The 41,485-nt window shown below is 71.9% G+C and carries 22 protein-coding genes, 1 tRNA gene and 1 pseudogene (1 of these 24 running past the window's edge); 21 read left to right on the forward strand and 3 right to left on the reverse strand.

The annotated features are described in order from the left end of the window. The 4 genes from KUM40_RS16690 to KUM40_RS16705 all read left to right on the forward strand — a co-directional run. Window positions 1-1,548, forward strand: the 3' portion of a protein-coding gene (locus KUM40_RS16690) for an alpha/beta hydrolase (RefSeq protein ID WP_217166762.1). It extends 72 nt beyond the left edge of the window; the window shows 1,548 of its 1,620 coding nt (coding positions 73-1,620); its start codon lies beyond the left edge, outside the window; it ends in the stop codon at window positions 1,546-1,548. 148 nt (window positions 1,549-1,696) lie between these two features. After that, window positions 1,697-1,770 (forward strand) — tRNA-Thr (locus tag KUM40_RS16695). Between the two features lie 258 nt (window positions 1,771-2,028). Then, on the forward strand, window positions 2,029-4,608 hold the full coding sequence (locus KUM40_RS16700) for a DUF6397 family protein (RefSeq protein WP_254395210.1): 2,580 nt from the start codon (window positions 2,029-2,031) through the stop codon (window positions 4,606-4,608). Window positions 4,609-4,742: 134 nt separating this feature from the next. Continuing rightward, window positions 4,743-7,349 (forward strand): NB-ARC domain-containing protein, encoded by a 2,607-nt coding sequence (locus KUM40_RS16705; RefSeq protein ID WP_217166764.1) that lies wholly within the window; start codon window positions 4,743-4,745, stop codon window positions 7,347-7,349. Window positions 7,350-7,412: 63 nt separating this feature from the next. On the opposite strand, the gene KUM40_RS16710 is transcribed toward KUM40_RS16705, so the two are convergent. Continuing rightward, the gene (locus KUM40_RS16710; protein ID WP_217166782.1) at window positions 7,413-9,113 is read right to left on the reverse strand and encodes a hypothetical protein; all 1,701 of its coding nucleotides are present in this window, start codon (window positions 9,111-9,113) and stop codon (window positions 7,413-7,415) included. Window positions 9,114-9,426: 313 nt separating this feature from the next. Between KUM40_RS16710 and KUM40_RS16715 the strand changes: the two genes are divergently transcribed. The 6 genes and pseudogenes from KUM40_RS16715 to KUM40_RS16740 all read left to right on the forward strand — a co-directional run bounded on the left by KUM40_RS16715 (window position 9,427) and on the right by KUM40_RS16740 (window position 21,769). Next, window positions 9,427-10,752: a Clp protease N-terminal domain-containing protein gene (locus KUM40_RS16715; RefSeq protein WP_217166765.1), complete on the forward strand. Its 1,326-nt coding sequence runs from the start codon at window positions 9,427-9,429 to the stop codon at window positions 10,750-10,752. 67 nt (window positions 10,753-10,819) lie between these two features. Beyond that, window positions 10,820-12,349 carry a histidine kinase gene (locus KUM40_RS16720; protein WP_217166766.1) on the forward strand — a complete coding sequence of 510 codons (1,530 nt, stop codon included), beginning with the start codon at window positions 10,820-10,822 and terminating at the stop codon, window positions 12,347-12,349. Between the two features lie 59 nt (window positions 12,350-12,408). Continuing rightward, a complete protein-coding gene (locus KUM40_RS16725; protein ID WP_217166767.1) occupies window positions 12,409-13,062 on the forward strand; it encodes a response regulator transcription factor in 654 nt (217 codons plus the stop codon). Window positions 13,063-13,298: 236 nt separating this feature from the next. Next, window positions 13,299-13,657 (forward strand): annotated as a pseudogene (locus tag KUM40_RS42440) (glycosyltransferase); the annotation flags it as partial. A gap of 9 nt (window positions 13,658-13,666) precedes the next feature. Beyond that, window positions 13,667-14,377, forward strand: a complete 711-nt coding sequence (locus KUM40_RS16735) for an NAD(P)-dependent oxidoreductase (RefSeq protein ID WP_308401169.1) — start codon at window positions 13,667-13,669, stop codon at window positions 14,375-14,377. A gap of 270 nt (window positions 14,378-14,647) precedes the next feature. Further along, window positions 14,648-21,769, forward strand: a complete 7,122-nt coding sequence (locus tag KUM40_RS16740; protein ID WP_217166768.1) for a non-ribosomal peptide synthetase — start codon at window positions 14,648-14,650, stop codon at window positions 21,767-21,769. 87 nt (window positions 21,770-21,856) lie between these two features. Here KUM40_RS16740 and KUM40_RS16745 read toward each other — a convergent pair whose 3' ends face one another. Together KUM40_RS16745 and KUM40_RS16750 are read right to left on the reverse strand one after the other, a co-directional pair. Continuing rightward, on the reverse strand, window positions 21,857-22,615 hold the full coding sequence (locus KUM40_RS16745; protein WP_308401170.1) for an AfsR/SARP family transcriptional regulator: 759 nt from the start codon (window positions 22,613-22,615) through the stop codon (window positions 21,857-21,859). An 87-nt stretch (window positions 22,616-22,702) separates the two neighbouring features. Continuing rightward, complete coding sequence (locus KUM40_RS16750; RefSeq protein WP_217166769.1) at window positions 22,703-22,993, reverse strand: helix-turn-helix transcriptional regulator; 291 nt, start codon at window positions 22,991-22,993, stop codon at window positions 22,703-22,705. A gap of 825 nt (window positions 22,994-23,818) precedes the next feature. On the opposite strand from KUM40_RS16750, the gene KUM40_RS16755 reads away from it, so the two are divergent. The 11 genes from KUM40_RS16755 to KUM40_RS16805 all read left to right on the forward strand — a co-directional run. Beyond that, entirely contained in the window at window positions 23,819-24,751 is a 933-nt protein-coding gene (locus KUM40_RS16755) for a 3-oxoacyl-[acyl-carrier-protein] synthase III C-terminal domain-containing protein (RefSeq protein ID WP_217166770.1), read from the forward strand. 40 nt (window positions 24,752-24,791) lie between these two features. Beyond that, complete coding sequence (locus tag KUM40_RS16760) at window positions 24,792-26,195, forward strand: ATP-grasp domain-containing protein (protein ID WP_217166771.1); 1,404 nt, start codon at window positions 24,792-24,794, stop codon at window positions 26,193-26,195. Continuing rightward, window positions 26,192-27,490 (forward strand): type III PLP-dependent enzyme, encoded by a 1,299-nt coding sequence (locus KUM40_RS16765; RefSeq protein WP_217166772.1) that lies wholly within the window; start codon window positions 26,192-26,194, stop codon window positions 27,488-27,490. Before KUM40_RS16760 ends, KUM40_RS16765 begins: the two co-directional genes overlap by 4 nt. Before the next feature lie 25 nt (window positions 27,491-27,515). Continuing rightward, window positions 27,516-27,806, forward strand: a complete 291-nt coding sequence (locus KUM40_RS16770; RefSeq protein ID WP_217166773.1) for an acyl carrier protein — start codon at window positions 27,516-27,518, stop codon at window positions 27,804-27,806. Window positions 27,807-27,808: 2 nt separating this feature from the next. After that, window positions 27,809-28,729: a hypothetical protein gene (locus KUM40_RS16775; protein WP_217166774.1), complete on the forward strand. Its 921-nt coding sequence runs from the start codon at window positions 27,809-27,811 to the stop codon at window positions 28,727-28,729. Beyond that, on the forward strand, window positions 28,704-29,345 hold the full coding sequence (locus tag KUM40_RS16780; protein ID WP_217166775.1) for a hypothetical protein: 642 nt from the start codon (window positions 28,704-28,706) through the stop codon (window positions 29,343-29,345). Before KUM40_RS16775 ends, KUM40_RS16780 begins: the two co-directional genes overlap by 26 nt. Then, window positions 29,342-30,502 carry an acyl-CoA dehydrogenase family protein gene (locus KUM40_RS16785; protein ID WP_217166776.1) on the forward strand — a complete coding sequence of 387 codons (1,161 nt, stop codon included), beginning with the start codon at window positions 29,342-29,344 and terminating at the stop codon, window positions 30,500-30,502. Before KUM40_RS16780 ends, KUM40_RS16785 begins: the two co-directional genes overlap by 4 nt. Beyond that, window positions 30,499-31,227: a 4'-phosphopantetheinyl transferase superfamily protein gene (locus KUM40_RS16790; protein WP_217166777.1), complete on the forward strand. Its 729-nt coding sequence runs from the start codon at window positions 30,499-30,501 to the stop codon at window positions 31,225-31,227. Before KUM40_RS16785 ends, KUM40_RS16790 begins: the two co-directional genes overlap by 4 nt. A 163-nt stretch (window positions 31,228-31,390) precedes the next feature. Continuing rightward, window positions 31,391-33,586 (forward strand): MMPL family transporter, encoded by a 2,196-nt coding sequence (locus KUM40_RS16795; RefSeq protein ID WP_217166778.1) that lies wholly within the window; start codon window positions 31,391-31,393, stop codon window positions 33,584-33,586. A gap of 216 nt (window positions 33,587-33,802) precedes the next feature. After that, on the forward strand, window positions 33,803-34,840 hold the full coding sequence (gene sbnA / locus KUM40_RS16800) for a 2,3-diaminopropionate biosynthesis protein SbnA (protein ID WP_217166779.1): 1,038 nt from the start codon (window positions 33,803-33,805) through the stop codon (window positions 34,838-34,840). A 35-nt stretch (window positions 34,841-34,875) separates the two neighbouring features. Next, window positions 34,876-41,485, forward strand: a 6,610-nt coding sequence (locus KUM40_RS16805; protein ID WP_254395213.1) for a non-ribosomal peptide synthetase, incomplete at its 3' end; no start/stop codon positions are given.

The following is a 41,485-nucleotide window of genomic DNA, read 5'->3' on the forward strand; positions in this document are numbered from 1 at the left end:
GCGCTGCTCGCCACCGCCTGCTCGGCCGGGGGCGCGTCGACGTCCGCCGGTTCCCCCGCTGCGGAGGCGGCAGGCTCGACGGAGGCGGCGAAGGCGACCCTGGCCGCGCTGCCGAAGGCCACGCCCTCCGCGCTGTCGCCGTACTACGAGCAGAAGCTGAGCTGGCGCGACTGCGGCGTCCCCGGCTTCCAGTGCGCCACCATGAAGGCCCCGCTCGACTACGCGAAGCCGACCGAGGGGGACGTCCGGCTCGCGGTGGCCCGCAAGAAGGCCACGGGACCGGGCAAGCGGCTCGGCTCGCTGCTGGTCAACCCGGGCGGGCCCGGCGGCTCGGCGATCGGCTACCTCCAGCAGTACGCGGGCATCGGCTACCCGGCGGATGTCCGCGCCCAGTACGACATGGTCGCGGTCGATCCCCGGGGCGTGGCCCGCAGCGAGCCAGTCGAGTGCCTCGACGGCCGCGAGATGGACGCGTACACGCGCACGGACGTCACACCGGACGACCAGGGCGAGGCGGACGAGCTGGTCGACGCCTACAAGGAGTTCGCCGAGGGCTGCGGAAAGGACGCGCCGAAGCTGCTGCGCCACGTCTCGACGGTCGAGGCCGCCCGGGACATGGACGTCCTGCGCGCGGTGCTGGGCGACGAGAAGCTGACCTACGTCGGAGCCTCGTACGGCACGTTCCTGGGCGCGACGTACGCCGGCCTGTTCCCGGACCGGGCCGGCCGTCTGGTCCTGGACGGCGCGATGGACCCCTCCCTGCCCGCGCGCCGCCTGAACCTGGAGCAGACGGCGGGCTTCGAGACGGCCTTCCAGTCCTTCGCAAAGGACTGCGTGAAGCGGCCCGACTGCCCCCTCGGCGACAAGGGCACCAGCCCCGACCAGGTAGGCAAGAACCTCAAGGCCTTCTTCGACGACCTGGACGCCAAGCCGATCCCCGCCGGCGACGCCGACGGCCGCAAGCTCACCGAGTCCCTCGCCACCACCGGCGTGATCGCGGCGATGTACGACGAGGGCGCCTGGCAGCAGCTCCGCGAGTCGCTGACCTCGGCGATGAAGGAGAACGACGGCGCCGGCCTGCTGATCCTCTCCGACAGTTACTACGAACGCGAGGCCGACGGCGGCTACAGTAACCTGATGTTCGCCAACGCCGCCGTGAACTGCCTCGACCTCCCCGCCGCCTTCTCCTCCCCGGACGAGGTGCGCGACGCCCTCCCCGAGTTCGAGAAGGCGTCCCCGGTGTTCGGCGAGGGCCTCGCCTGGTCGTCCCTGAACTGCGCGTACTGGCCGGTGAAGCCCACGGGTGAGCCGCACCGCATCGAGGCGGCCGGCGCCACCCCGATCGTCGTGGTCGGCACCACCCGCGACCCCGCCACCCCCTACCGCTGGGCCGAGGCCCTGTCCGACCAGCTCTCCTCCGGACGCCTCCTCACCTACGAGGGCGACGGCCACACCGCCTACGGCCGCGGCAGCACCTGCATCGACTCCGCGATCAACACCTACCTGCTGCGCGGCACCCCGCCCGAGGACGGCAAACGCTGCTCGTAGCCACCCCGCCGGGCCCCACCCGGCCCGGCCACATCCACCCCATCCACCCCACCCGCCCCGGAGCCCCGGCCCCCCGGGGCGGGTACGAAGCACCCCCGGAAACTGTGTAGACTTACCGACGTTGCTGATCGCACCATGGTGCCAGCGCGCCGCCTTAGCTCAGATGGCCAGAGCAACGCACTCGTAATGCGTAGGTCTCGGGTTCGAATCCCGAAGGCGGCTCTGTGGAAGCCCCAGGACTCACTCGCCGTGACCTGGGGCTTTTGCTTTTGCCGGATGCGGTGGCGGCGCAGGCTGCGTGCCGCACGGGTGTCGCCTGTCTCACTGGTCCGCGAGCAGTCCATGAGCTTCTTCGGCACACCCCCATGACAGCGTGACACCGGCGCCCTCGGAGAGGAATCGGCCTGCCCCGGATAGTCACTGACTGTCAGAACCTCGTGTCACAGTGTGAAAGCACAGTGGATACGGGGGAGGAACAACATGGCGGGTGCGACAGCGAAATACCTCACGCTCGAAGCGGCTCGCAGGAAACTTGGCCTACGTAAGGACGAGTTCACTCTGGGTGTCGAGCGCGGCGTGATTCGTACACGCTGGAGTGGGGACGAGCTGTGCGTCAGTGCGGGCGAGGTGGCTCGGTGGCGCGCGAGCCACGGTGAACTCACCGAACTCACCGGCCTGGTACACGCGGCGGAGGCCGCCGGGCTCGCGGGGATCAGCAGGCACCGATTCGACCAGTTGGCGCGCGCCGGTGTCATCCGCCCGGTCCGGTCGTACACCAACCGCTATCACGCCGAAGTCTGGCAGTACTCGGCCGCCGACGCCCGCCAGTTGCCCGAACGGTGTTCCGAACTGGTCGGTACCCGGCTCCCCGGCTCCTTCCTGTCCGGACTGGCAGGTGGCACCGATCGCAGGTCCGAGGGTCACCGGGCGCGGCTCCGTGCCCACGCGATGTTGTTGCTGCACGACCCCTGGGTGAAAGCTGCCGTGTGGTCGTACTGGCTTGGATGTGTGCAGTCGCCCGCCGACCGTGCGGAGCTCTGCCCGGCCGAGGCCGTCCATCTCGCGAGGCGCTTTGCGGAGGAGAGGCTGGCGGACGTGCTGGACTCGCGCGCGAACCCTGTTACCACCGAGGAGCAGGCCGAAGCCACTCGGGAGTTCGCGGTCGCCCTGCGCAGGGCCCGGCGCAGTTGCCCGGCGCCCGAGCTGATCGCCGCCTCCGACGCGGCGGCGCGGCTGGGTGGCACCGTGGAACGGATTCCGGACGAGTACCGCGACCGTGGTGTCCCCGCAGATCTGCTCGAGCAGAGCGTGGCCGATGATCTGGCTACGGTGACGGTCCCGGCGCAGGTTGCGGCGGTCCGTGCACAGCGGGCCGCGCAGCGCCGGAAGGATGAGCGGAAGGAAGTCCGGGAAGCCGAACAGGCCGCAAAGCGCCAGCGCGAGCAGCGCGAGCGCGCAGCCGCCGCGCGCGCCCGTGCCCATGTCCCGGAACGGACAGCCGATGCCGCGGTGACTCTCCACCTCGGCCCCACCAACTCCGGCAAGACGCACGACGCCATTGCCCTGCTGGCCGCGCACGTCGAGGCAGGGCGGACCGGCGTGTACGCGGCACCGCTGCGCATGCTTGCCTTCGAGGTCTACGAACGGCTGCGCACCCGGCTCGGCGCGGAGAAGGTGGGTCTGCGCACGGGTGAGGAGCACCTCAACCCGGATGCCCCGGCGCTGTGCTGCACGGCTGAATCGGCGCCCACCGACGGCGACTTCCTGGTCGTCGACGAGGCGCACTGGCTGGCCGACGAGGACCGTGGTCACGCCTGGACCCGGCTGTTGCTCTCCGGAGCCCACACCGACGTGCACATCTGTGCCGTACCGGAGGCCGAGGACCTACTGCGCAAGCTCTTCGCTCCAGGCACGAACATCACCGTGATCCGCCATACCCGGCACGGCACACTGAGCCGGACGGCGGACTTCCAGGCTGCGACCCTTCCGTCGGCAAGCGCGGTGGTGGCCTTCTCCCGCAAAGCCGTGCTCGCACTGCACCGTGAACTGCTTGAAGCGGGCCGGTCGGCGACGGTCCTCTACGGTGCGATGCCGCCCGCGGCCCGCCGCGAGCAGATCCGCCGCCTGTCCGAGGGACAGGTCGACGTGATCGTCACCACGGATGTGATCGGTCACGGTGTCAACCTTCCGCTGCGAGCCGTGGCGTTCGCGGAAACGGGCAAGTACGACGGCAGCTCCCGCCGGGAGTTGCGGGTCTGGGAGGCCGCTCAGATCGCCGGCCGGGCCGGTCGGCGGGGCCATGACGCAGGGGAGGGGCTCGTGGGCGTCTACCGGAGCCGACTGCCCGGCCTGACCGTCACGGCCCGGCTTCTGGACCGGGCCGTCCAGGTGGCCAACGGAGCGCGATCCGGTGGCCTGCGCGTCACGACGGCCCGGCTGCGCCCCGCGTGGACCGACCTGGGACAACCGGAACCCGGAGAGATCCCGCACGCTCTGGTCGGCTGGACCGTTGCCGCCGGTGCGTTCGCCCAGCAGCGTTCATGGTTGCGGCCGATGCTCGTGGACGACATCCACGCCAAGCTGTTGACGGCACGCAGGGCCGCCGGAGTGCCTCCGGACGCCGACGGCCGCTGGCCACGTGACGGCCACACTGTTTGGAGGCTGATCACCTTGCCCATGAATACGGACCGCCCGACTTACCCGGCCGTCTGCCGGGCGGTCCTGTGTGGCGTGACCCTGCAGCACCTGATGTGTCCGCTCACCAGCATCGGACGGATGTCTTTGCCCCGAGCCGAGGAGTACGCCGCGACGATGCGGGACCTGAGTACCGCCATCCGGGCCTTCGGTCGTGAGTGCGGCGGCGTGAGCGCCGAGGAAGTGGCGGCAGGCGAGCAGGCGGCCGCCGAGCGGATCAACCGACTGGTCGCGACCTCCCGGCCGCTGGCCACGCATGGTGGCTGCGCTTCCTGCGGCGAACCCTGCGCCCCCTGGTACACACATTGCGATGCCTGCCACTCCGCCCGCTACTCCCGATATGACGCTGACTGGGTCGACTGGTGAGCGCGGCACTGCTTCGGCCGAACCGGGAGGGAATCTGGCAGGTTGGAGTCCTGAAGGCGTCCCTCTGGTCGTCGCCTGCCACTACGGTTGGTGTTCGACCGCTCTGCGGGACCGGAGTGCGCGAAGGGGGATGCGTGGAGGCCGAGTTGGCGGCTCTTGCCGCGTCGGGGTCGACAGCACTGGTCGGGTTGATCGTCTCCGAGGCGTTTGAGCGGGCGAAGAGCAGACTGAACCGGTTCTTCGGGCGGCGGGCCTCGGGGGAGGGTGCCGAGGAGGAGCTGCAGGCCGCGCACGCGGATTTGGACACGGCGCGGGGGGCGGGGGACGACGCCGGTGTGCGGGCGGATGTTCAGGCCCGTCTGCAGCGGCGGCTGGCGGCGGTGTTCCAGGAGGATCCCGGCGCCGCGGAGGAACTGGCACGGTTGCTGTCCGAGCTGGCCCCGGACACATCACGCAGCTACGTCAACCTGGTCAGCGGCGGGGTGAATCACGGGCTGGTGCTTCAGGGCTCGCCCGTTCACGGGGACATCCACTTCCATGTTCCACAGGCACAGGCACAGGCACAGGCACAGGCACAGGCACAGGCACAGGCACAGGCACAGGCACAGGCACAGGCACAGGCACCGGCACCGGCACTCGCGTCGTCGGAGCGCCGCGCCAGGCCCGATCAAGTGCCCACCCTGACCGTATTGTTCAGCAACCGGTCGGCCGAACTCGGTGACTTGGAGGCGAGGTACGGCGCGCTGGAGGGCGGCTCTGTCGGTGTCGACGTGCTGGTCGGGCCGCCCGGGGTCGGCAAGTCTGCGATGGCCTGGCGTTGTGCCGAGAGGGCCAGGAACCGTTTTCCGGACGGGCAGTTGTACGTGGATTTCGCGGCCCTGCGTGACCAGGCCACTCCGTTGACCGGTCCCGGTGGGGACGTCTCGGAGGCGCTGGCCATGTGCCTGCGGTCGCTGCCGGGAGGTGAGCTCGGCATTCCGGACTCGCTGCTCGACCGGACCAATCTGTTCCGGTCGCGTACGGCCGGTCTGCGCATCCTCCTCGTCCTCGACGACGTCAACCAGGCCGCACAGGTCCGCGCCCTGGTCCCCAAGGGGCCGGGCAGCGCCGTACTGGCCACAAGTCAGGGCGGGGTCGGTGACCTGGCGGTCCGGTCCGGTGCGCGGTTGATCCCCGTCAAGCGGCTGGACGTACACGGAGGGCTGCGACTGCTGAAGGACCAGTGCACCGAGGAGGCGGTCGAGGCCGAGCGGGAGGCCGCGGAGCGCCTGGTGCAACTGTGCGACGGGCTGCCCGTGGCCCTGCAGGTCGTGGCGGCGCGGCTGGTCTCCGGCGACAGCCCCGGCATGACCGAACTGGCCGCCGAACTGGAGGATGAGGCCGGCCGGCTGACCGGCCTGGCACTGGACGGGGAGGAGTCCTCGGTGTCCGCTGTACTGGGTCCCACCTACCGGCTGCTGCCGCCCGATGCGGCTCGGCTGTACCGGATGCTTGGATGGCTGCCGTTCGGGATCTTCGACGCCGGGGTGGCGGCGGTCGCCGCCGGTGTCGATGCGGGCGATGCGGGCGATGCCAAGCGTCTGCTGCGGGTCCTGGCCGGCGCCGGTCTGGTGGAGAGGGCACACGACGGGCGCTACCGCATGCACGATCTGGTCCGTCTCCATGCCCGGGAGTGCGCGGCCGAGGAGGAGCCGGGGACCGGGCAGGCGGCACTGACGGGGCGGGTGGGCACCCACTACCTCGTCCTGACCGCCTTCGCCGACCTGGCGCTCAGGAAGGAGCGGCTGCGGATCGCCGACCTCTCGGACCTGCTGCGCAACGCCACCGACCCGTTCGCCGCGACCGGCGGGCCACCGCCGCTGGAGTGGCTGGACACCGAGCGCTCCGCCGTCCTCGCGGTACTGCGCGAGGCCGTCCGGCACGAGCTGTACACCCTGGCCTGGCGGCTGGCCGAGGCGTTCTCCGTGCTGTTCCTGTACCACCGTTACCTCAGGGCGTGGACGGAAGTCCTGGAGCTCGGCGTCGAGGCGGCCTCGGCAGCGGCGGCCTCGGCCCGGACCGCGGGGGAGATCGAGGAGGCCACAGCGGGTGAGGCCCGGCTGCGCAGCCTCCTGTCGCGGCCACTGCTCGACCTCGGCGACAGCGACCGGGCGGGGGAGCAGTTGGAGCGGGCCGTCGCCCTGGCCGGGACGACCGGACGCCTCGCCCTGCAAGCGTCCGTGCAGGAGTTCCTCGGCCGGTACCTGGACGTGGTCGAGCCGTCCGCCGCGGCCGCCGCGTACCGGCGCTCCCTCGATCTCAACGAGCGCGCCGGGGAAACCCGCGGAGCCGCCCTCGTCACCTTCTTCCTCGGCTGTGCGCTAGACGCCCGGGGCGATCACACCGACGCCATGGCGTTGCTGCGACGGGCGCTGCGGGACCTGGAGAACCGTGCGGAGCCCGACCGGCGGATGGCGGCCCGGGTCAAGGCCGCCATCGGCGTCGCACACGGTCGGCTCGGCGACACCGGACAAGCGGTCCGCCACCTGCGGGAGGCCGTGGGGGAGCTTGCGGGGATCGCGGACGGGATGCAGTACGAGGCGCAGGCCCGGGTGCAGCTCGCCGACGTCGCCGAGCGGGCGGGCGGCCATGAACAACTGGTGCGGGAGTGCCTGAGCCGGGCCGCCGACATGTACGAGGCCCTCGGCAACGGCCGGCTGGAGGCGGGACTGCGCCGACGGTTGGGCGAGCTCGACGGCTGAGACCGGTCCGGGGCGCGCGCACCGGGGCGGCCGGAGTGGTGGACAGGGGCGGGCCGAGGGTGGTTACCCGTTCGGCGGTGCGGGACGGAGGCGCAGTACGACGTCCTCGTCCCGCACGCCACCGACGCGCAGCGTCACCTGAGCGCCGTCCAGCGGCAGCCCCGCGCGCAGGCAGGCGTACACGACCGCGGCCGGCAGGCCCGGGACCGGCGTCGGACCAGTGGCCGCCGCCTCCACGACGCGGCCGTCCGTGAGCCCGACCAGACAGCCGCCCCCGCGCACCGCCGATGCGGCGAGGAGGCTTCCGGGCAGCTCCGCGAGGGTGTCCTCGATCCAGCGCAGCGCCCCGAAGACGGTGGACGCGGGCCGGTGCCGGACGAGTACCGAGGCGCTCTCGGTCAGCCGGCGGTCACGTTCGTCGTCCGCACAGGCCAGATGTGTGAAGAGGGCCGCGGAATCCTGGGGTGTGGTGCCGTACGCGGCGACGGGTGCCGGAATGCGGCGCACCGTGACGGTCGGGGCCGTGCCGCCGTCCTCGCGTCCGGGAGCGGTGACGCCGGTCGTCACCTGCCACGAGGTGACCCGGGCCGCGGGCGGATCCGGAACCGGCAGCATCACGGGAGCCGGACGCGGGGAGGACGGCTCCGGGAGCTTCAGCAGGCGGTAGAGAGCGGCGCGGAGCCTGGCGAGGGCTTGTCCCGGCTCGGCGAAGGCCTGCGCGGCGGCCTCGGCGTACCGCTCGGGTGTGTGCTCTCGTAGCGCCTGCTCCACCTGCTGGAGGAGGTCTTTCCGTACGTCGAGCCGGGGCGCGGTGGACGCCAGGTGGTGGACGGCGGTCCCCGGCACCGCGTCACCGCCGAACGCGGCCAGCAGCAGCGGCGTACCCGCCGACGCGCCGTACAACGTCACCGAGCCGTGGTCGCCCACCAGGACGTCCGCGGCGACCAGCGCCGGCCGCCAGGCATGGACGGCCGGCATCAGCAGCAGACCCGCGTCCAGGGCGGCGGCCTGCAAGGTGCGGATCTGCCAGGCACCGTGGGCCGACCACACGTTGGGATGCACGATCGCACCGACCCGGTGTCCGTCTCCGGGCAACTGCGCGAGGAGGCGTGGGAGCAGGTCCGGGTGACGGCCCAGGAGAGAGGACGGCCCCCAGGTCGAACTGACCATGACCAGACGCTGGTGCTCCGCGACGCCGAGCGCCTCGCGGTACGCCGTCCTGCGGCTTCGGCTGCCGACCAGTTCGTCGAAGCACGGGTCACCGACCAGCAACGTGCGCCCGGCCGTCTTGGGGTGGGTGGCGCGGAGTTGCTCCTCCTGCGCCGGATGGGACACGGCCAGCCAGGCGCGGCCCGACTCCAGCAGCGAGTCCGGTACGACTCCGGACAGGCGTTCGCGTGGACTGCGTGAATCCGGCACGAGCTTCTGGAATCCGACGCCGTGCGGAAGCACCAGTACCGGGCAGTCGCCTTCCGGTACGTCGATGTTCTCGCTGGCGGACAGGATCAGGTCCGGGGAGATGCTGCCGAGCTGGTCCCAGGGGGCGACCCGGCATCCGGTGGTGTGGAGGAGGTCGAGGACACCGGCGCTGAACGCGGAGGTGGGGTCGTAGGCGAAGACCGTGGTCACGCGGGCGTCGTCACGCAGGAGCGACGGCAGTACTTCGAGGGCGCGGACGGCGGAGGTGACCGTGCGGGCGGCTACGACAAGAGTGCGTTCGCCGTGGAAGGTGTTCCAGCGGTGGGCGTCGGACCCCACGGGCACGCGAAGCGGCGGATTACCGGTCAAGGCCGCTACCTCCAAGCAACCCACGCCCCCGGCCGGTCAGCGGCTCGCGGCTCGTGTTGATGGTGCTTTCATCGTTTTTCAAACCGGTTGGCAATCTTCCGGGGACTTTTGTGGCGCGCGGGCGGCGGACGTGTGAACTCGTACACGGTAGCGCTGAAGAAGGGCTCAACGGCCGCCGTGCCGATCGGACCGGGAGTGTGGCCGGTCGGCAGGCGCGGGCGTGGGGCGGGGCGGCCTAGCGTCGTTCGGAGCAGCGGGGCAGAGCGCGCCGCGCAGTGAGGAGACTTCGGTGGGGCAGCGAGGGACGACGGGAGACCGGGCCGGTGCCGGGCTCGGGGTGACCACGGAGTTCGAGCCGGAGGTCGTGCAGTTGCTCGTGGGGACGGTGCGCCGGGCGGTGCGGGGCGAGCTGACGGCCGTCGGGACGGACACCCTGCTGGGGGAGCTGGTGATGGGGGACTCGGAGGCGGGGGCGGTGATCGCCCCGGGGATGCGGAAGGCCGGGTCGCTCAGCGGACACATTCAGGCTCGGGCGGGCCGGGGCTGGGTGAGTGAGGACGACGCGCATCCGCGTGAAGCGGACGCGGACGCCGACGCCGACGAGGTCGAGGTCGACGCCGTCTGGCGTGAGGCGTGGTGGCGGTTCGGGCTGGGGCTGCGCGGGGCGGCTCGGGAGAATGCGCCGGTGCTGCCGCCCGCGATGACCGGGGCGATGCGGGACTGTCTGCGGCTCGCGCTCGGGTCGGCCCGCGCCGAGGGGACGGTCTCCGTGCGCTGTCGGCATGTGGCCAGGGCCCTGCTCGAGCTGCCGGACAGCAGGGCTCGGGAGGCGCTGCTGCTCGAGCGGCTGGACACGGGCGCGGCGGCGACCGGGCTGGACCGGCTGGACGCCGGGGCCGCGACCGAAGCAGACGAAGCGGCCGAAGCGGCCGAGGGGGTGGAGTCGTACGGAGTGCTGCTCCTGCGCCGGGCCGGGACACTGGGCAAGAGCGGCAACCGGCTGACGCGTGCGCTGACTTCATGGACCTCACAGGTCGGGCTGAACGGCTCACCGGTGCTGTTCGCCGTGAACGTCGAGGCCACGCGCCAAGCGGTGCGGTGCGGTCGCCGCGCGGCGGAACCGGTGGATCTGCTGCTGGCGGTGCTGGCCCTGGACCGGGCGTTGGCCGTGGCGGGGCGTTCGCTTCCGGAGAGCCTCGCCGAGGCCAATGCCGCGCCTGCCGTCCTGCGAAGGCACGGCGTGCGGCAGGAATCCCTCGTGGCTTCGGCTGCGGAGATTCCGGCCGACGGTGGGCCGGGTGGGTCGGGTGGTCTCGGTGAGGATCGCGGCAGCGTGGGGCTGTCCGCCGCTGCCGACCGGGTCGTCGCGGTTGCCCGGCTGATCGCCGCCGAGCAGGGGTCACCCACCGTCGGCACCGTCCATCTGCTGTCCGCGCTGCTCGACGAGACGGCGACCCCTGCGACGGCTGCGACGGCGACGGCTGCGACGGTGGTCAGCGGTGATGTGGGTGGCGGCTATGCGGGCGGCGGTGGCACGGTCGTGGAGATGCTGGTGGCCGAGCAGGTCGACGTGGCCGCGTTGCGGGCCGCGCTGGACGTCCGGACGGGCGCGTGAGAGCGGGGGCCGACCGGGCGGATACCGTTCGTTCCCGGCAGAGGCGCACGGTGGGGCAGGGGTGAGCATGAGTCAGGTCTCCGACGGCCCGCGCGCGCCGCGACCGTCCGACCGGGTGCGCCGCGCGCCGGCCGGTGTGCCGCGGTGGGTGCGGCGGGAGGTGGTCTTCGGGTGGGCCGCGGCGCGTGGTGCCGAGCGTCGTACGGTCGTCGTCGAGGGGCTGCTCTGTGTCCTCACGGCCGCCTTCGGGCTGGTGCCGCTGCTGCTGTTGGCACCCGCCCGGCCGGTACTGGCGGTGCTGGGGGCCTTGTGGGCGGTGCTGCTCGTTCCCGCTCGCCGTGGCATGCCGGTCGTCGCCGTCCTGGGTGCCTCGCTGCTGGTCGTCGGGAACAACGTGTGGGCGCTGGCGGTGCTGCCGCTGATCGTGATGTCCGCGACCCGGCGCATCACACCGACGCGGCGTGCGTGGCAGGTCGTCGGAGCGGCCTGCGCCGTGGTCGGCGTGCTGACCGTCGTCACCGCCCCGTTCCGGGCCGAACGCCTCGCGTTCCAGGTGGCGGGCAACGCGGTCTCCGTGGTGCTGCTTCTGGTACTCCCCGCCCTGGCCGGAACGCTGTTGGGGCAACGGAGGCCCCTGGTCAGCCTGTTGCGGGAGCGCAACGCCTACCTGGAACAGGCTCGCACCCTGACCGCGACGGCGGCCCGCATGGAGGAACGGAACCGGATCGCGGGCGAGATGCACGACCTCCTGGGCCACCGGCTGAGCCTGATATCCGTGCACGCCGGGGCACTCGAGCTGGCGGCGGCAAGGCAGGCGCCCGCCCTCGCCGGGCAGTCCGAGCTGCTGCGTACGACCGCCGGTACGGCGATGGAGGAGTTGCGCGAGATCCTCGGTGTCCTGCGCCACGCGGACCTGGCCGAGGAGGTGGACGACCGGCCCGGGGACGAGCGGGGCACGCGCGAGGACATCGCCGCCCTGGTGACGGAGTCCCGGCGGACGGGCAGCGTTGTCGAGCTGGACTGGTCGCTCTCCGACTCGGACGAGGTGGGGCCGCGTACGCGCCAGGCGATGCACCGGGTGGTCCGCGAAGGGCTGACCAACGTGCTCAAACACGCGTCCGGCGCGCCCACCTGGGTACAGGTCAGACAGGTCAGGAGTGTGGGCGGCTGGATCGAGGTGTCCGTCACCAACGCCCCGCCCCGCGTGGCCGGCGCCTCCCACGGGGGTACCCGCAGCGGGCTGGCCGGCTGCCAGGAGCGGATCGCGCTGCTCGGCGGCACGTTCGAGTCGGGTGCCCTGGTGAACGGCGGCTTCCGCGTCGCCGCCCGGCTGCCCGCGCAGGGGAACCTGAGCCAGGAAGGCGCCGGGTCCCCTGCGGGTGCCGCACGTCCTCCCTCGGCCAGTCCCCCCTCCGCCAGTCCTTCCTCCGCCCGTCTTTCCTCCGCCAGTCCCGGACACGAGGGGGCCCGTGCCCCGCTGCCGGACGAGATCCTCACCTGGCCGCGGGTGCTCGGCTCGGGCTGCGCCGCGCTGGTCGTGGTGCTGCCCACGGCGGGCTTCCTCGTCGTACTGCTGGTGCTGGCGGCCATGGGATGACCTCTGGTGCTGCGGCCCTGGGACGAGGGGCCCGGCGCCCGCGGTCCTAGGATGAGCCGATGATCCGAGTCCTGGTCGCCGACGACGAGGCGCTGATGCGCGCGGGAATCCGGCTGATCCTGGAGAACGCCGAGGACGTCGAGGTGGTCGCCGAGGCGGGCGACGGCCGGGAAGCCGCCGCGGCCTGCCGCGCCCAGGACGTCGACGTCGCCCTGGTCGACGTCCAGATGCCGGGCAGGGACGGTATCGCCGCCGCCGAGGACATCTCCCGCCTCTCGCCCCGCACCTGTGTCGTGATGCTGACGGCCTTCGGGGAGGACGCGCACGTCACACGGGCCCTGCGGGCCGGGGCGAGCGGCTTCCTCCTCAAGGACACAGGACCCACCGAGCTGATCCGCGCCGTCCGGCTCGCCGCCCAGGGCGAACCGGTACTGGCTCCCCGTATCACCCGGCAACTGCTGGAACGGCACGTACGGTCCGGCCGGGACACCGAGGCCGCCCTGCGCCGCACCGACGAGCTGGCCCCGGCCGAGCGCGACGTCCTTCGGCTGCTCGGCACCGGTCTGTCCAACGCGGAGATCGCCGACCGGCTGTATCTGAGCGCCGGCACGGTCAAGGCGCACATCAGCCGCATCCTCACCCGCACCGGCTGCGCCAACCGCGTCCAGGCGGCCGTCCTCGCCCACGACGCCGGGATGCTCGGGGAGCGGTGAGCCCCCTGGCTGGGGTCACCGCGCGGGCCGTCGTACGCCCCGGACCGGAGCATTTCCGCATCTTGGGCGAGGAAGCGTCGTCCCCGCGTGCCGCCGTCTGCCTTCTGCTGGACGCGGCCCGTCTGAACAAGTCCGTAACCGGCCTGGCAGTCCAGGTGGTTGTCGGTGAGGAAGGAAGTACATTCAGCGCGGTTCTACCTGGCCGCCATCCCGGCTGGCGATCAGTTCGCGGGCTCAGCCCGGCCCTGCGCGCAGTCGCCGGTCCCTCTCGGGAGGAGCCCCTTCGGGCGCATCCCCCTGGAGGCGTTCGCGGCCGGAGCGGGCCCAGTGGTGGCGACCACGGCCGGCGGACTCGCCCAGACCGTCATCGAAGGCGAGACCGGCTTCACCGCCGCACCACGGGACGCCAGGTCTCTGGCCTCCGCGCTCCACCGCGCCCTGACCGTCCTGCCCCGAGAACGCGACCGGTTCCTGAGCGCCGGAGCAACCCTGGTGCGCTCGCGCCACGACTACGAGGCCGGCATCAGCTCCGTTCGAGCGCATCGCCCCATGGGCCCTGGAGCCCGGGTCAAGCGTGGAGGGCCGGTCGCGATGAACTCGGGTCGTGTTGATCAGTCTGGAGTCTCCGCACTCCTTCTGGCGGCTGTCCGGCGAGCACGAGCGGGCGCTGGCGGCCACCTTCCCGAGTCAGCGGGTCCGGCGGAACCGGTCCGGGTGGAAGGACGACCTGGCTGAGGAGTTCTTCGACCTGGCGGGGGCGACGATGACCATCGTCGGCTGTGGCAGCATCGGCGAACACCTCGCTCGCGCGGCCCGCTCCTTCGGGATGCACGTCGTCGGCGTACGGCGCACGCCGCCGGTGGCCGCCGAGGGCGGGATCACGTGGATGCACACTTCGGCAGTGCACCAGGCGGTCGCCATCGCCGACGTGGTGGTCGATCTGCTGCCCGCCACCCGGGCCACGGACCGCTTCTTCGACCGTCACCTCTTCACCGCGTTCAAGCCGCAGTCCCTCTTCCTCAATCTCGGTCGCGCGGCGACCGTCGACCATGCGGCCCTGCTGGCCGGCCTCAACACGGGCCGCCTTCGAGGCGCCGGCCTGGACGTCTGCGACCCGAGACCGCTGCCCGCCCGCCATCCACTGCGGCTCCACCCCCGGGTCGTCCTCACGCCGAAGAGCTCCACACTCAGCCGCACGTACATGGACGAGGCGGTCGCGTTCTTCGCCGACAACCTGCGCCGCTACCTCGCCGACCAGCCGCTCAGCGGCCTGGCCGAGGTGCCCGCTGCCCGCTCTCCCCTCGCAGGAGGCTGACCGATGCCCACCACACGTCACCGCGGCCGGTCGTCGCCTTCGCGGCGACCGGCCGCAACCACCCCTACCTGGCTTTCACCCTGAACTCGCGCACGGGCCGTCACGGTCGCTCCGCACCACACTCCTGCAGGGCACAAGCGGTCGCAAACAGTCACGTCAGCGGCGCGTCAGTTACCGGTCAGTTGAGTGTCAGTGCCATCGGAAATCGTCAGTGCGGTCGGAAATGTTCCCCGACTTCCGCCCACCCAGCTCTTCCGTGAGGAGCACGGCTTGAATCGGCCAGCCGCCATCAGCGAAGTCCTCCCGCTCTCGCCCCTGCAACAGGGGCTGCTGTTTCTCGCGGATTACGACCGTGCGGGAACGGACCTGTACACCCTTCAGTTGGTAGTCGACTTCGAGAACCTGACCGACGCCGATGCCACGGCGTTGCGCGACGCGGCGGCCATGGTCCTGGAACGCCACCCGAACCTCAGGGCTTGCTTCCGGCACCGCAGCACCGGCGAGGCGGTCCAGGTGATCCCGAAGTCGGTGGAACTGCCCTGGCAGGAGCAGATGCTGCCGGGCGGGGACGCGGATGACCTGGACCGTCTGGCCCGAGCGGACCGCCTCGAGCGCTTCGACCTCTCCCGCCCACCGCTGCACCGCTTCACCCTCCTCAGGGGCGCCGGGGGCCGCAGCCGTCTGCTGTGGACGGTGCACCACATCCTGGTCGACGGCTGGTCGATGGCGACGCTGACCCGGGAACTGGCGGAGTGTGCAGCGAGGTTCGGCGAGGCCACGACCTCGAGCGAACGCACTGACTCACAGCCCACCGGCACCCGTTATCGCGCCCATCTGTCCTGGCTCGCAGCGCAGGACAAGGAGGCGGCGCACCAGGCCTGGGCGCGGGCGCTGGCGGGAGTGTCGGAGCCGACGCGGCTCGTGGCGCACGAGGCCGGCGGGGACGGCGACGGCGAAACGGCCGGCGGGGCGGGGCCCGGCGCACTGCCCGTCCAGGTTCCGATCGGGCTCGCCCCCGAGGTCACCGCCGCCCTCACCCGCTTCGCCCGCTCCCGCGGCCTGACTGTCAACTCCGTGGTGCAGGGCTGCTGGGCCCTTCTGCTGTCCCGGCTGACCGGCCAGGACACCGTGCTGTTCGGTGCGGTCACCTCCGGTCGGCCGGCCGAACTGCCCGGCGTCGAGGACATGGTGGGTCTGTTCGCCAACACCCTGCCCGTTCGGGTCGACGTGGACCCGCGGCGTACGCCGGCCGAACTGTTCGCTGCCGTGCAGGCAGGCCAGGCCGAGCTGCTGCCGCATGAGCACCTGACTCTGGCGGAGGTGCAGCAGCTCACCGCGGTGCGTGGAGAACTCTTCGACACGGCGCTGATGTTCCAGAACTACCCCATGGGGCACCTGCCTCTGACACCGGCGGCGACGGGCCCCCGGGTGACGGCCGTCGACATCCACTCGGCCACCCACTACCCGCTGACCCTCACGGTCTTCCCCGGCACCCCCTTCGGCCTCGCGGTCAACCACCTGCCCTCCCGGGTCCCGCACGACGCGGCCCGCACCCTGGTCCTGCGCTTCGCCCGCCTGTTGGAAGCCGCCGTAACCCGCCCCGACGAACCGTCCGGCCGCCTCGACGTACTGCTGGACGAGCCCGAGCGAGACCGACTGCTGTCCTCCCGCAACCGCACCGCGACGGAGCTGCCGGGCGTCCGGTTGGCCCCGCTCCTGGAACAGTGGGCGCGGCGTACGCCGGACGCCCCCGCAGTCACCTGTGGGGAGGAACGTCTGACCTACCGCGAACTGCACACCCGGGCCGAGCACCTGGCATCCGCGCTGCGCGCGGCGGGCGCGGGACCGGAACGGGTGGTGGCGCTCGCCCTGGACCGCTCCTGCGACCTGGTCGTGGCCGCCCTGGCCGTCCTCAGGACGGGCGCCGCCTATCTCCCGCTCGACCCCGACTACCCCGCCGACCGCCTGCGCTACATGATGACGGACGCGGCCCCGGTGGTGACCCTCACGCACCGCAGGGTCCACCCCCTGCTGACGGCGGGCGACACCCCTGTCGGCCCGGTCTGGATCCTGGATGCGGTGGATGCGGTGGATGCGGTGGATGCGGTGGATGCGGTGGATGCGGTGGATGCCGCGGACAGCACACCCCCCAACGCACCCGCATACGTCATCTACACCTCAGGCTCTACCGGCCGACCCAAAGGCGTCGTAGTCCCTCACGCCGCACTTACCAACCTCGTGCACGACATGACCCGCCGCTTCCAGGTCACCCCCCGTGACCGCTTCCTCGCCGTCACCACCTTCGGGTTCGACATCGCCAACCTGGAGCTGTTCGTCCCCCTCGCCGCCGGCGCCGAAATCCTGCTCGCCGACCGGGAGACGGTGCGTGACCCGGCCGCCCTCGCTGCCACCGTCACCGCCTCCGGCGCGACCCTGATGCAGGCCACCCCGAGCCTGTGGCATGCCCTCGCCACCGAGCACGCCCCCGCGCTGAAGGGTCTGCGCGCCCTCGTCGGAGGCGAGGCCCTGCCCGAGCCCCTGGCCAGGACCCTCGTCGCACACTGCGCGTCGGTGACCAACGTGTACGGCCCGACCGAGACGACCATCTGGTCCACCGCAGCCCCCCTGACCGCGGGCCCGCCCCCCATCGGCGGCCCCATCGCCAACACGGCCGTCTATGTCCTCGACACCGCCCTCCGCCCCACCCCCGACGGCTCCTTCGGCGAGCTCTACATCGCCGGCGCCGGCCTCGCCCGTGGCTACCTGGGCCGCCCGGCCCTCACGGCGGACCGGTTCGTCGCAGACCCCTACGGGCCACCGGGGACCCGCATATACCGCACGGGCGACGTAGTGCGCTGGACGCCCGACGGCACCGCTCTGGAGTACGCGGGCCGCAGCGACCATCAGATCAAGATCCGCGGGCATCGCGTCGAGCTCGGCGAGATCGAATCCGTGCTGGGCGCACAGCCCGGCATCGAGCGGGCCGTCGTCACGGCCCGCGCCGACCAAGGCGGCGAACCCCGCCTGGTCGCCCATGTCGTACCGGCAGGGACCGACCGCGACCGACTGCGGGAGCGCGTGTCCGCGGTGTTGCCCAAGCACATGGTCCCTGCCGTGTACGTTCCCCTGGACGCACTGCCCATGACCCCCAACGGCAAGGTCGACCGCAAGGCGCTGCCCGCACCGCCGGACGAGCGGGCGGGCACGGGCCGTCCGCCCGCGACGCCGCACGAGGAACTGCTGTGCACCGTCTTCGCAGAGGTGCTGGGCCTCGATCGGATCGGCGCCGACGACGACTTCTTCGCCCTCGGCGGCCACTCCCTCTCAGCCGTCCGCGTCGCCAACCGACTGCGCGCGGACCTCGGCGTGGACGTCCCGGTCCGCACCCTGTTCGACACCCGCACCGCCGAGTCCCTGGCCCGCACCCTGCCTCCCCTCGCCCCGGACCGGACACCCGCGCCCGCCCCCACGCGCCGGCCACCCCTGCGCCCCGCCCCGAACCGCCCGGCCTCGGCCCCACTGTCCTACGCGCAGGAACGCCTGTGGTTCCTCAGCCGCATGGGCACGCCCGCCGGGACCTACAACATCCCCCTCGCGGTCCGGCTCACCGGCCCTCTCGACGCCACGGCCCTGGCCGCGGCGCTCGCCGACGTCGTGGCCCGGCACGAGAGCCTGCGCACCGTGTTCGCGGAGGCCGACGGGCTGCCGTCCCAGCTTGTGCTGTCCCCCGAGGAGGCGGCGGAGGCGGGCGCCCGGCTGGACGTGGTACCGCTGACCGGCGAGGACGCGCTGGCCGAGGCGCTCACCTACGAGGCCGCGTACGCCTTCGACCTGTCCGCTCACGTGCCCTTGCGTGCCCGCCTGTTCACACTCGGCGCGGACACACACGCGCTCGCCCTGACCTTGCATCACATCGCCGCCGACGGCTGGTCGCTGGAGCCGTTGGCGCGCGACGTCGCGTCCGCCTACCGGGCGCGGCGGGCCGGGACGGCGCCGCTCTGGGAGCCGCTGCCCGTGCAGTACGCGGACTACGCGCGGTGGCAGCGGGAACTGCTCGGTGCGAAGGGCGATGCGGACAGCCTGATCGGGACCGAACTCGGCCACTGGCGCGAGGTCCTGGCAGGGCTCCCCGAGGAGCTCGAGCTGCCCGCCGACTTCGCGCGCCCGGCCCGGGCGGGCGGGCGCGGCGGGACTGTGGCGCGTGCCCTGCCGGCCGCCGCACACACGCGCCTGGCCGAGCTCGCGCGGCGGTCCGGCGCCAGCCTCTTCATGGCTGTGCAGGCCGGTCTCGCGGCGCTGCTGACCAGGCTGGGCGCGGGCACCGACATCCCGCTGGGCAGCCCGGTCGCGGGCCGTACCGATGACGCGGTGCGCGATCTGGTCGGCTGCTTCGTCAACACGCTCGTGCTGCGCACCGGTACGGCGGGCGACCCGACGTTCACCGAACTGCTGGCCCGGGTGCGGGAGACGGACCTGACCGCCTACGCCCACGCCGAGCTGCCGTTCGAGCATCTGGTCGACGAGCTCAAGCCGGTGCGCTCACTGGCCCGGCAGCCCCTCGTCCAGGTTGTGCTGGCGTTCCAGAACGCGGGTGATCCGCTGCCGGGGCTCGAGGGCGTCACCGCCTCGGTGCATCCCGTCCCCTCCACCACGGCGAAGTTCGACCTCTCCTTCCTGGTGACCGAACGTGCGTCGGCGGACGGCGGCCCGGCCGGGTTGGACATCCAGCTCGAGTACAGCGCGGACCTCTTCACCGAGGACACGGCCGACCACATCGCACACGCCCTCGCCGTCCTGCTCGCCTCCGCGGCCCGCACCCCCGACGCCCCCATCGGCGCCCTCGACATCCTCACCACAGAGGAGCGCGACACCCTGCTGACCGGGCACCAGGGCCGGATACGGCCCCAGCCCCCGGTCACGCTTCCGGCCCTGTTCGAGGCCCACGCGGCCGACGCGCCGGGCCGCCCTGCGTTGGTCGTCCCCGATGCGGACCCGTTGGACTACGGCGGCCTCAACCGCGAGGCCAACCGCCTGGCTCATCTGCTGCTCGGCCGCGGGGTGGGCCCCGGTGACGTGGTCGCCCTGGCCCTGCCCCGGTCCGCCCTGACGGTCACGGCGCTGCTCGCCGTCCTGAAGACCGGCGCCGCCTATCTGCCCGTGGACCCCGGCTATCCGGCCGAGCGCATCGCCTATCTGCTTCAGGACGCGGCCCCGGCCGAGGTCCTCTCCGTCGAGGAGGTCACCGGCCGTCTTCCCGGCGTGTCCCCGCTCGTTCTGGACGCCCCCACCACCCTGGCCGAGCTGCGGGCCCTGCCCGTCACGGACCCCACCGACGGCGACCGTACCCGGCCGCTGACCGCGCGGGACACGGCGTACGTCATCTACACCTCGGGGTCGACCGGCCGGCCCAAGGGCGTCGCCGTGCCGCACGCGGGCGCGGCCAATCTGGCCGCCGGCATACGTGCGGGCCTGGGTGCGGGGCCCGGTACGCGGGTGTTGCAGTTCGCCTCGTTCAGTTTCGACGCCACGGTGTGGGAGCTGACCGCCTCGCTGTTCTCCGGCGGCACGCTGGTGTTCGCCACGGCCGACAGCCGGCTGTCCGCGCCACTGCTGGCCGAGCTGATCGGCGCGTACGGCGTCAACCACGCGGTCCTGCCGCCCACCGTCGTGGCCGGGTTCCCCGATCCCGCCGCGCTCCCCGGCGACCTGCGTCTGCTGGTCGCCGGCGAGGCGTGCCCCCCGGCAGTGGTCGAGCGCATCGCCCCGCACGTCGACCTGCGCAACGCCTACGGTCCGACAGAGACATCGGTCTGCGCCACCTGGAGCGATCCGCTCACCCCGGGCGGCAGGCCGCCGATCGGCCGACCGCTGGACAACGTCCGCGTGTACGTCCTCGACGCCGCTCTCTCCCCCACGCCGGTCGGCGTCACCGGTGAGCTCTGCATCGCCGGAGCCGGACTGGCGAACGGCTATCTGGGCCGCCCGGCCCTCACGGCGGACCGGTTCGTCGCGGACCCGTACGGGGCGCCCGGCACCCGCATGTACCGCACGGGCGACCTGGTGCGGTGGCGGTCCGACGGCACGCTCGACTACGTCGGCCGCGCCGACCACCAGATCAAACTCCGCGGCTTCCGCATCGAGCCGGGCGAGATCGAGGCCACGCTGACCCGCCATCCTGTGATCGGCCAGGCGGCGGTGGTCCCGACCCCGACGCCGGCCGGCCGGCCGCAGCTCACCGGCTATGTGGTGCCGGTGCCGGGCGTCGCCGCCGTCGACGTCCCCGTCCTGCGCGCGTACGTCGCCGAGTTCCTGCCGTCCCACATGGTGCCGACGTCGCTGGTGGCCCTGCCGGCGCTCCCGCTGACCCCGAACGGCAAGCTGGACGTGCGTGCCCTGCCGGCCCCGGGTGTGCCGGTGCCCGAGGCCGCCGCCCGCCCGCCGCGCACGTCCGCGGAGAAGGCCCTCGCGGACGTCTTCTGCGAGGTGCTCGGTCTCGCCGAGGTCGATGCCGACGCCGACTTCTTCGCCCTGGGCGGCGACAGCCTGCGCTCGGTGCGGATCGTGAGCCACGCGGCGAAGGCGGGCCTGACGCTCTCCTTGTCGGACGTCTTCACCCACCGGACGGTGGCGGCGCTGGCGGCGGCGGCCGGCGACGCCCCGGCACGGGACGCCGAGGGCCTCGCGCCCGTGCTCCCCATTCGCCCCTCCGGCTCCCTCGCCCCCTTGTTCTGCGTCCACGGCGGTGTCGGGTTCGGCCTGCCCTTCGCCGAGCTGGCTCCGCATCTGGCTCCGGAACGGCCGGTGTACGCGCTGCAGTCGGACGGTATCGCGGCGGCGACGGAACAGTGGCGGCGCCCGAGTGACGTGCCCGCCCTGGCCGCCGCCTACGTCGAACGCGTCAGAGAGGTCCAGCCGCAGGGGCCGTACCACCTGCTGGGATGGTCCTTCGGCGGGCTGGTGGCGCACGAGATGGCCGTACGCCTCCAGGCGGCCGGCGAGCAGGTGGCGTTCCTGGCGGCACTGGACGTCTGCCCGGTCGAGCCCGACGATCCCGACCCCACGGACGAGGAGATCCGTACCGCGTTCCTCGAACATCACGCCCGGGGAACCGCGATCGGCGAGTCGGACCTCAGCCGTCTGATGGCCGTCATGCGCCACCACACCGACATCGCCCGCCGTTTCACCCCCGGCCGCTTCACGGGTCCGTTGACGCTCTTCGTGGCCGCGAAGGAGCCGAACGCCCCGACCGCGGACCCGGCGGGGCGCTGGCAGCCGTATGTGGACGGTCTGGTCATGGTGCACGCCCTGGCATGCGGGCACGAGGAGATGCTGACCGGTGAGGCGGCGCGCCGCATCGGCGCGCTCACCGACCGGGCACTGCACCACGACTGACCGGCCCCGCAAGGGACGGCAGGGCGCCGGCGGCTCCGAACGAGCCGTCGGCGCCCTGCCGTACACGCCTGTCCACGCCGCCCGGCGTCACAGCGAGGGATCCTGCATCAGGATCGCCTGGTACGTGCTGTGCAGTCGGCGCGACGGCTTGAGGCCGAGTTCGTCGTCGAGCCACTTACGGGTGCGGTGGAAGATACCGATCGCCTCGGACTGCCGCCCACAGCGGTACAGCGCGATCATCAACTGCTCACTGAACCGCTCTCGTTCCGGATACTGCGCGACGAGCTGCTTCAGCTCGGCAACGACGCTCCCCGCCTCGCCGGCCCGGAGCTGAGCCTCGATCAGGTCTTCCCGAGCTGTCTTGCGCTGCTCGTCGAGGCGAAGCGCCACCGCCCGGCACCGCGGTCCGTCGCTCACGTCGAGCAGGGCCGGACCCCGCCACATGGACAGGGACTGTCGCAGCAGATCCGTCGCCTCGTACGGCCGCCCGCCCACCAGGGACGCGCCCTTCTCCGCCATGCGCAGAAAGCGGTGTGCGTCGAGGGCGTCCTCGGGGACGTCGAGCCTGTAGCCGTTGTCGACGGTATGGATGAGGGGCTGGTCAGGATCCTCGAAGCCGAGATCGGCGAGCGACTTGCGCATGCGCTTGACGTTGGCCTGCAGGGCGTTGCGTGTGTTCGTGAGGGGGGCCTCGCCCCACAGTTCGTCGACCAGCTCGTCGAAGGCGATCACCTGACCGGGGTTCAGTGCCAGCATGGTCAGCATGACCCGTATCTTCTTCGCCCGCAGACCGACAGTCCGCTGACCGTTTCCTATCAGCAGCGGGCCCAGTATGGAGATGTACACGAAAATATTCCCATCCCTGTCCACCAATTCAGCCGGCTCACTCCGTAGAGCCCGGCAAGGGAATTACTTGGGAGTTACTCGAACTGTTCAATCATCAATCATGTTTGAGTCGTTCGAAACTGTACTTTCGTACATGAGGTGGTGGGCCTGGGACACCAAGCCCACCTGAAGGCGGGATTCCACTTCCAGCTTGGTCAGAATGCCTGCGACGTGCGCCTTCACCGTGCGCTCCGTGACCTGCAGCCGGGCCGCGATGCCGCGATTGGAGAACCCGTCTCCGAGAAGCCCGAACACCTGCAACTCGCGCTCCGAGAGGGCTTCTACGCGAGCAAGCTCGGCCTCCCAGCGCGCCGACGGCAGACCGTCGCCACCATGCATGGACAAATCCCCCCGATCGCCCCGTTTCCCCCGTCGCGTCCGTCGAAAGTTGACGATTCACCCAATGTGTTGATGGTGAATCAGTCGACTGTTTTCACCGAACGCGCGTCTGAGTGTACAACTCCTTCAACTTTCGGCACAGGAGTCGTTTGACCGATTGGGGGCGCCTGGTGCCGGTCACGGTGAAGGGACCGCCCGTCGAAGGGCGCGGAGGGCGCTGAGAAGGCCCAGTCCGTGTGTGCGTGCGGTGGAGGTGCAGGCCGCGGCTCCGCGCATGCGCACTTACCGGCAACTCTTCCGTACGCCCGAGTTCACTCCGCTGTTCCCCGATTCCGCGGCGGGACTGCCGACGGCGAGCATGTCCGGAGGGCGAGGCCGACGGACATCGCGCTCGCCTTCGTCGCCACCACGGCGGTACTGCTCCGGTGCTTGTTGACCGAGGTCCTTCCCAGGGACGGCTGTCTGCTGTGGCGTTCGGCCTGTCACACGATGAGCGGACTGTTTCGCAATACCGGACACACCGTGGGCGGTGTCCTGGCGGCGGTGCTGTCCCCCGCCTACCGCCTCGGCGCGGCGGGCCCCGCCCCACGTCTTCTTGGCGCCGCGTCCAGCGATGCCGTTCGCGGTCGTCGCCGTGGCCCAACCGGTCTCGCCGGGTGCGGGGACGGCGGTGATGGCCACGGCGTCGGTGGTGGTGACGCCGGGGCCGGCGGGGCGGGGTGGCGGCACGTGGAGGGGGTGGGCCGGGAGTGGTCGGGCCGGCGGCGGTGAGTCGGTCAGCGCAGCGTCAGCTGGGCGTCAGCGGGGGCCGCGAATGTTGTGGGTATGACGTCCATCGTCGCGGTCTCCAGCTTCCTGCCCGACACGATCCCCATCGCTCGGTTCCAGAGGCGACTCGGGCTGTCCGACGTTCAGTTGAGGCGTTACCAGCGCTTCTACGGACTGTCCGAGGTCTGCCGCGACCCGGAGGCGACCGAGACTGAGCTGCTGCTGCGTGCCGCGGCCAAGCTCGCGGAGCTGCGCGGTCAGGAGCAGCGCGTGAAGTACGTCCTCCAGGCGCGTACCATGCCCTCTCCACTGCCTTATCCGCTGACCTCTCTCGGCCCGCTCCAGGCCGAGCTGGGCCTGGAGCACGCGACCGCGTTCGTGGTCTCCCACCACGCCTGCGCCTCCGGCCTGCTCGCCGTCGACATGGCAGGGACCCTGCTCGCCGCCGATCCTGATCCGGACGCCCTCGCCCTCGTCCTCACCGGTGAGAAGGCGTGCACGGCCAAGACCCAGTCCATCCCGGACGTGACCGTGATGGGCGAGGGAACGGCCGCCTTCCTGGTCGGCGCGGACCGGGCGGGCCGTGACCGGATGCTCGGCTACGCGGCCCGTACACACCCGCGGTTCGGCGCCGAGTTCATCATGGGCGACGAGGCGGCCAAGGACTTCCAGGACCTGTACGGGGCGGGACTGCGCGAGGTGATCGGGGCTGCACTGGAGGAGGCGGGCTGCACTCTCGACGAGCTCGCGCTGGTGCTGCCGCACAACGTCAACAAGCTGTCCTGGATCGGCGTCTGCAAGGAACTCCGACTGCCCCTGGAGCGGGTCTTCCTCGACCAGGTGCCGTACACCGGCCACTGCTTCTGCGCGGACCCCTTCATCAACCTTCAGCAGGCCACCGAGCTGGGCCGGCTGCGCCCCGGCGACCGCTACCTGATGACCAGTGTGGGGCTCGGGGCGACCTTCGCGGCGATGGTCTTCGAGCACTGACCACCACGGACACCCCATGAGAATGACGAGGTCGACACCGATGCAACCACCGCCTTCCGGCTTCACCGCGCGTCTGAGGCGCGCCGTCACCGGAGCCGCCGACACCCCCCTGGTGTTCCTGGGCAACTTCGAGGTCGAGAACCAGTGGGCGGTCGGGGAGCCCGCGCTGCCCCGGGTCGGCGCGCACGCCGGCAGCGCGGTCGTCAACCGCATGGACGAGTTCGCGCTGCTGCTCGGCGGCAAGGCCGACCACGTCGTCCTCAAGACGGCCCTGGACGACGGGTACCGCGCCTATCTGGAGGGCCTCGGTCTCGCCCTGCCCACCGTGCATGTGGTCGCCGGCCAGGATCCGCGCCGCACCGTCAGCGAGGACGCCCTCGCCGACCCGGAGCTGCTGCGCACCCTGTCCGCCCTCGCCGCCGACGGCGCCCGGCTGACCGGACACGGCATCTCCACCGTGGAGGAGGAGCTGGCCGAGCGCACGGGACTGCGCCTGGCGGCGCCCGCCGCCGCCGTGTGCAAGCGGGTCAACAGCAAGGTCTACAGCCGTCGGCTGGCCGACGAGTTCGGCATCCGGCAGGCCCGGGGCTGGGCCTGCGAGACGCTGGAGGAACTCGCGGAGGCGTTCGCCGCGGCCGGAGAACTCGTCGCGGCGGGCCGGAAGGTGGTCGTCAAGGACGCGTTCGGGGTGTCCGGCAAGGGCATCGTCGTCCTGGACAGCAAGAAGCGACTCGCGCGCCTGCACCGGATGGCCGTCGCCCAGGCCGAGCGGGCCGCGGGCGACGGCACGGCACCGCGCACCGCACTGGTCGTCGAGGAGTGGGTTGCCAAGCGGGCCGACCTCAACTACCAGTTCACGGTGGGCCAGGACGGTTCCGTGCACTTCGACTTCGTCAAGGAACTGCTCACCGAGGGCGGCGTCCACAAGGGGCACCGCATGCCCGCCCGGCTCACCGGGCCGCAGGTCGCCGAGGTCGCCGAAACCGCCGACCGGCTGGGTGAACGACTCGCTGCCGACGGCTACTTCGGCGTGGTCGGCGTCGACGCCATGGTCGACCCGGACGGCGGCCTCTACCCGGTCGTGGAGATCAACGCCCGGAACAACATGTCGACGTACCAGAGCGTGATCCACGACGTGCTGGCCGGACCCGACGAGGTCGCCGTCGCCCGCCACTTCACCGTACGACCGCGGCGGCCGCTGCCCTTCGCCGAGCTGCGCGAGGTCCTGGACGGGCTGCTGCTGACCGAGCGCGGACCCCGCCCGCGCGGCCTGTTCGTCAACAACTACGCCACGGTGAACGCCGCTGCCGCAGACGCCGGCGCCGACGGCTTCGAGGGCAGGCTCTACGGCGTCCTCGTGGCCGCCTCCGACGCCGAGGTGGCCGCCCTCGACACCGGGATCACCCGCCGTCTCGCGGCCCATACAGATCGGAGCAGCACGTGAGCGTCGCACACGAGGTGCAGGGCATCGGCATCACAGAACTCGCCGAGCAGTACGGCACGCCCCTCTATCTGTACGACGGGGAGGAGATCACCACTCGCTTCCAGGGGCTGCGCGAGCGTCTGCACCCGGCGCTGGAGGTCTTCTACTCCCTCAAGGCCAACCCCAACATCTCCATTTGTGCCCTGCTGCACCGCTGCGGCGCCCGGGCCGAGGTGTCCTCGCTGACCGAGCTGGTCACCGCCCGGCGCGCCGGCGTCGCCCCGCAGGACATCATCTTCCTCGGCCCCGGAAAGTCCCGGGCGGAGCTGGCCGCCTGCCTGGACGAGGACATCCACGCCGTCGTGTGCGAGTCCTTGGACGAACTCGCCCTGATCGACGAGGTGGCACGGGAGAAGTCCGTCACCGCCAGGGTCGCGCTGCGCGTCAATCCGTCCTTCTCCGTGAAGGGCTCGGGCCTGACGATGGGCGGCAAGCCCCGCCAGTTCGGCATCGACGCGGAGCAACTCTTCGCCGAGGGAGCGGAACTGGCCGCCCGCCATCCGGCCGTGCGCCTCATGGGCGTCCAGGTCTACCTGGGCACGCGCATCCTCGGCGAGGACACCGTCGTGGAGAACACCCGGCGCATCCTGGACCTGGCCGAGCGCGTCTCGGCACACCTCGGCTTCCCGCTGGAGACGGTCGACGTCGGCGGCGGCCTGGGCATCGCCTACTTCGACAACGAGAAGGACCTCGACGTCGCCGAGCTCACCGCGCGCCTCAACCCGGTGATCGACGCCTTCGCCGTACGGCACCCGGGCACCCGCATGATCATGGAGCTGGGCCGTTTCCTCGTCGCGACGGCCGGCACCTATGTGACCCGCGTGCGCTACACGAAGACGTCGATGGGCGAGAATTTCGCGGTCACCGACGGCGGCACCAACCACCACATGGCGGCGGTGGGCATCGGCTCCTACGTCAAGCGGAACTTTCCGATCGTCGCCCTGGAACGCCGCGACGAGCCGACGACCGAGACCTGGCACATCACGGGCCCGCTGTGCACCCCGAACGACGTCGTCGGCAAGAAGGTGCCCATGCCGCGGCTGAGGGCCGGTGAGCTGGTGGGCGTGGAGCGCTCAGGCGCCTACGGGCCCACCGCCTCGCCCGTGCACTTCCTCAGCCACGGCTACCCGGCAGAGGTGCTCGTCCTGGACGGACGGGCGCACCTCGTCCGAGAGCGCGACGACGTCGAGGCGATGCTCGGCCGCCAGCGACTGTACGTGTCCCCGGGCGCCGAGCACCACGACCCGCAGCACTGAACCGACGAGCAGGGAGAACACCGAGATGACCGAGAGCACCGAGAACACCGCAGTCGTGGACGGCGCCGAGCGCGAGCGCTGTGTCGACGCCGTCCGCAAGGGCCTCAGCGAGGTCCTGAACAAGGACGTCTCCGAGGCCGAGGACGGCGTGCGCCTCTTCGGCGAGCTGGGGCTCGACTCCAGCAGCGCGCTGGAACTGCTCATCACCATCGAGGAGATCCTCGACGTGCAGTTCGACGCCGAGGACCTGGAGATGACGCACTTCGAGACGGTGGGCTCGCTCGCCGACTTCGTGGCCACGGAAGCGGGCGCCTGAGCATGTTCCGCACGGCAGCGCCCGTACGGCCGCAGCCGGGTGCGGCCTCCGGTCCGCCGGTCGTTCCCAGGCTGGTGCGGGCGGCCCGCTACGCGCCTTCCGCTCCGGTCACCGGCCATGTGCCGGTGCCCGAACTGGAGGAGTTCTACGCGGAGCTGGGCGCCCCGTACGGGGTGCCCTTCGACCGCGAGGGGTACGCCGACTCGGCCCGCCGCACCTCCGTGGAACTGGCGTTCGGGGCGCTCGACGCGCTGGGCGAGCTGCCCGCCGAACAGGCTCCGGAACTGGTCGTGGTCGCCTACACCACCCCCGACTTCCACCACGCGGAGCTGGTCGCGTCGTGCGTGAAGGGACGCCTGCCGGGCGAACCCCTCGCCTTCGCGCTCTCCGACCAGGGGCCGCTCACCGCGTTCAGCGCGCTTCGAGTCGCGGTGGAGTATGCCCGGCGCTGTGGCTTCGGGCGGCTGCTCGTGCTGGTCGTGGACCAGAGCACGCAGCCGTTCGCGGTGCCGGACGCGGCGGCGGCCGTGCACAGGGACTGCGCGGTGGCGCTGCTGCTGGAGTGGGGTGGGGGCGCGGCCGCCGTAGGGGGCATGGCGCAGGGGCCACTGGCGGCGCCGGACCTGTTCGCCGGGTGGGACCCGGGGGCGGGGGTTGTGGCGGGGGCGGGTCTCGCCGACGCCGACTGTCCCTCGCCGTCGCCCGATGTCCGGTTGGCGACCGCCGGACCCGGACTGCCGTGCACCGGCGTCTGGGCCGCGCTGCTGGACGTGGTGAGCCGTGGGTTCGCCGGGCCGGTGGTGGTCGCCGACTACGACCCGGGGCGGGGCCTGCTGGCGTACAACATGCTGGACTGCACTGCTGTCGAACTTCCGACACGGGGGAATGAGGAATCCGATGACGGTTCCGGCCGACGTGCGTGAGCACTGCCGGGAGGCGCGCGACCACGCGCGCACGGACGGACTGGTGCCCGCGCTGACTCTTCTCACGCGGGCCCTGTCGCCGAAGGCACCACCGCGCGGGCCGCGAGGGCACGCCGTGCTGCCGAAGGAACTGCTCGACGAGTTCGCGGCGATGGAGGCCGAGGGCGACGAGCACCGGGAGGACGACGTGCCGGTGCCCGGTCTCACCGTGCTGCGGTCCAGTGGGGCCGGGGCGCCGGACGGGCCCGAGCCGCAGCTCTGGGGCGCGGGGCTGGCCTGGCTGCGGCTCGGCATGTCCGAGCGGCTGCGGGAGGCCTGCATGGCCCATCTCGGGGCCCGGCAGGTCGAGGGCACCTCGCTGCTGATGCAGCAGATGGTCAAGGGCGCGCTCGCCGACGTGCTGATCGACCATCTGGAGGTCGAGGGCGTGCTGTCGGAACTCACCGACGGTTCCGGCGACGACCGCGTCCTGGACCGTCTCCAGGACCAGATCACCCGTGCCGACCGCACCCTGCTGCGGCTGTTCGGCGCCCACGGCTTCACCCAGGACGGTCCGGGCCCCACGGCACATGCCTCGGAGCTGCTCGCCGACGTCTATCGCGGGGAGGACGCGTGATCGGCCTGCCCGTCTCGCTCGCCACGACCCAGGAGTACGTGCGGCACTGGGCCGGGGACCTGCGGGCGCACGCCCTCGAGCTCGATCGCGACCCGGACGCCATCCACCGGTGCCTGGACCTGCCCGCCGTGCGGTTTCTGGCCGGGCACGAGGTGCCGCCGGGGTGGGACCGGGTGAGTACGGCCGCCGGCAGCGGTCCCGTGCACGGGCTGCCCACCCTGGAAAGGGTACTGGTGAGCGAGGAGCTGGCCCGGGGGGACGCCGGCATGATGCTGGCCTCGCCGGGCGCCTCCATGTGCGGGGTGCTGCTCGGGGTCCTGGGCAGCCAGGAGCAGCGGGACTGGGTGTACGGCAGGCTCGACGAGCGCCCCCGCTGGACCTGTTTCGCTCTGACCGAGCCCGAACGCGGCTCCGCCATCGGCGAGATGACCGCCACGCTCACCCCGGACGGCGACGGCGGCTACCTCCTCGACGGCGCGAAGCGGTACGTCGGCAATGCCGCACGTGCCGACGTCGGCGCCGTCTTCGCACGCGTCGCCGGAACCGAGCGGCTCGGCGTGCTGGCGGTCCTGGTCGACACCGCGGACCCCGGCTTCCGTGCCGAGCTGCTGTCCACGGTGGGGCTGCGCGGTGCCCAGCTCACGCACATCACGCTGGACTCGGTGCGGGTGCCCGCCGAGCGGGTGCTGGGCACGCATCTGCCGCCGACCCGGCGTGGCATGTGGAGCATCGTCACTGTCTTCAACCAGCTCAGGCCCAGCGTGGCCGCCATCGCCCTGGGCATCGCCCGCGCCGCCCACGAGTACGTCGCCGAGCACCGACGGCTGCTGCGCGGCCGGGAACGGGAGACGCACGAGGATCTCGGCCGCCGCGTCGACGCCGCCCGGCTGCTGACCTACCGGGCCGCGCTCGCCGTGGACCGGCGGCCGTCGGCCGGGCACCTCGCCTCGGCCGCGAAGGCCCGCGCCTGCGAGCTCGCCGAGGACGTGACCCTCGCGGCGCCCCGCTTCTTCGGCCCCGGCGCCCGGCTCGACCATCCGCTGCTGGAGAAGCTGGCAAGAGACGCCCGGGGCGTGGAGTTCATGGAAGGCACGCGGAACATCCAGAAACTGAATCTTTTTCAGGGGCTGCACAGCCGGAAGGTGGGCGGGCGGTGACGGCCGAGGTGGAGGTCTGGCGCATTCCGCTTTCCGGCGCACCGGAGCCGGAAGCGGAAGATCGCGATTCCGCTCTCGAAGAGCTACTGGACGACGACGAGAGATCCCGGGCCCGGATGGGAAAAGTCCCGGGAATGCGGCGCCGGTTCGTGCGGTCCCATGCCGCGGCCCGGATCATCATCGGCGCCCGACTGGGCCGGGCTCCGCGGGCGGTGCGCTTCACCCGCGGGCGCTGGGGCAAGCCCTTGGTCGAAGACGCCGGCGGGGTGCACTTCAGCCTGTCCCACTCGGGCGAGACGGCCCTGCTGGCACTGGCGCCGCGACCGGTCGGCGTGGACGTGGAGCTGACCCGGGCCGACCTGGACGCCGGTCGACTGGCCAGGCGTTTCTTCCCCCAACGGGAGCGGGAGTTGGTGGAGCGGGCCGGGCACGGCGCCTTCGTGCGGCTGTGGACCAGAAAGGAGGCGTGCGTGAAAGCCGCGGGTGCCCGGCTCACCCAGGGCATGGGCGTGCCGGTGGCCCATACGGCGCCCCAGGCCGTCGTGCACGATCCGACGGGTCCTCTCCAAGGCCCGTGGCGGGTAGTCGATTTGGCACTACCCGCCCGATATGCGGGGGCCGTGGCCTTGCTGGGTGACGGCCCCTTTTCCGTGTCGCCCCGGATGTGGTACGACATGCTGGCGGAGGAATCCGATGTCATGTCAGCCATCCTGGGTGTCAAGTAGAAGAAACTCCCCCTCGAATCGGAGTACTTTTACCCGTGATCGCGCGCCGGAACATCAGTAGGTTTTCTCCCGGCAAGAGAGCGCGGTAATCGCCGGCCGGAATTTCACACCGAGGCGTGTGTCCGTGATCACGGGCAGTTTATTCGAGAAGGGGAAAGCAATCGTGGGAGGCAGGAACCTGATCACCAGGGCCGCTCGCTGGAGCGCCGTCCACCCCTGGTCGGCGATGACGCTCTGGGTCGTCTTCGTCCTGGGCGCCCTGGTGGTCGGAGGAATGACCGGTACACGGTCGGCGACCGTCTCGGACCTGGCCATCGGGCAGTCCGGACGCGCCGCCGAGATAGCCAAGGACGGCGGCCTGGAGAGCCGCGCGGTGGAGAACATCCTGGTCACGCCGTACGAGGGGAAGCTCGACCAGGGCAAGGCACGGGCGGCGGCAGAGGAGGCGGCGGACGCGCTGCGGGACGCGAAGGGCGTCACCTCGATCGGCGAGCCCGTCCCCGCACCGGACGGCTCGGCCCTGCTGGTCCCGGTGACGCTCGGCGGCGACCCGGAGACCGCGGGCGACCGGGTGCAGCCACTGCTCGACAAGGTCGCGAAGGCCGGCGACGCCCATTCCGGCGTCAGGGTCGAACTCGTGGGCGCCGGCTCGATCAAGGCCGGGCTCGACGACATGCTGTCCGAGGACCTGGGCAGGGCGACGGGGCTGAGCCTTCCGGTGACGCTGGTCGTCATGGTGTTCGTCTTCGGCGCGATCGTCGCCGCGAGCGTCCCCGTCATCCTGGGCATCTCGTCCGTGCTGGCCGGCCTCGGCCTGTGGGGCGTGGCCTCCCAATTCGTCGCCGACCCGGGCCCGGTGACCCACATCATCGTCCTGATGGGCATGGCCATCGGTGTCGACTACTCGCTCTTCTACCTCAAGCGGCAGCGCGAGGAGCGCGCCCTGGGCGCCGACAACATCGACGCCATCGAGATCGCCTCCGCCACCTCAGGTCACTCCGTGATGGTCTCCGGTGTGGTCGTCATGGTCTCCATGGGCGCCCTCTACCTCGCCGGGCACATCGCCTTCGAGTCGATGGCGACCGGGGCGGTACTCGTCGTCGCCATCGCGATGCTCGCCTCGCTGACCGTGCTGCCGGCCATGCTCTCCAAGTTCGGCCGCTACCTGGACCGGCCGCGGGTGCCGCTGGTGTGGCGGCTCACGCAGCGCGCCGGCGCCAAGCCGCGCCTGTGGTCGGTGATGCTCAAGCCGTCCCTGCGGCACCCGGCCATCGCCCTGGTGCTCTCCGTGGGCGCGCTCCTCGCCCTCGCCGTGCCCGCCCTCGACCTGAAGCTGAAGGCCACCGGCATCGACGACCTGCCCAGGTCCATCCCCGCGATGCAGGCCAACGAGCGGCTGACCGCGTCCTTCCCGAGCCAGGCCGACACCCACACCGTCGCCGTACGCGTGCCCGCAGGTGCGGCCGAGCGGATGCACGACGCCGTCACCGCGCTCGTCGAACGCACCCAGCACTCCGACCTGTTCGTGCACACCCCGGCACCCGAGGTGCGCACCTCCAAGGACGGTACGGTCGTGACCGTCGCCGTCGGCACCCGCTTCGACAGCAGCTCCGACAAGGCACGCCAGTCCTTGAAGGCCCTGCGCGAGGACATCGCCCCGCAAACCCTCGGAAAGGTCACGGGCGCCGAGTTCGCCGTGGGCGGCAGCGACGTGGCGTACGACGTGGACTACCGGGCCAACGTCGTCGACAAGATGCCCTGGGTGCTCGGAGTGGCGCTGCTGCTGACCTTCCTGGTCATGGCGACAGCGTTCCGCTCGATCACGCTCGCGTTGATCACGGTGGTGCTCAACGTGCTGTCGGCAGTGGCCTCGTTCGGCCTGCTGGCGCTGATCTTCCAGCGGACCTGGGCCGAGGACCTGCTGAACTTCGAGTCCACCGGCCGGGTGGTGGCCTGGCTTCCGCTGATGCTGTTCGTGATCCTGCTCGGCCTGTCGATGGACTACCACGTCTTCGTCGTCAGCCGGATCAGGGAGGCGGCGCGCGGCGGGCTGCCCATCCGTGAGGCCGTCGAGCAGGGCATCACACGCACCGCCGGCGTCGTCACGAGCGCCGCCGTGGTGATGGTCAGTGTGTTCGCGCTGCTCGCCTCGCTGAGCTTCATCGAGATGAAGCAGATGGGCGTGGGCATGGCCTGCGCGGTACTCCTCGACGCCACGCTCATCCGGATCGTCGTCCTGCCGTCGGTGGTCACGCTGCTCGGCTGGAAGACCTGGTGGCCCTCGCGGCTGGCGCACCAGAACGAGGCTCGGCCGCCGCGGACTCCGGCGGTGCTGGCGGAGCGGGCGCCGATGCTCTGACGGCGGCGGAACACAGCTCAGGGGACGGCCCTCAGGGCCGTCCCCTTCCGTCGTCCCGCACGAACTCCGTGCTGCGCAAGGACCGCAGGGGCTCTCCCCGGGGCCCTGTTTCCGACCGCCCTTCCCGGCCCCGTCAGCAACCCGTCAGCACCTCGTCAGCGTCCGGCGACAGGCTTGGCAGCGAGGCTCATTCGTCGCCGAAGGCCAGGAGTGCCAGTGCCGGTTATATCCGCGTCGCATGAATTCGATGTCAGCGACCTCTTCGTGAATCTGCAACCGTTCTTCGGGCGTCGTCTCTTTCTCAAGGTCGAGGGATTCAACTTCGCCGGATCCATCAAACTCAAGGCGGCCCGGGAGATGGTCGCGCAGGCGGAGGCCGCGGGTGTGCTCGGACCCGGCGCGACCCTGGTGGAGTCCTCGTCCGGCAACATGGGCGTCGCCCTGGCCCTGCTCGCCGCGAGCCGCGGATTCAGGTTCCTGTGCGTCACCGACTCCCGCTGCAACGCCGTCACCCGGCGCACCATGGAGTCGCTCGGCGCCGAGGTGCACGTCATCACCGAGCCGCACGCCACCGAGGGCTTCCTCGGCGCCCGGATCCGCCACGTCAAGGCACTGCTGGCCGCCGACGACAAGAAGGTCTGGCTCAACCAGTACCTCAGCCCCGGCAACTGGATGGCTCACTACCGCACCACCGCACCCGCCATCGCCCGCCAGTTCCCCGACCTGAACGTGCTGTTCGTCGGGGCGGGCACCACGGGCACCCTGATGGGCTGCGCCCGCTACTTCCGGGAGCGGCGACCCTCGGTGCGGGTGGTCGCCGTCGACAGCGTCGGCTCGGTCACCTTCGGCGCCCCCGCAGCCACCCGGCACATCCCGGGCCTCGGTACCAGCGTGCGGCCCGCGCTGCTCGACGAGTCCCTGGTCGACGCCGTGGTGCATGTTCCGGAGACGGCCACCGTGCGCACCTGCCGGGAGCTGATGCGGCACGGATTCTCCTTCGGTGGCTCCACGGGAACGGTCGTGACCGGCGCCCTCGACTGGCTCTCCGAACAATACGGAGACCTTGCATCCGGCATTCGGGAACAGGTGACCGCCGTCACCATTTCGCCGGACCTGGGTGAGCGCTATATGGACACCGTTTACCACGACGAGTGGGTACAGAATTCTCTCGGCCTGAAAAGGCTCACGGACAGCGTCGAAGAGGCACGGTCGGGGACAGAAATAGCCGCTGGACTCGAATCGGTTTCCGGCTGAACGGCAAGCGGAACAGTTGGTTGGGGGAAATGGGAATGACCGAGAACAACGCGATGACGCCGAACCGGGGCGCCGTCCTCCCGCTCACCGCGGCACAGGCCGAGATCTGGTTCGACGAGCAGTTCGCCACCGGCCCGCTCGGCTACAACATGGCCGACTACATCGACCTGCGCGGACCGGTCGACGCGGACCTGCTGGGCCGGGCCCTCGGCCGCCTGGGCCATGAGGCCGAGGGGCTGCGCGTGCAGTTCGTCGAGGAGGACGGCGCCCCGGGGCAGATCATCCGGCCGCTCGCCCAGCTTCCGCTGAAGCACCTCGACTTCAGCGGCGAGACCGAGCCGCTCACGGCCGCCGGGGCGTGGATGCGAGCCGACCACGCCGAGCCCCTGAAGGTCACCGACTTCCCGCTGTTCCGCGGCGCCCTGATCCGGCTCGGCCCGGAGCGCCACCTGCTCTATCTGTGCATGCACCACATCCTGGCCGACGGGTTCAGCCGCGCGCTGCTCTATCCGAAGCTCGCCGCCCTCTACACCCGGCTCGCCGCCGGCACGGACGCGCGCGACCTCGACGCCGACGCCATACCCGCCTTCCATCGCCTGCTGGACGCCGAGCGCGACTACCTCGACTCGCCGCACGTCGAACGCGACCGCGCGCACTGGACCGCACGCCTCACCGCCGGCGCACGCGGTCCGGCACCCGAACTCGTCTCCCTCTCCACACGGCAGCCCGCCCCCGGCCGCAGCGCGCTGCGACACACCGCACGTCTCTCCGCCGAGACCACCGGCGCTCTGCACGCACTCGCCCGGGAAGGCAAGGTCACCCTGCCGGTCGTCCTGGTCGCCGCCGCCGCCGCCTACACCCAGCGCGCCACCGGAGTCGACCGCCCCCTGCTCACCCTGCCGGTGACCGGCCGGGTCGGCGCCGCCAGCCGCGAGATCCCCGGCATGCTCGCCAACTACCTGCCGCTCACCGTGCCGGTGCGCCCCGACGCCACGCGCACCCAACTGCTGCGCCAGGCCTGGGTGGAGGTTTCGGGCGCCCTGAAGCACCAGCGCTACCGAGGCGACCGCATCCGCCGGGACGTCGGTCTGCGCACCGACGACCGGCGTCCCTTCGGACCGTTCATCAACGTCCTCAACCAGGACCCGGCCCTCGAGTTCGCCGACGCCTGCCACGGCACGGTCGTCAACCTGTCCACCGGCATCGTCAACGACCTCATCATCACCGTCCTGAACACCGCGGACGGGACGATGGAGATCCACCTCGACGGCAATCCGGAGTTGTACACCTCGGCGGAGCTCGCCGCCCACCTGGCCCGTTTCGAGGCCTTCCTCGGCGCGCTCGCCACGCTGCCCGCCGACCGGCCCGTCGGCCGGATCGGACTGGGCGCCCCCGACGAGCCGCTCGGCCTGCTCGGCACCTGGGACCGCGACGCCGAACAGGCGGCGTACGAGGGACTCGTGGAGCGGGTACGAGTCGTAGCCGCCACCTCGCCCGACACGGTCGCCGTCTCCGACGGCACGCAGAGCGTCACCTACGGCCAACTGACGACCCGCGCCGCCGGCGTGGCCGCGCGCCTGCGCGCCGCCGGCATGGAACCGGGCGCCGTGGTCGCCATGTGCGCCGACCCCGGGGTGCCGTTCGTGGCGGGTGTGCTGGGTGTGCTGGGGGCCGGCGGTGCCTATCTGCCGCTGGACCCGACGGCTCCCGCCGCGCGCAACGCCGGCCTGCTCCGGGACAGCGGCGCCCGCCACCTGCTGATGGGGACCGCCTACGAGGCACAGGCCCGTGAGGTCGCGGACGTCGTCGCCCTCCCACTCGCCGATCCCGTGGACGCCGCCTGCGACGCCGGACTCCCCGCGATCGGGCATGCCTCGGATCTGGCGTATGTGATGTTCACGTCGGGTTCGACGGGTCGTCCGAAGGGGGCGATGGTGTCGCGGTCGGGGATGGTCAATCACCTGTGGGCGAAGGTGGGGGATCTGGATCTGGTCGCGGGTGAGGTGGTGGTGCAGAACGCGCCGTTGACCTTCGATGTGTCGGTGTGGCAGATGCTGGCTCCGCTGCTGGTGGGTGGTCGGGTGCGGGTGTCGGGTGCGGAGTTGGCGGCGGATCCGGCGGGGTTGTTCGCGGTGGTGCGTGAGGAGGGGGTGGCGGTGCTGGAGGTCGTCCCCTCGTTGCTGCGGGCGGTGTTGGATGCGTGGGATCTGGACGGGCGGGTGCCCGGGCTGCCGGGTCTGCGCTGGTTGATGGTGACGGGTGAGGCGTTGCCGGGTGATCTGTGTGAGCGGTGGCTTGCGCGTTTTCCGGGTGTTCCGTTGATGAACGCGTATGGTCCGACGGAGTGTTCGGATGATGTGACGCATGCGGTGGTCCGGGCGGGGGACGTTCTCGGTGGGCGGGTGCCGATCGGTGGGGCGGTGCGCAACACGCGGTTGTACGTTCTCGGTGACGAGTTGCAGCCGGTTCCGGTGGGTGTGCCGGGTGAGCTGTATGTGGGTGGGGCCGGTGTCGGGCGTGGTTATCTGGACGATCCGGCGCGTACGGCGGGGACGTTCATGGCGGATCCGTTCGCGGGGTCCGGTACGCGGATGTACCGGACGGGTGACCGGGTGGTGCAGCGTCCCGACGGGCAGTTGGAGTTCCTCGAGCGGCGCGACCATCAGGTCAAGATCCGCGGACGACGCGTCGAACTCGGCGAGATCGAGGCTGCCGTCCGAGGGCTCGACCAGGTCACCGACGCCGCTGTGGCCGTCGTACCGGACGCCTCCGGCAGTCCGCGCCTGGTCGGCTACCTGACCGGTCCTCGCGTGGACGCCGGGCACGTGCGTGACGAGCTGGCCCAGTTGCTGCCCGCCTACATGATCCCGGTGACATGGCTGGTCCTGGACGCCCTGCCGCTCACCCCGAACGGCAAGCTCGACCGCAAGGCCCTGCCCAAGCCCGCCCTCGCCGGACAGCAGGCGGTGCGCGGGCCGCGCACCGAGCGGGAGCGGGTGCTGTCCGGGATCTTCCGGGACGTACTCGGCACCGCGGAGGCCGGGGTCGACGAGGACTTCTTCGCGCTCGGCGGCGACAGCATCCGCTCCATCCAGGTCGTCAGCCGCGCCCGCGCGGCCGGCCTCGCCCTGACCACGCGGGACGTGTTCGAGCACAAGACCGTCGCTGCCCTGGCCCGGATCGCGAGCGGCGCCGACGCCGACACCGACGCCGTGCGCGTGCCGGCGGTCGACGGGGGAGTGGGGGCGTACGACCTCACCCCGATCATGGGCCAGCTCCACGAGGACACCCGAGACCTCACCGGCCCCGTCGTCAAGTACAGCCAGCACGTCGTCGTGCACGTCCCCGCGAGTCTGGACGCCGATCTGCTGGACGCCGCCCTGCACGCGGTGGTCGACCACCACGACGCCCTGCGCACCCGAGCCGGCGAACCGGCGCCCGGACTGTGGCACATGGAGGTGCTCCCGCGCGGTGCGCTGGACGGCACCCTGCTGACGGCGACCGCGGCGGCGGGCGGTGCGGACGGCAACGACCTCCTCGCCTTCGCCGAGCGGCAGGCCGCCGCCGCCCGTGCCCGGCTCGCCCCGTCCGAGGCCGTCATGATCCAGGCGGTGCTGATCGCACCCGCGCCCGGCGCGGAGACCGGGCTGCTGGTGCTGTGCGGCCATCACCTCGTCGTCGACGGCGTGTCCTGGCGCATCCTGCTGCCCGACCTGGCGGCCGCCTGCGCGGCGCTCGCCGAGGGCCGCACGCCCGGCCTCGCCCCCGTCGGCACCTCGTACCGCGACTGGTCACGGCTGCTCACCGAACAGGCCCGCACCGAGGTGCGCGGCACCGAACTCGCCCTGTGGCAGCGCGTCCTGGACGGCCCGGACCCGCTGGTCGGTACCCGGCGCCTCGACCCCGTCAAGGACGTCTACGGCACCCGGCGCACCCTGCGTCTCGAACTGGGCCCCGAGGTCACCGGACCGCTGCTCACCCACGTTCCCGCGGCCTTCCACGCGGAGGTCAACGACGTCCTGCTGACCGGGCTGGCCCTGGCCGTCGCCGACTGGCGCCGCAGACACGGTCACACCCACTACGCCCAGACCCTGATCGAGCTGGAGGGCCACGGCCGCGAGCAGCTCACCGACAGCCTGGATCTGTCCCGTACCGTCGGCTGGTTCACCAGTGCCTTCCCGGTCCGCCTCGACCCCGGTGACCTCGACTGGGACGAGGTGTGGGCGGGCGGCCCCGCCCTGGCCACCGCACTGAAGCGGGTCAAGGAACAGCGGCGTGCCCTGCCCGACCGGGGTGTCGGCCACGGCCTGCTGCGCTACCTCAACCCGCACGCTGCCCGTGTCCTCGCCACGTACGACCGGCCGCAGCTCGGCTTCAACTACATGGGCCGCTTCGACGCCCGCGAGAACAGGCTGTGGGAACCCGCCGGCGGTGACGGCGTCGTCGGCACCGGCGCCCACCCCGGCATGCCGCTGCCGCATCTGATCGACGTCACCCCGGCGACCGAGGACCGCCATGACGGACCGTATCTGATCGCCAACTGGGCGTGGGCCGGGCAGACGGTCGCCGAGGAGGACGCCCGGGACATCGCCGAGACCTGGTTCCGCACGCTCGGCCTGCTCGTCCGGCACTACGCCGGACCCGGCGTGGGCGGCCGTACCCCCTCCGACCTGCCGCTGGTGGATCTGGCGCAGGACGAGATCGAGGCGTACGAGGCCGAACTCGCCGACGCGGGCACGGCCCTGACCGACGTCCTGCCGCTCACGCCGCTCCAGCAGGGCATGCTCTTCCACGCGGACTACGACCGCGAGGCGACGGACGTCTACACCCTCCAGATCGTCGCCGAGCTGGAAGGCGACCTCGAACCCGCCGTCCTGCGCGCCGCCGGCCAGGCGCTCCTCGACCGGCACCCGAACCTGCGCGCGGCCTTCCGGGCCCGGCCCACCGGCGACCCCGTGCAGATCGTCCCCGACCGTGCCGAACTGCCGTGGCAGGAGGCCGATCTGCGCGACCTGCCGGAGCCGCGGCGCACCGCCGAACTCGACCGGATCACCGAGGCCGAGCGCACTCGCCGCTTCGACCTGGCCGCCGCGCCCCTGCTGCGTTTCGCGCTCGTCACCCATGGCGAGGGGCGGCACCGCTTCATCTGGACGAGCCACCACATCCTCGTTGACGGCTGGTCGATGCCGCTGCTGGTGCGGGAACTGTTCGCCCTGTGCCGTACCGACGCGGACGGCAGCCTCCTGCCCGACCCGGCGTCCTACCGCTCCTACCTCGCCTGGCTGGCCGGCCAGGACCGTGCCGCGGCCCGGGCGGCCTGGCGCGGAGCCCTCGACGGCGTCGACACGCCGACGCTGCTCGCCCCGGCGGACCCCGACCGCGCCCCGGTGCTGCCGTACGCCGTACGGGCCGAGGTGCCGCGTGAGCTGACCGCCACCCTGTCCGACTGGGCCCGCTCCCAGGGCCTCACCCTCAACACCGTCGTGCAGGGCTGCTGGGCGCTGCTGCTGGGCCGGCTCACCGGGCGCCAGGACGTCGTCTTCGGCGCCGTCACCTCCGGCCGCCCGGCCGAGGTGCCCGACGTCGAGTCGATGATCGGCATGTTCCTCACGACCGTGCCGGTCCGCGTCCGGCTGCATCCCGGCGCCTCCCTGGCCGAGCATCTGCGCACCGTTCAGGACCAGCAGACCGCGCTGCTGCCGCACGAGCACCTGGGCCTCGCCGACATCCACAAGGCCGCCGGTCTCCCCGGCGAGGTCTTCGACACCGTGGTCCTCTTCGAGAACTTCCCCCTGGACGGGGCCGGCCCCGACGAAGGGGCCGACGGCACACGGGTGCTGCTCACCGAGGCCAGGGACGCCCGCCACCACCCGCTGAGCATGGCGGTCTTCCCCGGCGACGCCCTGACCCTGCGGCTCGACTACGCGCCGGACCTGTTCACGAGCTCCGACGTCGAGCGCATCGCCCTGATGTTCCAGCACCTCCTGCGCACCGTCGCCGACCGCCCGGCCCTGCCGCTCGCCCAGGTCGATCTGACCGCACCGGCCACGATCGCCGGAGCCGGCACACCCGGTGAACTCGGCGGTCTGCTCGGCACCTGGGACCCCTCGGTCCCCGAGGAGAGCCTCGGCGTCGTGGAACGGGTACGCGCGGTGGCCGACCGCATCCCCGACGAGACCGCGGTGACGGACGCCGCCGGGTCCCTGACCTACCGCGAACTGATCGAGGCGGCCGGCGGTCTCTCGGCCCGCCTCGCCACGGCCGGTGTGACAACCGGCTCGGTGGTCGCCATGTGCGCCGACCCCGGGGTGCCGTTCGTGGCGGGTGTGCTGGGTGTGCTGGGGGCCGGCGGTGCCTATCTGCCGCTGGACCCGGCGGCTCCCGCCGCGCGCAACGCCGGCCTGCTCCGGGACAGCGGCGCCCGCCACCTGCTGATGGGGACCGCCTACGAGGCACAGGCCCGTGAGATCGCGGGCGGCGTCACCGTCCTGAGCCTGGAGGACTCCCTCACCGACCGGGCCGTGCCGCCCGCTGTCGGCGGTGGCCTGGATCTGGCGTATGTGATGTTCACGTCGGGTTCGACGGGTCGTCCGAAGGGGGCGATGGTGTCGCGGTCGGGGATGGTCAATCACCTGTGGGCGAAGG

This window comes from Streptomyces sp. AC512_CC834 (genome assembly GCF_019049325.1).
Taxonomy (GTDB): domain Bacteria; phylum Actinomycetota; class Actinomycetes; order Streptomycetales; family Streptomycetaceae; genus Streptomyces.

What these genes read in the sequence shown, in the direction of transcription:
- KUM40_RS16700 (WP_254395210.1), top strand. Translation starts at nt 2,029, where the DNA reads ATGGCGGGTGCGACAGCGAAATACCTCACGCTCGAAGCGGCTCGCAGG.
- KUM40_RS16720 (WP_217166766.1), top strand. Translation starts at nt 10,820, where the DNA reads ATGAGTCAGGTCTCCGACGGCCCGCGCGCGCCGCGACCGTCCGACCGG.
- KUM40_RS16725 (WP_217166767.1), top strand. Translation starts at nt 12,409, where the DNA reads ATGATCCGAGTCCTGGTCGCCGACGACGAGGCGCTGATGCGCGCGGGA.
- KUM40_RS16750 (WP_217166769.1), bottom strand. Translation starts at nt 22,993, where the DNA reads ATGCATGGTGGCGACGGTCTGCCGTCGGCGCGCTGGGAGGCCGAGCTT.
- KUM40_RS16755 (WP_217166770.1), top strand. Translation starts at nt 23,819, where the DNA reads ATGACGTCCATCGTCGCGGTCTCCAGCTTCCTGCCCGACACGATCCCC.
- KUM40_RS16760 (WP_217166771.1), top strand. Translation starts at nt 24,792, where the DNA reads ATGCAACCACCGCCTTCCGGCTTCACCGCGCGTCTGAGGCGCGCCGTC.
- KUM40_RS16770 (WP_217166773.1), top strand. Translation starts at nt 27,516, where the DNA reads ATGACCGAGAGCACCGAGAACACCGCAGTCGTGGACGGCGCCGAGCGC.
- KUM40_RS16775 (WP_217166774.1), top strand. Translation starts at nt 27,809, where the DNA reads ATGTTCCGCACGGCAGCGCCCGTACGGCCGCAGCCGGGTGCGGCCTCC.
- KUM40_RS16780 (WP_217166775.1), top strand. Translation starts at nt 28,704, where the DNA reads ATGACGGTTCCGGCCGACGTGCGTGAGCACTGCCGGGAGGCGCGCGAC.